The organism is Catenuloplanes indicus, from assembly GCF_030813715.1.
Lineage (GTDB): Bacteria > Actinomycetota > Actinomycetes > Mycobacteriales > Micromonosporaceae > Catenuloplanes > Catenuloplanes indicus.
In genome coordinates, this window is record NZ_JAUSUZ010000001.1 from 2,332,886 (window position 1) to 2,390,556 (window position 57,671).

The following is a 57,671-nucleotide window of genomic DNA, read 5'->3' on the forward strand; positions in this document are numbered from 1 at the left end:
CCTGGTGGCGGACGAGATCCGCGTGCACACCCGCCGCGGTGACGCCCCGCCCGTCGTCTGGACCGGCTTCGCCGACGGGCGGTACGAGGTGAGGCCCGGCCCGGAACGCGAGCCCGGCACGTCGGTCACGCTGATCCCGCGCCGCGGCGCCGAGTCCTGGCTGACCGGGCCGGAGGTGACGCGGCTGGCCGCGCTCTACGGCTCGATGCTGCCGATCGAGGTCACGGTGGACGGTGCGCGCACCACGCTCGGCACCCCGCCGTGGGAGCTGGCGACGAACCGGCGCCAGAGCCTCCTGCGGTACGCGGAGAGCGTGCTCGGCTTCACGCCGTTCGACGTGATCGAGCTGAACGTGCCGGAGGCGGGCCTGACCGGCGCCGCCTTCGTGCTGCCCACGCCGGTCAACCCGGCGGTCCGCGGCGGCCACCGGGTCTACCTGAAGCGCATGCTGCTGGCCGAGGCGGTCGAGGGCCTGCTGCCGGAGTGGGCGTTCTTCGCCCGCTGCGTGGTCGACTCCACCGAGCTGCGCCCGACCGCGAGCCGCGAGGCGCTCTACGAGGACGGCCTGCTGGCGTCGGCCCGGGAGGCGATCGCGGACCAGCTGCGCGGCTGGCTGGTCCGGCTGTCCGCGACCGACCCGCGCCGGCTGTCCGAGTTCCTGTCGATCCACCACCTGGGCGTGAAGGCGCTGGCCCTGCACGACGCGGAGATGCTGCGCCTGGTCGAGCAGTGGTGGCCGATGGAGACGAACATGGGCCGGGCCACGCTGGCCGAGTTCCGCGCCCGGCACGGCGTCGTGCGCTACGCGGCCACGCTGGACGAGTTCCGCCAGCTCGCGGCCGTGGCCGCGGCGCAGGACGTGGGCGTGGTCAACGGCGGCTACACGTACGACGCCGACATCATCGAGCGGCTGCCCGCGCTGGACCCGGAGATCCGGGTGGAGCGGCTGGAACCGACCGACCTGACCACCTCGTTCGACGCGGTCGACCGGGAGACGGAGCTGCGGCTGCGCCCGTTCCTGACCGTGGCGCAGCGCCGGCTGGACCGGCTCGGCTGCGAGGTCGTGGTGCGCGCGTTCGAGCCGGCCTCGCTGCCGTCGCTCTACCTGGTGAGCCGGGCCGCCGCGTTCCACGGCGAGTTCACCGCGACCCGGGAGAAGACGGACGACCTGTGGGGCGGCGTGCTGGACGCGTTGTCCGCCGCCGCGCCACCGGACCGCCCGCAGCTGGTGCTGAACCACCGCAACCCGCTGGTCCGGCGGATCACCGCGCTCGGCGACCCGGAACTGACCGCGCTGGCGGTCGAGTCGTTGTACGGTCAGGCGCTGCTGCTCGGCTACCACCCGATCCGGCCGGCCGACGCGGCACTGCTCAACACGTCCTTCCTCGGCCTGCTCGGCCGAGCCGTCCCGGGATCGGGGGATCCGGAATGACCACCTCGGCGCAAGAGCTTTGGGGCCTGCTCGCGCAGGCCGGTGACATGCCGTACGGCGCGGCGCGCATCGCGCTGACCGAGCAGGTGATCCGGCACGCGGACACGGCGGGCGATCCGGAGCTGCGGTTCGTCTCCCGCATCCACGCCACCCAGTCCTACGTGTACGGTGGCGAGCCGGCCAAGGCGTTCGTCACGTTCTCCTGGTGCCTGGCCGAGTTCGACGCCGAGCCCGCGCCGTACCACGCGAACTGGACGCACACGCTGCTCTGGTACTTCAAGACCATGGTCAGCCAGATGACCGGCTTCCCCGAGGTCCCGCTGGACCGCGCCGCGGCGGTGCTGGACGACATGGAGCGCCGCTACCGGGAGAGCGGCCACAGCCTGCAGGCCGTCTACAAGTACCGGTACGTGCTGGCCAGGCACGTCGGCGACGCCGAGGCGACCGCGGAGTGGTACGAGCGGTGGCAGACCGCGCCGCGCGACGAGCTGTCCGACTGCGAGGGCTGCGACCCGACCGGCAAGGCCCGCTACCTCGCCGAGCAGAAGCGGGACGAGGAGGTCGTGGCGCTGGCCGAGCCGGTGCTGGCCGGCCGCCTGACCTGCACCGAGCAGCCGCAGAACATACTGGCCGCGCTGATGGTGCCGTACGTGCGGACCGGCCGCCTGGACGCCGCGGTGGACGCGCACCGCCGGGCGTACGGCCTGGTCCGGTCCAGTCTCGCGGACCTCGGCGACATCGGCGACCACATCGAGTTCTGCGCCCGCACCGGCAACGAGCACCGCGGCCTGGAGATCCTTCAGCGGCACATCGACTGGCTGGACCGCGCGCCGTCGCCGGCCTCGGCCATGTCGTTCGCATCCGCGTCCGCGCTGCTGCTGCGCCGGGCCACCGCGCTCGGCCACGGCGACACCGTGGTGCACCGCACCGGGCACGACGACACCACGGTCGCGGCGCTCGCGGACGAGCTGACCGACCGGGCGCGCGCGATCGCGGCCCGGTTCGACGCCCGCAACGGCACCACCCGGCAGTCCCGCCGCGTCGAGGAACTGCTCACCGCGGAGCCGTTCGACGTGGTGCTGCCGCTCTCCCCCAGTTCCCGCGCGGCCGCGCCGGTCACACCGGTGCCGCCGCGCCCGGCGCCGCCCGCGCCCGAGGTGCCGGCCGAGGCGAGCGCGGAGCAACTGCTCACGCTGGCCGAGGAGGCGGAGGACGCGGATCTCGACGCAGGCCCGATCCTGGCGTCCTTCGACGCGCGCTTCCCGGACCCGGCCGCGCTCGGCCCCGCGCTCGCCGCGAAACGCGAGGAGCTGCGCGGCGGCCAGCACTGGCACGCACGCGACGGCGAGGCCGCGGTGACCGCCTGGGACCGCGCCGCGGAGCTGTACACGGAGGCCGGTGACGACGGCCAGTCCGTCGCGTTGGCGAGCCGCGCCGGCGTGGCCCGGCTGCTGCTCGGCGACGAGTCCGGCGCGGCCGCGGTGGAGCGCGAGGTCGCCTTCCGCGACCAGCACGGCGGCACGCCGCGCGAGGTGGCGAGCGCCTGGTCCCGGCTGGCGATGCGGCACATGACGGCCGGCGACGCGGATGCGGCCGCCACCGCGCAGGAGCGCGCGGACACCGCGCTGGCCGAGGTGGACGATCCGCGCATGCACGCGCGGTACGCGCTGCGCCGCGCGCAGATCGCGGCCGGTGGGCACCGGCACGAGGAGGCCGCGGAGGCGGTCGGCCGCGCGCTGATCTTCTACCGCGAGCACGGCCCGGCCGACCAGCTGGCCGGCGCGCTGCTGCTGGCCGGGCAGCTGTCGACCGAGCCGGAGCCGGCGCTGGCCTTCTTCGACGAGGTCCTGTCGCTCGGCGACCCGGACACGGTGATCAACGGACGGCTCGGCCGGGCGAACGCGCTGATGCGCCTGGAGCGCCCGGCCGAGGCGGTACCGGAGCTGATCGAGGTCGTGGCGCTGCTGACCGAGCGGGACATGCCGCCGGCCGCGGCCGCGGTCCGGCGTGACCTGGCCGAGGCGTACCAGGCGGCCGGCCGGCTCACCGAGTCCGCCGAGGTGGCCGAGGAGGCGCTGTCCGAGCTGCGCCGGCTCGGCGACGACAGCCGGGCGGACGACGCGCAGCTGCTGCTGGCGAACACGTACCGGCAGCTCGGCGAGGACAAGATCGCGCTGGTGCACTACGAGGCGCTGATCGAGCGGATGACCGAGCTGGAGAACTACGCCGGCCGCGGCCAGATCCGGGAGTACGCGGCGGAGACACTGTACCGCTCGGACCGGGACGAGGAGGCCGCGGAGCGGTTCGGTGAGGCCGCCGACGACTTCCACCGGGACGGCAACCTGCTGGGCGAGCTGCGCGTGCTTCGCCGCCGCGTCGCGGCGCTGCACTTCGCGGACGAGCCGGAGGAGGCGGTGGAGACGGTCGCGCTGGCCCGGCGGCGCGACGCCGAGCTGCCCGCCGACGCGGACGGTCACCCGCAGGTCGTCTGGGAGCGGCACATGCTCGGCTGGGAGGCCGGCCGGGTTCTGATGTCCCGCGGCCGCTACGCCGACGCGATCCCGTACCTGGCCGGCGCGGCCGCCGCGCTCCGCGGGATCGGCGCGCTCCAGGAGGCCGACAACCTGGCCGGCATGCACGCCGAGGCGCTGTTCCGCTCCGGCGATCCGGCCGCGGCCGAGCCGGTCCTCCGCGGGGTCCTGGACGAGCGGCCCTCCGACGCCGACCCGGCGGCCTCGCAGCTCCCGGCCGCGCTGCTGGCCGAGGTGCTGGACGCGCTGGACCGCAAGGAGGAGGCCGCCGCGCTCCGCGACCGCTACGGCATCACCGGCCGGGACTGACCACCGGGCCGGGCGGCTCCAGCTGCCCGGCCCGCATCAGCTCGGCGTCGGGCGGTGGGTCACCCGGCAGAAGAGAGCGGCGCCGTCCGGGGTGGACGGCGCCGCTCGTGTCAGGTGGTCTAGCGGGTGACGCGGATGCGGATGACGTCGAGGGCCGGCGTCTGGTTGGCGCGCTCCATCATCGGGATGCGGTGCGAGCCGTCTCCGGCCCAGACCGCGCACTGTGCGGTGCCGGTGGCCGGCATACCGGTGACGTTGATGGTGACCGTGTCGGGCCGGCGGCCGCCGGCGCCGTCCTCGGTGGCGACGAAGAACGCGGGCGCCGGTGCCGGGTCCGGGGCCTCGTTCGTGTTCGGCAGCATCCGGCACGCGGTGTGGAAGTGACCGCGGACCAGGCCCTCGTCGGTCAGGAACGAACTCTCCAGGTAGTAGCCGCCGGCCGCGGCGCCGAGGAACCGGTCGCGGACCAGGTTGCGCGTGCTGACCTGCAGCTGGAACTGCTGGCCGACCCGGACCCGCTCCGGCGACCGGGTGATCAGCAGCGACGGGTTGTTCGCGGCCGTGCCGACCTCGCCGAACTCGGTGTCGACGCAGCGGTTGCCCTCCTGGAAGCCGGTGTGCGGCTGCAGGTCGGAGGAGCCGCAGTCGTCGCCCAGGATGTCCAGCCCGTTCGTACCGTCACCGGCCTGGCCGTTGCCGTTGTTGTTGCCGTTGCCGTTGTTGCCGGTCGCGACCGGCGTCGGCGTGATGCCGGTGGTCACCAGCGTGCAGTCGGCCAGCACCTCGAGCCCGGTGGGCTTCTGCGCCACCCGGCCGATCGCGATCGCGATCCGGTCGATGGTGGCGATCCGCTTGCTCTTCAGCGGGCCGAGGATCGCGTTGTTGACGAAGTTCGGGCCGCCCTGGCCCTGCGTGTCCTTGAGCCGCTTGTTCGCCTCGTCGATCTGGGTCTGCAGCAGCGCCAGGTTACGGTCGACCTCGGCCTTGGCCCGGGCCGGCACGGTGCCGAGCTTGTCCGCCACGGACGGGCAGCTGATCGTGTTCGACGAGACCGGCGCCGGGCTGGCCGGACAGGCCGGGACCTGACCGTCACCCCAGTGGTTGCGCACGGTCCGGCCGTTCTGCTGGGTGGTGGTCGTGTCCGCGCCACCGGGCGCGCGGCCGTCCGGCGCCGCCTTGCCGCAGTTCTGCGAGACCGGTCGCGGCTTCCGTGGATTCCAGGTGCCCGCGTTGGCGAATGTGGTGACCGCGAGACCGCCGCCGAAAACCGCTACCGCGGCCACCGCGGCAACGATCCATTTCCTGCGCCGCAATGCGACGCCTATGCCTGCCCCGCGCCCCGACCTGCGCACTGTGCACCATCCCCAAACCGTCGCTGACCTGCAGATCCTGCAGGGCCTGAGCGATCCTCAAAGATTCCTTTGAGCAAGTTAGAAGTCGCGTTCGGGCAGCGTCAAGCGGGCCGGAAAAACAATGGAAATCCACAGTCGGACTTTAAGAAAACTTATGTTCCGCATAGCGACCCGGTGGGTTAATCCATTCGGGGGATCGGGCATGGTTCAACGCACCCGTAGAAATTTTTGTGAATTTGCGCGGACACCGGCGCTCGGTCGACCCTACCCGCCGGTCATCGGCGGGGAACAGCCGATTCATCCATATCGGTGATACTTCAGTCCGCGCTGAACACCAGCTCGCCGCCCACGTAGGTGCGGCGCACGCGGGTCAGCGCGATCTCCGCGGCCGGCCGTGCGAACGGGTCGCGGTCGAGCACCGCCAGGTCCGCGAACAACCCCGGCGCGATCCGCCCGGTGGAGTCACGATGACACACGAACGCACTGCCTTCCGTGTACGCGGTCAGAAAGTCACCGAGCGTCAGCGCCTGCGCCGGCAGGAACGGGCGGTCCACCGGCTCGCCCGGCGCGGTCCGGTTCACCGCCACGTGTGCGGCCAGCATCGGGTCCGGGCTGCTGACCATCCAGTCGCTGCCGGCCGCCAGCCGCGCCCCGGCGTCGCGCAGACCGGCGAACGGGTACTGCCGCGCGGCCAGCACCGGGTCCAGGAACGGGATGGTCAGCTCGTCCATCTGCGGCTCGTGGCACGCCCAGAGCGCCTGGAGGTTCGCGGTCACGTCCAGCGCCGCGAACCGATCAAAATCATCCGGGTGTACGACCTGGAGGTGCGCGAGCTGGTGCCGGTTCCCGCGCGGCCCGTTCGCGACGCGGGCCGCCTCGATCGCGTCCAGCGCCTCGCGCACCGCCCGGTCGCCCAGCGCGTGCAGGTGCACCTGGAAGTCCTCCGCGTCCAGCCGCGTCACGTACTCCTTGAGCAGCGCCGGGTCGACGAAGCTGAGCCCGGCGTTCGCGGTCGCGCCACCGCATGCGTCCCGGTAGGGCAGGCTCATCGCGGCCGTGAAGTTCTCCGCGACGCCGTCCTGCATGATCTTGACGGTCCGTGCCGTGAACCGGCCGGCCGTGCCGCGCCGCGCGCGCAGCTCGGCCAGCTGGTCGAGGCCGCGGTCCCGCTCCCACCAGAGCGCGCCGCCGACCCGGGCCCGGAGCGCACCGTTCGCCGCGGCCCGCAGATACACCGGGAGCAGGTCGCGGTGCCCGTGCAGGCCGGGGCCGACCCAGGCGTCCTGCCAGCCGGTCACGCCGTACGAGAAGAGCACTTCCTGGGCCGCGCGCAGCCCGGCGTCCAGCTCCGCGTCGGTGGCCGCCGGAACATGCCGCCCGACCAGGTCGGCCGCGCCCTCGTGCAGCGTGCCGGACGGGTGGCCGTCCGGTTCGCGCTCGATCCGGCCGTCCACCGGGTCCGGCGTGGACCGCCCGATCCCGGCCAGCTCCAGCGCGCGCGTGTTGACCCACGCGCCGTGCGAGTCCCGGTTCGGCAGGTAGACCGGCCGGTCCGCCACGATCGCGTCCAGCGCCTGCCGGGTCGGGGTGCCGCCCGGGAACGCCTCCATCGACCAGCCGCCACCGATGATCCAGTCCAGGTCCGGGTGCGCCGCGGCGTACCGCCGGACGGTCCTGAGGTATTCGTCCGCGCTGTCGAGGGACGCGAGGTCGCAGCGCAGCAGCTGCACGCCGGCGGCGATCGGGTGCACGTGCGCGTCCTGGAAACCGGGCATCAGCAGGCCGCCGTCCAGGTCGACGGTCTCCCGGCCGGTCAGCCCGTCGCCGACCGCGATGATCCGCTCGCCGTCGACCGCCACGTCCGCGCGCCGCGCGCGTCCTCCGGCGAAGACCGTTCCGTTGGTGAAGACCAGATCGTGCGTCACGCGCTGCATGATGCCCTAGAAGAGCCGGTATCGACGTGGGATGCCGGGCCACGGCTGCGACCCCCACGTCGATACCGGCTCTACACCCGGAACGTGGCCACCAGGCTCTGCAGTTCGCCGGACATCCGGGCCAGCTCCTCGGACGCGCGCTGCGAGTCGCCGACGCTCTCCGAGGTCAGCCGCGCCGCGGTGGCCAGCGCCTCGATGCCGGCGTTGATCTCACTGATCCCGCCCGCGGCCTCGGCGACGCCGCGGTTCATCTCGCTGGTGGTCGCGGTCTGCTCCTCCACCGCGGACGCGATCGTGGTCTGGTAGTCGCTGATCCGCGCGATGACCTCGCTGATCTCGCCGATCGCGGTGATCACGGTCTCGGTGTCGGCCTGGGTCGCAGCCACCCGCGAGCTGATGCTCTCGGTCGCCCGCGCGGTCTCCTGCGCCAGGTCCTTGACCTCGCTGGCGACCACCGCGAAGCCCTTGCCGGCCTCACCGGCCCGGGCCGCCTCGATCGTAGCGTTCAGCGCCAGCAGGTTCGTCTGCTCCGCGATCGAGGTGATCAGCTTGACCACGTTACCGATCTCCGCGCTGGACTCGCCGAGCTTCACCACGGTCCGGTTCGTCTCCTCGGCCTGGGTGACCGCGGCACCGGCCACCTGCGCGGCCTGGTTCGCGTTCTCCGAGATCTCCCGGATCGACGCACCCATCTCCTCGGAGCCGGCCGAGATGGTCTGCACGTTGCCGGTCACCTCCGCGGCCGCGGTCGACACCACCTCCGCCTGCGCGCTGGCCTGCTCCGCGCTGCCGGCGATCTGGCTGCTGGTGGTGGACAGCTGTTCCGCGGCCGCGGCCAGCGAGTGCGACGCGCCGGTCAGCGACTCGACGGTGTTGCGCATGCCGGCCACGGCCCGGTTCAGCGCGCCGGCCATCACGCCGGCCTCGTCGCGCGAGCGCACCGGGACCTCGCCGGTCAGGTCGCCGTCCGCCATCCGCTCCAGCACGCCGGACACCTCCGCGAGCGGGCCGGTGATCCGGCGCACCACGAACACGCCGAGCAGCACGGCCAGCACGGTGCCGATCAGCCAGCAGGCCAGCATGGTGTTGCGGCCGGTGGAGTAGCTCGTGCCGGCCGCGGCCGCCTCGGACGCGCCGCTGTCCGCCTCGAACGCGGCGAGACCGTCGAACCCGGCGTTCACCGCGTCGACGGTCGGTGCCACGGCCGCCCAGGCGCGCTCGTACCCGGCGTTGTCGCTGTTCAGCGCGGCCGGGATCAGCTGCTCGTCGCGGACGTCGCCGAACGCGGTCAGGCCGTCCTGGATCGCGGCGAAGTGCTCGACCTGTGCCGCGTCCAGGCCCAGCGCCTCGTACTCGCGCAGGCCTTCGGTCAGCGTGTCGGCCGCCGCCAGCGCCGCGTCCCGCTGCTGTTCCGTGGCGGCCGGGGTGCTCGCGATGTTCATCAGCGCCAGCGAGAGGATCTGGTCGTCGAACGCGCCCTGGGCGGATGCCAGCATCTGTGACGGCTTCAGGTTCTCCTCGTAGATCGCGGTCGCGTTCTGGTTCGCGGCCCGCAGGCCGGCCAGGCCGACCACGGCCACCAGCGCGCCGGCGAGCAACGCCACGCCGAGCGCCAGACCGAATTTCACCCGGAGCCGCAAACCACCCAGCCACGCACCCATCACCGACACCGCTCCCTTGCGGTCGGGGTCCCCCAGGTCGCACCTCACCAGCTCAATCGGCGTTCGACCGCGGATCGTGAGGACTCCGGGCGACGCGATGACGGCGCGATTGTGAAAGCATGTGCCGCGTGCCGCACGCTCCGCTCACCGCCGCCGTCCATCGCGCCCGGGCCGCTCAGGCCGGGGGTGATCTCGTCAACGGCCGCGCGATGCTCGAGGACGTCCTCGAGGACGCGCGGCGCGCGCTGGGCAAGTCCCACGACGAGGTGCTGGACGCTGTGCTCGTGCTGGGCGAGCTGCACACCCAGGCGGACGATCCGGCCGCGGCCCGGCGCGCGCTGGAGAGCGCGTACGCGGACGGGCAGCTGAGGCTCGGCGACGAGGACGTGCGCATGCTGGCGCTGTCCGCGGCGATCGGCGCGGCCGCGGAGGAGCTGGGCAACCGGCACGAGGCGAAGCGGGCGTACCTTCGGGTCGCGAGACTCGGGCCGGGCACGCTCGGCCCGGACCATCCGATGATCGCCCGGGCGCGCGCCTACCTGGGCGACGCGGCTCCGCCGCTTCCACGGACCGATCCGGCGGTACGGCCGGAGCCGCCGACCACGATGCTCAGCGCGCCGCCGGTGGAGCCGCCGACGACGATGCTGGGCGCGACGCCGGTGATCCAGCCGGCGCCGCCGGTGGAGCCACCGACCACGATGCTGGGCGCGACGCCGGTGGTCCCGCCCGCGCCGCCGATGGAACCGCCGACCACGCCGCTGTACCGGGCGCAACCGCCGGTCACGCCACCGCCGGTCACGCCACCGCCGGTCACGCCGCTGCCGGAGCCGCCCACGATGCCGATGCACCAGTCGTCGGCGCCGCCGTATCAGCAGTCGCAGCAGTCCTCGGCACCGCCGTACCAGCGGTCCGGGCCACCCCATCAGTCCTCCGCGCCGCCGTACCAGCAGTCCGGGCCGCCGTACCAGCAGGGATACCCGCAGCAGTATCCCGGGCCGTCCTACCAGCAGCAGGGCTACGCCGTACCCCCGCAGCAGGTCGATCCCGGCGCGCACCCCCGGCGGAACCGGGGGCTGACCATCTCGGTCGCGGTCGCCGCGATCGCCGCCGTGATCGCGGCCGTCGTCTCCGTCACCGTGCTGATCTCCACCCGCGGCGACGACGACACGGCCGGCCCCACGCCGGAGCGGACCACCACCGCGCCGAACGGGCCGCAGGTCGCCGGCGCGCCACCGGCCGACGTCGCGCTGACCGACGACGGCGAGGCGATCGCGCTGACCTGGACCGACCCGACGGACGGCACGGTGTCGTTCATCGTCGCGGGCGGCCGGGCCGGCGAGGAGCTGAAGCCGATGGCGAACCTGCCCCCGGGCCGCGTCCGCTACGAGGTCAACGGGCTGAATCCGGACCTCGACTACTGCTTCACGGTCGTCGCGGTCTACGGCACGGACGCCGCCCAGGTGGCCGCGTCCGAGCAGCGCTGCACCGCGCGCAACACGCCCGGCGGACCGACCGGCTGAGGACTCGATCGTGACCGATCACGCATCGCGGGGGCAGCTTTTACGGTGAGCACCCCATAAGATGACTCGCGTCTCTCTCCCGGTCGGTTCCCGCCCAGGTCACACGGGAAATACACGATACGTTCCGGTGTCATTACCCGGGGTGAGGCATTGGCAGTGAACGACGCGTAACGGGGAGAGTTGTGGTCACCACCCAAGCGACGCCGGGCACCATCGAGCCGCCGCCGGGGCGCCGGAAGCGATTGCGTACGCCCGGCGGCCTGGTCACGATCGGCACGGTGGCGGCGCTGGTCGCCGGCATGGCCGCGACCGTGCTCGGGCTCGGCGCCGCGGACCAGGCGGTGGCCAGCTTCGACGCGGCCTCCTGGCTGTGGAGCAAGTCCAAGGGTGAGCTGGCCCGGGCCAACGGCGTGACCGGCCGGGTGGACACCCGGTTCGCGGTCGCCGGTGCGGCCGGCCACCCGATGCAGGTCAGCCAGACCGACCGCTTCCTGATCATGCGCGATCTGAACACCGGCCTGGTCAGCTCGCTGGACCTGACGTCGCTGCAGACGATCGCGACCGCGCAGACCACGGCCGGTGTCGGCGTCACGGTCGCGCTGGACGAGGAGGCCGCGTTCATCGTCGACTCCGTCCAGGGCGAGGTCCGCCAGCTCGACCCACAGACGCTGGAGCCGGTCGGCGAGCCGGTGCGGTACCCGCCGGGCATCGCGGGCGGCACGTTCGACGGCGAGAGCCGGCTCTGGATCGCGGTGCCGTCCGAGGGCACGGTCTCCGCGATCACCCCGGCCCCGATCGGGGACGACGAGGGCGACCGGGCCGACACCGAGGCCGGCGGCCAGGGCGCGGGCGGCCCGAAGCTGATCCGCACGCACGGCGTCGCCGCGCCCAGCCACGACCTCGCGCTGACCGCGCTGGACAGCGGCGTGGCCGTGCTGGACCGCACCACGAACACGCTGACCATGGTCCGCGGCGAGGCGGAACCGCTGCCGGTGACGCTGCCGCTGACCGGCGTCGGCCTGCTCCCGGAACGCACCACCGGCACGCAGATCCCGGTGACGGTCGGCGAGGACCGCAAGGTCTACGTGGTCTCCGAGACCGGCGTGGTGACCGAGTTCGCGGTACCGGGCGACGGCGCGCCGCTGCGCCCGGCCGTGGCCTGGTCGGGCCGGTTCTACGTGCCGGAGGAGGGCACCGGCGTGGTACACGTGCTGGACGGTTCCGGTACGCGGACCGGCACGTTCACGGTCGCGGGCGCGAACGGCGAGCTGGAGCTGGAGGTCCGCGAGAACCACCTGTTCGTCAACGCGCCGAACTCGGCCGCCGCGCAGGTCGTGGACGACGCCCACCAGGTCAAGACGGTCGACAAGTACGCGAACGACGTGCTCGGCGGCGACCCGCCGAAGGAGGCGCCGCCGCCCCCGCCGCCGCCCGCGCAGCCGCAGGTCGGCAAGCCGGGCGTGCCGAAGCAGGTGACCGCCGCGGCCGGCAACGCGCAGATCCGGCTGAGCTGGAAGCCGGCTGCGTCGAACGGCGCACCCATCACGAAGTACGTGGTGGAGGGCGCGGACAAGACCTGGCAGGTCGGCGCGGACCAGCGCTCGCTCCAGGTCGACGGCCTGACCAACGGCGAGACGTACCAGTTCACGGTGTACGCGGTGAACAGCGAGGGCGAGGGCCCGAAGGCGAAGTCGAACCCGGCGGTCCCCACCTCCGAGGTGCCGGACGCGCCGGAGAAGGTCACCGCGGCCGCGCAGCCGGACGGCACCGTGAAGATCACCTGGCCGGAGGCGAACGGCCAGGGCCTGAAGATCAAGTCGTACGCCGTGAACGCGATCTCGGCCGGCGCGACCGCGCTGGTCGGCCAGGCGGACGGCACCGAGCTGGTGGTCGCGGCCGGCGAGCTGGAGTACGGCACGCAGTACGCGTTCACGGTCACCTCGACCAACGAACGCGGCGGCTCGTCCAAGGCGTCCCCGCCGAGTGAGACCGTGGTGCCGTTCACCGTGCCGGAGGCACCGGACGGCCTGGACGCGGCCACGGTCGGCGGCGAGGCCGGCGCGATCACGGTCACCTGGACCGCACCGGCGGAGAACGGCCGGCCGATCACGAAATACGTGGTGACCGCCGGTGACAAGACCGCCGAGGTCGCGGCCGGTGGCACGTCGACGAAGCTGACCGGCTTCGGCAACGGCGTGAACGTGACGGTCAAGGTGGTCGCCGTGAACGAGGCCGGCGAGGGCAAGCCCGCCACCGCGACCGCGCGCACGGTCGCGGCACCGACGGTCACGATCACCGGGTCGTCCGTCACCGAGACCGAGCTGACCGTCAAGGCGACCGTGAACGCGGGCGGCGGCACCGCCACCTGCACGCTGACCGGCGGCGGGAAGACGGCCAAGGGCGGCTGCGCGTCGCTGACCCTGACCGAGCTGCCGCCGAGCACGAAGGTCGACTTCACGCTCACCGCGACGAACGCGGCCGGCAGCGCGAAGGACACCGGCAGCAAGACCACGAGCGCGGTCTACGGCCTCGCGGTCTGCAACAACAACACCGGCGCCAGCGACGAGGCACAGCACACCTGGTGCAACGACAAGGACAACGGCCGTCAGGTCTGGACCGAGCCGAAGGACAAGGGCACGCTGGTCGGGCGGGCGAGCCAGAACCAGCGGCTCTCCGCGATCTGCAAGACCACCGGTCAGAGCATCAGCCAGTACGTCTACAACAAGGGCAAGGTCGACCCGACGAACATCTGGATCAAGGTGAACTACGGCGGCACCACGGGATACATCTCGTTCGCCTGGTTCAACCTGGAGGGGTACGGCATCAACTCGACCGGCCCGCTGCCGAACTGCTGACCCGCCCGCACATTTGATGGAACGCAACCGAGATGAGCCCGTCCCGATGACGACCGCACCGCCGCACACCAACGGCTACGCCGGCAACTCCTACGACGACGGTTACGAGCAGGGTGGCCACTACGGTGCCGCCCCGTCGTACCCGTCGTCCTCGGAGGCGCCGACCGGTCTGCTCCCGGCCGTGACCCCGGCCGGTCAGCAGTACGACCAGTACGACCGCGGCCGTCAGCAGGACTACGGGCAGCAGCAGGACTATGCGCAGCAGCAGGGCTACGGCGCCGCCCAGTCCTCCGGCGCGACCCCGCTGCCGCCACCCCCGGCGCCGCCCGTGAAGAACCCGCCCTCGCCGCCGACCATGACGCCACCGGCGCCACCCGCCATGGCGCCGCCCGCCGCCGCCCCGGTGCAGCCGGTCGCGGCCGAGGGGCCGCTCACGCAGCAGCAGGTGCAGGGCTTCGCCAGCATTGCGAACCAGCTCGCGGCCAGCATCGGCACCGTGGTGCTGGGCAAGCCGGAGCTGATCCGGCTCGCGCTGACCGCGCTGTTCGCGCAGGGCCACGTGCTGCTGGAGGACGTGCCCGGCGTCGGCAAGACCACGCTGGCCCGCGCGATCGCCGCGTCCGTGCACGGCCAGTGGCGGCGCATCCAGTTCACGCCGGACCTGCTGCCCGCGGACGTCTCCGGCGTCACGATCTTCAACCAGGCCACCCGTGCGTTCGAGTTCCACCCCGGCCCGGTCTTCGCGAACATCGTGATCGCCGACGAGATCAACCGGGCGTCGCCGAAGACGCAGTCCGCGCTGCTCGAGGTGATGGAGGAGCGCACGGTCACGGTCGACGGCGTGCCGCACCCGGTGCCGCGCCCGTTCCTGGTGGTCGCCACGCAGAACCCGGTGGAGATGGACGGCACCTACCGGCTCCCGGAGGCGCAGCTGGACCGGTTCCTGGTGAAGCTGTCGGTCGGCTACCCGGACGAGTCGGTCGAGATCGAGGTGCTGCGCGGCGCGAACGTGCGCTCGCCGGAGAGCCTGCCGCCGATCGCGGACACGAACATCGTCACCGAGATGATCAAGATGGCGCAGCGGGTGCACATCGCGGACCCGCTGTACGCGTACGCGGTCCGCCTGGCCGCGGCCACCCGTCAGGACCCGCGCGTGCGGATCGGCGTGAGCCCGCGCGGCGTGATCGCGCTGACCCGGGCCGCCTGCGCGTACGCGCTGATGGAGGGCCGGGCCTGGATCCTGCCCGAGGACCTGAAGGCGCTGATCGGCCCGGTCTTCGCGCACCGCGTGCTGCTCACCCCGGAGGCGGCGCTGCGCGGCACGACCGCGGAGGACGTGGTGGCCGACGCGCTCCGCTCGGTCCCGGTGCCGCTGCCCGGCGGCGGCACGCAGGCCTGATGCGCGCCACCCCGCGCGGCGCCGGCCTGACCGCCGGCGCCGGCCTGCTGCTGGCGGCCGGTCTCCGGTTCGGCTACCCGGAGCTGGCCGTGCTCGGCGGCGCCGGGCTGCTCGCCGTGGTCTGGGCCGTGCTGTTCGTGGCGTGGCGGCCACGGCTGTCACTGTCCCGGGTCGCCGACCCGGACCGGGTGCCGCGCGGCGAGCCGTCCACGATGATCCTCACGCTGCGGAACGCGGCCCGCCGCCGCTCGGCCACGCTGACCGCGTCCGACTCGTGCGCCGGCCGCCCGGTCGCGGTGCCGCCGCTGCGGCTGCGCGCGGGCCGGGACACCACGGTGACGTACCCGGTGCCGACGCACCGGCGCGGCCGGATCCCGGTCGGGCCGCTGCGGGTGACCCGCGCGGACCCGCTCGGCCTGGTCCGGCTCGCCCAGGCGCACGGCGACCCGGTGACGGTCTGGGTGCACCCGCGGATCCTGCCGCTGAGCGCGGTCCCGGCCGGTGTCACCCGCAGCCTGGACGGCCGGTCGGACAAGGTGCCGCAGGGCTCGATCACGTTCGACACGCTGCGCGAGTACGTGATCGGCGACGACCTGCGGCGGGTGCACTGGCGCTCGACCGCGAAGATGGGCGAGCTGATGGTCCGCGAGCAGCTGGACACCAGCCTGCCGCGGCTGGTGGTGCTGCTCGACGACCGGGCCGCCGCGCACACGCCGCTCGTGGACGGGCAGTCGGCCAGTTTCGAGGGTGCCTGCGAGGCCGCCGCGTCGATCGTGGCCGCGGCCGCGCGCGAGGACCTGCCGGTGACGATGCACCTGGTCAGCGGCGCGGAGGAGCCGGGGCTCAGCTACCTGGACACGCTGACCGCGGCGGAGCTGCGCCCGGCGGACGCCGAGACGTTCCGGACCGCGACCACCCGCCTGCGGCAGCAGCGCCTCGGCGACACGCTGATCTTCCTCACCGGCCCGGGTGGCCGGGCGGACCTGGGCCAGCTGGGTACCGCGCGGCAGGCGTACCCGGTGCTGGTCGCGGCTCTGCTCGGCGTGCACGGCGAGCACCCGGCCGGCCCGGGCGCGGGCCTGCTGGTGATCAACGCGGAGGACGGCGACGCGTTCGCCGCGGAGTGGAACGGCGCGTCCGGATGGTGAGGGTGATACGCGCGGCCGGGCTCCCGGTCGCGCTGATCGGCATGATCGCGCTCTGCGGCGTCCTGCTCGGCCGGGTCTACTCCGGGCCGCTGCTGTCGCAGGCGGTCGCGGGCGCGGCCGTGCTCAGCGTCGGCATCTCGACCGCGGTCCGCCGCCTGCCGTCCTGGACCGTCGCGCCGCTGTCCGTGCTGGCGCTCGCCGGGTACACCGTGCTGGTGCTCCGGCTGGCCGCGCAGCGCGCCGAGCTGGACGCGCCGCTCGCCCAGGTGCTGGTGGACGCGGCCCGCAACGGCATCCCGCGCATGCTGACCGCCATGATCCCGGTCGAGCCGACGCCGGACACGCTGGTGATCCCGCTGGTCGCGGCGTGGCTGGCCGGGCTGGCCGCGACCGAGGTGTCCGGCCGGGCCGGCTGGGTGCTGCTGGGCTACACCGCACCGGTCGCGCTGTTCGCCGGCACGCTCTACGTGGTCGGCCCGAACGCCGACGCGGCGCTCCCGCCCACGCTCGGCTTCGTGGCGCTGGCCGCGCTCGGCCTGGTCACCGCGCCGGGCCGGACCGCGCCCCGGACAGCCCCGCAGACCGTGGCGACCGCGTCCGACGCCGAACCGGCCGGCCGGCTACGGCGCCTGATCGGTCCGGTCGTCGCGCTGGCCGTGCTGCTCGCGCTGGTCTTCGCGGGCGCGCCGCGGATCGCCGGTGTGGTCACCGCGACCCCGGTCGACCCGCGCCGGTACGTCGAACCGCCGCAGGTGGACAGCCTGGACGAGAGCCCGCTGAACCGGATCTCCGGCTGGGCGCTGAACCCGGACCAGCACCTGTTCGACGTCACGCCGCTGGCGGGTGAAGGGCTTCCGCTGGTCCGGCTGGCCGTGCTCAACGACTACGACGGGGTGACCTGGAAGGTCGGCGCCACGTACCGGGCCGCGGGCCGGGTGCTGCCCCCCGACCCGCCACCGCCCGGCGCGACCGTGGAGCAGGCCGTGCAGCGGCTCACCATCGCGGACCTGTCCGGCCGGCTGCTGCCCGCCGTCCCGACGCCGTCCGGGGTGGAGGGCACCCGGGTCGCGTACGACGCGGAGTCCGGCACACTGATCCGCCCGGAGGGCCTGACCGCCGGGCTGACCTACACCGTCACGTCCGCACGGCAGCGGCTGGACCTGAGCGGCCTGCCGGTCGCGGACGTACCCAGCGGCCCGGGCGTGGCCCGGCTGCTGACCGTCTCGGACGGCGTGCCGGAGCAGGTGCAGCAACTCGCCGACCAGCTCGGCGAGGAGAACGGCGCACCGTACGACCGGGCGGTGGCGATCGAGCAGTTCCTGGCCACGCACTACCGGGTGGCGGCGGACGCGGCGAGCGGGCACTCGTACCCCAACCTGGGTTTCTTCCTCTTCGGCCCGCGCAACGCGGGTGGCCAGGAGGGCACGTCCGAGCAGTTCGCGGCCTCGTTCGCGGTCCTGGCCCGGCTGCTCGGCCTGCCGTCCCGGGTGGTCGTCGGCTTCTCGCCGCGCGCGGAAGGCGGTGCGCCGGCCGGGACGGTCGCGGTCCGCGGTGCGGACGCGTTCGCCTGGCCGGAGGTGCTGTTCGACGGCGTCGGCTGGGTGTCGTTCAACCCGATGCCGCAGCCGGACACCGAGCCCCGCCCGGTGGAGGAGGACTTCCGGCCCGAGCCGGAGAAGTCCGAGGAGCCGCCCACGGACGCACCGACCCCGTCGGTCGCACCGTCCGCCAGCGCCTCCCCCGGCGACGCGCTCGCCGAGTCCGCGGCCGGCTCCGGGCGCACCCGGGCGGTCATCGCGGGCGGCGTCTCCGGCACCGTGCTGCTCGTCCTGGCCGGCCTGGTCATCGCGCTGCTGACCATGCGCCGCGCGCTGTCCCGGCGGCGGCTGCACGCCCCCGATCCCCGCGAGCGGGTCACCGGCGCCTGGCTGGAGGTCGGCGACGCGCTCCGGCTGGCCGGCCGCCCACCGCCGCCGGACCTGACCGCGACCGAGTTCGCCGGCCACGCCGCGGAGACGGCCGCCCAGGCCGCCGCGCGGGTCAAGAAGCTGCGCACGGCCGCGCCACCGCTGGACGACCTGGCCGAGCTGATGAACCGGGACGCGTTCGCCCCCGACGACATCGACCCGCGCCAGGCGGACCACGCCGGCACCCAGGCCGTCGCCTACGTATCCGCGCTGCGGGCCCACCGCCCGTGGTGGCGCCGCCTGCTCTGGTCCCTGCACCCGGGCCCGCTCCGCTGGGCGAAGCGGCGCCGCGGGTGACCGAGGGCTACTGGAGCATCGCGAGGGCCGGGCCGATCTCGTCGAGGAGTTCGCGGGCCAGGAAGCCGATCCGGCCGTGGGCCGGGACCAGGCGCTGACCGGCGGTCGCGTGTGCCCAGGCCGCCCAGCACGCGGCCTGGTCCGGTTCGGCGCCGCGGGAGAGCAGGCCGGCGACGATGCCGGTGCGCACGTCGCCGCTGCCGGACGTGCCCAGGCCGGCGTCCGCGGACTCCTCGCGCCAGCGCCGGACCGTGCCGTCCGCTGCCGGGCGGGACGCGATGTGGCCGTACATCGAGACCACCGCGCCGTACGTCCCGGCCAGTTCCGCGGCGGTGTCGTCGAGGTCCTCGCCGACGTCTCGGCCGAGCAGGATGCGGGCCTCGGTCAGGTTCGGGGTGAGCACGGCGGTGCGGCCGGACGCGCGGATCAGGTCCGGCTCCTGGCTGAGCGCGCCGAGCGCGTACGCGTCCAGCACGAACACGGTCTCCGGGCCGGCCGCGTCCAGCAGACCGCGGAGCAGCCCCATGGTCTCGTCCACGTCGTCCAGGCCGGGGCCGACCGCGATCACGCGCGCCTCGGACGCGAGCGCGCCGAGGCGTTCGCCGCACCGGCCCTCGACCGATCCGCCGGACGTCTCGGTCAGGCCGACGACCAGCGCCTCCGGCACCGAGATGCTGAGCGCGGCCGCGGTCGACTCGGCGACCGCGAGTTGCAGCACGCCGGCGCCGGCGCGCAGCGCGGCCACACCGGCCAGCAGCACGGCGCCGGGCGTGAAGCGGGAGCCGCCGACCACGAGCACGGTGCCGCGCGCGTCCTTTCCGCCGACCGGGATCGGCAGCTGCCAGTCGCGCAGCACGCGGGGCGTGATGACGTCCGCGGGCTCAGACCGGTTCGGCATCGACGCCCTCCTCGCTGGTCGGGGTGGCACCCTCGCGGTGCAGGTGGTGGACGACGGCGAAGTCCGCCAGCGCGAGCCGCCCGTCGTCGCCGGTGACCCAGCTGGTGATCGAGCAGTTGCCGACCTCGCCGTCCCGGGCCAGCTTCACCAGGTCCGGCTCGGCGATCTCCTCGATGAGGTAGCGCAACAGGTAGACGATCGCCTCGTGGGCGAAGAGGATCACGCGGTCGCCGGCGTGGTCCCGCCGCAGATCGCCGAGCAGGCTGCGCAGCCGCAGCGTGACGTCGGCCCAGGACTCGCCGCCCGGCGGCCGGTAGTAGAACTTGCCGAGCCGGGCGCGGCGCTCCGCCTCCTCCGGGTGCCGAGCGCGGACGCCCTTGCCGGTCAGCAGGTCGAGAACGCCGAGTTCACGGTCGCGCAGCCGCTCGTCCACCCAGGTGCGCGCGTCGATCGCATCGAGCGCGTGTTCGGCGGTCTGCCGGGCGCGCAGGTACGGCGAGATCACCGCGACCGTGGGCCGCTCGTCCGCGGGCAGGCCGGTCAGCCACTGGTTCACGGCGGCGGCCTGCTCCCGCCCGGTCGGCGAGAGCGGCACGTCCGCGTCGCGTTCCGGGATGTCGATGACCTCCTCACCGGACTGCTCCGCGCGCGCGGCCGCGACGTTCCCGGTGCTCTCGCCGTGCCGGACCACGGCCAACCAGCTCAGTTCGTCCACGCACCGTGGCTTACCCCTCGGCAGGATCCGGAAACCGGGGACCGGGCCGGGCGGATCACGGTGGGATGGGCCGCCCGGCCCGGCGATCTACCGGGCCGCGCAGGACGGCGTCAGGCCGGAGCCGCTACCGGTGCCCTGGAACCCGAACTCGGTCGCGCCACCGGCCGGGACCGCGCCGTTCCAGGCGACGTTGCTGAAGCCGACCGCGCCACTGCTGCTGGCCGCGATCGCGTTCCACGTGCTGGTCACGGCCGCGCCGCCGGGCAGCGTCACGGACACGGTCCAGCCGTCGATCGCGGCAGCACCCGCCGCGACCCGCACGGTGGCCACGAACCCGCCGTTCCACTGATTGACCGACACGGTCGCGGAGCACCCGCCCGCCCCGGGCGACGGCGACGCGGACGGCGTGACCGACGGCGAGGGCGACGACGTGCCCGCGGTCAGCGTCGGCGTCTGCCAGGTCCGCCACTCCGCCAGGTTCCCCGCGGCCCGGCTGGAGATCCGGAAGACGGCCGGCGCGCTCCCCGTACCCCCGAGGAACCTCTGGATGCTCTGTTGCAGCGGCGCCCGCCACTCGGACCGGTTCGCGCAGTGCGTGCCGTCCGACACGTCGGACCAGTAGGAGATCGCGTCGCCCGCGCCCAGCGCCCGGTAGACCTCGGCGCCGCCGAGCGCCGCGACGCTGGACGACCGGGCCGCCAGCCACGCGATATGCGGATTGTCCATGATGAACAGCCCACGCGGCGCGATCATCCCGACCACGGAGTGCGTGTCGATCGGCAGCCCGGCCGGGTTCCCGGTGTAGGAGCCGAACGCGTCGCCGAGCCACGGCTGCTCGCCGTACGCGCTGCTCAGCGGCTGCGCCCCGCTCTCCCCCGGTATCCCCCGGAAGATCGGCGTGCCGCCGCTGCCGGACTCGACCGGCATGGTGAGCGCGATCCGCTGGTCGAACGCGCCGGTGACGAACGCGCCCTTGCCGTAGCGGGAACAGCCGGTGACGCCGGTCGCGTCCGCGCGCAGGACCGTGCCGCCGGACTGCTCCAGCACGTCGATGATCCGGCTGACGCCCCACGCCCAGGCGAGCAGGATGCCGGTGCCGCTGGACGCGCCGTACAGCGTGTAGAACGCGCCCTGCTTGCTGGTGCGCGGCGTGCCCTCGCGGCCGACCGCGAGCGGGTCGTAGCTGATCACCGCGGCACCGGCCGCCTTGATCGCGGCGGTGTCCGCGCCGAACCCGCCGAGCACCACGACGGCCGGGAACGGCCCGGTGCCGCTCGGCAGGTCCACGCCGGCCGAGAAGGACGCGCTGCGCCCGCCCTCGGACACGGTCACGGTGATGCCGGTCCGGCTCACCGTCCCGGTGACCGACGTGGGCCGCGCGGGCTTCTCGCCGTACACGTACCGCTCCGCCTGGTCCTTGATCTCCGCCCGCCGGCAGCGCCAGTCGGACCGGGAGGTGACGCGCGTGCCGTCGATCCGGGTGAACGGGTCGGGCAGCCGGCTGTTCGCGGTGACCGTGCCCTGGCCGATCGGGCAGTCGGCGCCGTCGTCCTCGGCCGGAGCCGCGAACGCCGGCCGCGGTACCGCGACGAAGCAGAGTCCGAGCACCGCGATCAGGATCAGCAGTCTCTTGACGATCATGTGGCGGTCACTCCTTCCGGTATCGTGCCGAAAGTCGCGCTAGATCGATGTCCGTCGATACTTTGTCGCCACAGTGTCGGCGCGATCATCGCCACCTGTCAATGCGGGAAAGCGCCTTCCGGAAATCTTCCGGCAGTGGCACGATTCGACTGCGGGTCCGGCTTGCCCCACGGTCGCCCGAATGTCAACATTGGCGCCGACTCCCGTCCGCGGCGTGAAGGGCTTCCGGCATGACGTCACCCGCGCTCCACCGGACCGGCCGGCGCGGCCTCGCCGACGAGTCCGCCGACCGCATCCGCGAGGCCATCTTCGCCGGCGAGGTGCCACCCGGCGGCCCGCTCCGCGAGGTCGAGCTCGCCACCGGCCTCGGCGTCAGCCGCGGCTCCATACGTGAGGGCCTGTGGATCCTGGAACGCGAGGGCCTGGTGCGCAGCGCCTGGCACCGCGGCACCACGGTCATCGAGGTCACGCCGGAGGACGTACGCGAGGTCTACGCGGTCCGCGCCGCGCTCGACCGGCTGGCCGCGGTGACCGCGCGGGACACCGCCTCCGAGGCGCAGCTGGGCGAGCTGGACTCACTGGTCGGCGCGATGGCCACCGAGGTCACCGGGAACCCGGCCGGGCCGCGCCTGGTCGCGCTGGACATCTCGTTCCACGACGCGGTCTACGCCGCGGCCGGCAACCGCCGGCTGACCGAGGCCTGGCGCGCGGTTCGCTCCCAGGTCCACCTGTTCCAGCTGCGCCGCGTCGCGCTCGGCTTCACCCACTACCGCGCCCGCGTCGTCGACGAGCACCGCGAGCTGGCCACGCTGATCCGCTCCGGCGACCGCGACACGCTCGCCCGCACCGCGGAGGAGCACGTGCTGCGCGCCCACCGCGGCCTCCTGGCCCACCTGGCGTAACCCCAAACCCTTCGAAAACGGATCTTCCCGCTTCCGGCGTGGTCGCGTTCGGCGTGCTCCGCGGGCCCCGGTCCCGCCGCCGGTCACCACGAACCCGATGGCGGTCCACGGCCGGCGACGCGGTGCCGCGGCCGCCGGGTCAGGTGGCCAGCGCGACGGTGAGCATGACCAGCCAGTCCGGGTCGCGGAGCCGGTCGCCGTAGAGTTCGCGGAGCCGGGTCACCCGGTAGCGGACGGTCTGCGGGTGGACGAACAGCTCGGCCGCGATCTCCTCACGCCGGCCCTGGTGGCGCAACCAGCTGCGGAGCGTCTCGGTGAGCTTCGCGGTGGACGCCTCGCCCTCCCCGGCCAGCGGCGCCAGCACCCGGGCGCGCAGGTCGGACAGCGCACCCGGGTCCGCGCCGAGCAGCAGCGCGACGAGATGCTCCTCGGTGTCGCCGCGCAGGCCCATCGCGAGCGCGCGTTCCGCCCGCGCGTACGACTCGGCCGCGCGCTCCCACGGCCGGGACGGCCCGACCACCACCTCGCGGCCGGCGAGCAGGCGCAGCAGGTGGACGCGACCGGAGCCGTGCGCGTCCGGCACGAGCAGCACCGCGCGTTCGCCGTCCGCGTCGACCCGCAGCGTGCGCGCGTCCAGCAGGTCGATCAGGTTGCCGACCGCGCGCTCCGGCAGCAGCACCGCGGTGAGCGTGCCCGGCGGCGGCCACTCGGCCAGTTCCGCGGCCGCGACCAGCGCGTGCGGCGGCTCTGCCTCGATCAGCGCGCGACCGAGCCGTTCCAGGTTGCGGCGGCGGGCGCGGACCGTGGAGGCCAGCTCGTCCGCGTGCCCGGCGACGCTGGCGGCGGACAGCTCGTCGATGTAGGCGAAGACCAGCTCGGCGAACTCGGTCACGGTGATCGCGTCGACACCGGCCTCGACGCTGATCCGGGCCATGTCCCGCCAGGCCACCCGCGCACCGACCCGGTACGCGGCGAGCAGCGCGTCGAGGCTGCGGCCGTACCTCGCCTCGCCGCGGCCGAGCGCGTACGCGCCCTCCAGCGCGGGTTCCATCGGGGCGCCGCGGCCCGGGTCGGCGCTCTCCGCACGGGCGATCAGGTTCAGGAACATGGCGAGCGCGGCCCGGACCGCCCCTTCGATCTTGGCGCCCATCTCGCCGGCGAACGCCTCCGCATAGGCCGGCACCTCGGCCGTGATCGCGGTGACCGCACGGCCCGCCACCTCGGGTAACGCATGCCGCAGCGGAACAACGACGGAGGGTGACAGGCGAAACGACGAGACCGATGACTTGTTCACAGCGAACAATAATGCCCGACGAAACTACCGTCTTGGGGTCAGGACTTCGCCCAACATGCGGTTCATGCTTGGTTCATGCCCGCAACTCGCACCCTCAAGTCCGCCGCCTGGCGCGTCGTCGAGCTCGTCACGACGCCGCTGGTGCCGAGCGACTACCTGGACGAGATCGCGCCGCTGCGCAACGCGAACATCCTGCGCGCCCGGGTCGAGGAGGTCCGGCCGGAGCACGACCGCGCGGTCACGCTGGTGCTGCGCCCCGGCCGCGGCTGGCACCGCCACCGGCCCGGGCAGTACCTGCGGATCGGCGTGGACGTGGACGGCATCCGGCTCTGGCGCAACTACTCGCTGACCAGCTCCCCGGACCGCGCGGACGGCCTGGTCGAGATCACCGTGACCGCGATCGAGGGCGGCGTGGTCAGCACGCACCTGGTCCGCAACGCGCGGCACGGCATGCTGCTGCACCTGGACCCGCCGGCCGGCGAGTTCACGCTCCCGGCGCGCATCCCGGAGAAGATCCTCTTCGTCACGGCCGGCAGCGGCGTCACCCCGATCATGGGCATGCTGCGCGGCGGCGAGATCAGCGCCGACACCGACGTCGTGGTGATCCACTCCGCCCGTACCGCCCGGGAAGCTCTTTTCACCCCCGAACTGGACGACCTCGCGGCCGAGGGCCGGATCCGGCTGATCGAGCGGACCACGTCGGTCGAGGGCCGGCTCTCCCCCGCCATGATCGCCGCGCTGGTGCCGGACTGGGCCGAGCGCGAGACCTGGGCGTGCGGGCCGAACGAGCTGCTCGACGAGCTGGAGAAGCACTGGGCGGACGCGGGCGCGGGCGAGCGCCTGCACGTCGAGCGGTTCCGGCCGGTGGTGTTCGCGGCCGACGGCCAGGGCGGCGAGGTCACGTTCCGGAAGACCGGAACCACGGTGAGCGCGCCCGGTGACGTACCGCTGCTGGATGCCGCCGAGGCCGCGGGCGTGCTGATGCCGTCCGGCTGCCGGATGGGCATCTGTATGGGCTGCGTGCTGCCGCTGCGCGAGGGCGTGGTGCGCGACCTGCGCGACGGCTCGCTCATCGTCGCCGAGGAGGGCGACACCATCCAGATCCAGACCTGTATCTCCGCAGCGGCCGGCCCCTGCGCTATCGAGCACTGAGCGGAAGGACACATCCCCATGACGATCATGGAGAAGAAGGACGTCAACCCGATCGCCCACCTCTCCCCGGAGGACATCGAGGCGATCGGCGCCGAGCTGGACGCGCTGCGCGACGAGGTCATGTCCAGCCGCGGCGAGCGCGACTCCGCGTACATCCGCAAGGTGATCTCGACGCAGCGGCGCCTGGAGCTGGGCAGCCGCGCGGTGCTGCTGTTCTCGCTGTTCCCGCCGGCCTGGGTGGTCGGCACGGTCGGCCTCTCGATCGCGAAGATCATCGAGAACATGGAGATCGGCCACAACGTCATGCACGGCCAGTGGGACTGGATGCGGGACCCGAAGATCCACTCGACCACCTGGGAGTGGGACAACGCGTCCCCGGCCGAGCAGTGGAAGCACGCGCACAACGAGATCCACCACACGTACACGAACGTGGTCGGCCGGGACAACGACCTCGGCTACGGCATCATGCGGGTGGACGAGGACCAGAAGTGGACGCCGGGCCTGCTCGGCCAGCCGCTCTACAACTTCATCAACATGTGCTTCTTCGAGTACGGCATCGCCGCGTACGACCTGCAGCTCGGCCGCAACCTGAAGACGAAGAAGCGGCGCCGCGACCCGAAGTTCAAGGCCGCGTACCGGCAGGTGCTGAAGAAGATCGGCCGGCAGATGCTGAAGGACTACGTGGTCCACCCGGCGCTGTCCGGCCCGTCGTTCCTGACCACGATCCTGGCGAACATGACCGCGAACCTGGTCCGCAACGTCTGGACGCACTCGGTGATCATGTGCGGCCACTTCCCGAACGGCGTGGAGACGTTCTCCAGGACCAGCATCGAGGGCGAGACCCGCGGCGAGTGGTACCTGCGCCAGATGCTCGGCTCGGCGAACATTCGCGGCTCGAAGTTCATGCACTTCATGACCGGCAACCTGTCCCACCAGATCGAGCACCACCTGTTCCCGGACATGCCGAGCAACCGGTACGCCGAGATCGCTCCGCGGATCCGCGACCTGTTCCAGCGCTACGGCCTGACCTACACCACCGGCCCGCTGCCGATGCAGGTCGCCTCCGCCTGGTACAAGGTCTTCCGCCTCGCCCTCCCCACCAAGGAGGACCTGCGCCAGCGCCGCGAGGGTGGCCGGGGCACCGGCGCACCGCGCCGCCCCAGCAAGCGCATCGAGGGCCACGCCTCGGCCCGCCGCGCCCCGGTGGCCGCCGGAGCCGCCGCCATGACCGCTACCAACTGAGGACCGAAGACCCGCGTGGGTACGGCACACGGCCGTACCCACGCGAGGTTCTGATCGGTTAGGGTTACCTAACCATGGAACAGAACAGGGAGTCGCTCGCCGACCTGCTGGGTGGGCGGCGCGGCGCGGTCGACGCGACGCTGCCGCCGATCGCGTTCATCGTCGGCTGGCTGGCCGGCGGCCGGTCGATCGTGGTCGGCGTGACCGCCGCGATCGTGGTGAGCTTGGCCATCGCGGTCTACCGCCTCCGCCGGGGAGACCGGTTCGGCGCGGTGCTGGCCGGTCTGCTCGGCGTCGTGGTCGCCGCGATGGTCGCGCTCTACACCGGCAACGGCGCCGACTTCTTCCTGCCGCGCCTGCTCAGCAACGCGGGCAGTGCGGTGGTCTGGGCGATCAGCATCGCGGCCCGCTGGCCGCTGCTCGGTGTGATCGTCGGCGCCGTGCTCGGCCAGCGGACCCGCTGGCGGCGTGATCCCGCGCTGCTGCGCTCCTACGGCCTGGCCAGCTGGATCTGGGTCCTGCAGTACGTGATCCGGCTCGCCGTGTTCCTGCCGCTCTACTTCGCCGGCCAGGTCTTCGCGCTCGGTGTCGCGCAGGTCGCGCTCACCTGGCCGCTGGTCGCCGCCTGCCTCGCGGTGAGCTGGTGGGTGATGGTGCGGACGCTGCCGGCGGACCACCCGGGGCTGCGGCACCCTCAGGACGGCCGCACCGTGTCGAAGCCCTGACGCGGCATCGCACCCCAGACCCGCTTCTTGTTCCGCCACGCCTGCCACGCGCCGCGCGCCTGGTAGCAGGCGAGCGCCTGCCGGTAGCCGAGGTTCTCGAAGATCGCGGCGAGAAACCCGCGGCCGAGGTCGTCCCAGCGCGGGTAGCGGTGGAACGACACCTCCTCCAGTAGCAATGCCGCGACGCTGACCAGCATGCCGTAGCCGTACGCGACCAGCGCGAACCGCCAGGCGAAGTCGAGGTCGATCGCGTCCACCAGCAGCCCGGCCGGCAGCAGGACCAGCGCGGACAGCTCCACGAACGGCGCCATCAGCTCGAACACCACGTAGTACGGCAGCGCGAACATGCCGATCCGGCCGTAGCGCGGGCGCAGCAGCATGCCGCTGTGCGTGCGCAGGATCTCCGCGATGCCCCGGTGCCAGCGGGTGCGCTGCCGGCCGAGCACCCGCATGGTCACCGGCGCCTCGCTCCACGAGACCGGCTCCGCCACGAAGATCACCTTGTACGCCCGGCCCTGTTCCCGCAGGTGGTGGTGCAGCCGGACGACCAGCTCCGCGTCCTCGCCGATGGTGTCGTGCGCCATTCCGCCGACCTCGGCCAGCAGGTCCCGGCGGAACATGCCGAACGCGCCGGAGATGACCACCAGCCCGCCGAGCCGGGACCAGCCGGTGCGGCCCATCAGGAACGCGCGCAGGTACTCCACGATCTGCATGCGGACCAGCCACTGCCGCGGCATGCGCACGTCGACCACGCGGCCGCCGACCACCGCGCAGCCGTTCGCGATCCGCACCACGCCACCGACCGCCGCGGTGCCGAGCGGATCGTCCGCGAACGGCTTGACCACGCTGAGCAGCGCCTCCGGGTCGAGCACCGAGTCCGCGTCGGCCATGCAGACCAGCGGGTGCCGGGACAGGTTGATGCCGACGTTGAGCGCGTCCGCCTTGCCGCCGTTGACCTTGCGGACGACGATCAGGCCGTCCGGGTTCGCACGGGCCACGTGCACGCTGATCACCGCGCCGCGGAACGGCACCTCGCCCGGCACCACGCGCGGCACCCGGACCAGGTCGAACTCGCGTTCCAGCCGGTCGAACGTGTCGTCGGTGGAGCCGTCGTCGATCACCACGATCTCGAACCGCGGGTAGCGCAGCGCCATCATCGCCTGCACCGCGGCCACGATCCCGGCGCCCTCGTTGCGGGCCGGCATCAGCACCGAGACCGGCGCGGTCAGCGGGCTGCGGAACAGGTCCTCCAGCCCGTTGAACGGCACCCGGCGCAGGTGCCGGAAGAACTCGGCCGCGGCGAGCAGCAGCAGGCCGAGATAGCTGCTGTTCAACGCCACGAAGTAGACGAAGATGAACACGTCCGCGATCCCGATCGCGGTCCGCACCCACGCCCAGTCGTCGATCATCGGCCGCCCACCTCCGCCGCCGCCAGCGCCTCCGCCGCGTGCGGTGAGGCCGCCTCGCGGAGCGCGGCCAGCCCGGCCGGCCCGGCCCGGCGCAGCGCGTGCGCGGCCTCGTGCGCCACCCGGTAGGCCGGGTCGTCGAGCAGCCCGGCCAGCGCGTCCGCCACCCCGGCCGCACCGGCCTCGCCGAGCGCTCGCGCCGCGACCGCGCGCAGCGGGTCCGGGTGGTCAGCCCCAAGGGCCACGACCAGCGGCGGTACGGCGGCACGCCCGCCCATCCGGCCCAGCGTGTTCGCGGCGGCGCGGCGCACGTCCAGCGACGGGTCCTCCTCCAGCACCCGGGCCACCGGCTCGACCAGCACGGCGGAGCCGACCAGGCCGAGCGCGTCCAGCGCGGTCACGCGTACCCGGGCCTCGGGGTGGCCCAGCGCGGCGCTCAGCGCCGGTTCCGCGTCCGGGCCGAGCTGCGCCAGCGACTGCGCGACCAGCTGGGACGGCGTCGGATCGGCCCGGGCCAGGCTGTCCAGCAGCGGGGACGCGGCCGCCGGGTCACCGATCCGGCCGAGCGCGCGCACCGCGACCAGCCGTACCTCCGCGTGCGGGTCGTCGAGCAGCGCGCACAGCGCGGGCACGGCCGGCCGGTGCTCCAGGTTGCCGAGCGCCTCGGCCGCGCGCGCCCGGCGGACCCGGCTGCGGTGCGTCAGGTCGGCCAGTTCCTCCGCGATCAGGCCGCGCCGGGCGAACACGTCGACCAGTGCGGTGTGCGCCTCGCCGCGGACCTTCCCGAGCAGCGCGATCGCGCCCGGCTCCGCGGCCCGCCACTCCCGCCGGGGCATCGCGACCAGCTCGTCCGCCCCCTCGGCACCGGCCTCCGCGACGAACTCCAGCAGCGCGAGGCGCGGGCGCTCGGCCAGCCGGGCGCGGTGCCGCAGCAGCAGCCGGCGCGTGGCCCGGACCAGCACGATCAGCACGCTGAGCGCGAACACCACGACCGCCAGCACGACGATCGCGCCGGTGGCGACCTCGACCATGTCAGGCGCGCACCTCGACCAGCAGCTTCTGCACGCGCTCGACCAGCTCGCGCGGGCTGAACGGCTTGATCACGTAGTCGTCGCAGCCGGCTGCGTAGGCCAGCTCCCGGTCCTGTGGGCGGCCCTGCGCGGAGATCATCACGATCGGGAGCTTCGCGGTGTCCGGTGACCGGCGCAGCTCCCGGCACAGTTCGATGCCGTTGATGCCGGGCATCCGCACGTCGATCAGCACCGCGTGCGGGCGGAACTGACGGACCGCCGCGAGCGCGGCCACCCCGTCCGACACCGCCATCGCCTCGAAGCCGGACCGGTCGAGCTTGTACATGACCAGCTGTTGAATGTCCGGATCGTCCTCGGCCACCAGGACCCGCGCCATGCTTGCCCTTCCGTCGGACGGCCCTCCCCGCTACCCTCGATCTCACCAGATATGCCGCCCTTATGCGGATTTTTCGCGATACTTGGTTCGCACCCGATCGCAACCGCCACCGGCTCATCGCCGCCGGGCGGCCGCCGATTGTGCCCTCCGTGACGATGAGGGACCTGGTGCGCGGACGGACGTGGCGCGGTCCCGCGCTCGCGTCGACCGTCCTGGCCCTGGGCCTGGCGGCGACCGGCGCGGGCGCGCTGGCGCTGCATTCCGCCGAGAACGACCACGCCGCCGCCACCCTCCGCGTGCGGGCCGGCGCGACGCAGGCCGCGGTGACCGCGGCCGTGGCACGATACACCGCGACCGCGCAGGATCTCGCCATGGTCGCCGGCAACACGAGCACCGCGGCCGCCCGCGCGGACGTCGACGCGAGCCTCGCCCGGCTCTCCCGCGGCGCGCTGCCGGGCGCGCACGACGTGCGCCTGATCGCGCCGGACGCGGGCCGCTCCGCGGTGACCGGCCGGACGGTCGACGGCGGTGCGCCCGGCGGTGGCCGCTGGGCCGGCCCGCCGCCGGAGGTCGCGGCCGCGATGGACGTCGCCCACGACTCCGGGCAGATCGCGGTCTCCGCGCCGCACGTGCTCCCGCACGACCGGGCGCTGGCCGAAGCGCGGCAGCAGCTGTCGTTCGTGATCGCCGCGCCGGTGCACTCCGCGGACGGTGGTACGTTTCGCGGCTGGGTGCTGTTCAGCCTGCGCAGCGGCGACTTCCTGGCCGAGGCGCTGAGCTCCGGCACGCACGCCACGGTGACGGCCGCGCTGGCCGACGTGAGCGACCCGGCCCGACCGGTGGACGTCGCGTCCTGGAACGCGGACACCGCACCGGCCGACCCGGAGACCGCGACGTTGCCGGTCGCGTTGGGTCAGCGGCAGCTCATGCTCACCGTACGCCCGGGCACCCCGTTGATCGGCGAGGCGCAGCGGCACCTGGACACGGTCCTGCTGACCGGCGGCGCGCTGCTCACGCTGGCGCTGTCCGTGCTGATCCTGGTGCTGGTCATGGCGCAGGAGCGGGCCGTGACGGCGGCACGCCTGGCGCTCGCCGACCGGCGCGCGGACGCGGACGCGCTGCGCCTGGCGCAGATCGCGCTGCGTGAGCGGGAGGCGGAGCTGGCCGGATTCTCCGCGCTCGCGGCGGACAAGCTGCAGACACCGCTGACCAACGTCGCCAGCTACGCCGACCTGCTCATCGAGGAGGCCGGGCCGCAGCTGGAACCGGCGTCGCTGGGCTTCCTGGACCACATCGGCCGCAGCACGCAGCGCATGTTGCACGTGGTGGACGAACTGCTCGCGTACACGATGGCGAGCGAGGCGCCGCTGCGCCTGGAACCGGTCGACCTGTCGCAGGTCGCGGCCGAGGTGGTGGCCGCGCACGTGGCGGTCTCCGCGACGCTGCCGAGTGTCGACATCGGTCCGCTGCCGGTGGTGACCGCGGACGCGGCGCTGCTCCGGCAGCTGCTCGACCACCTGGTCGGCAACGCGGTGACGTACGTCCGGCACGGCACCGCCGCCCGGGTGACGATCAGCGCGCGGCAGGACGCGAACGGCTGGTGGCGGATCGAGGTCGCGGACCGCGGCATCGGTATCCCCGCGGAGCACCACCACCGGGTGTTCGCGCCGTTCTACCGCACTCCGGCGGCGGAGGGCTACCCGGGCACCGGCCTGGGCCTGGCCACCTGCCGGCGGATCGCCGGTCTGCACGGCGGCCAGGTCGGCGTCGAGTCGAACCCGGGCGGCGGCAGCGTCTTCTGGTTCACCGTCTTCGACGGCGCCAGCGACCACCAGTCCGGCGAGCACCCGGCCTTCCTGGCGCACCGCGCCTGAGCACCGCGATCTTCGCACCCCACCCCCCGGCCCGCGCCGGTCCTCGCCCCGTGGGCGGGGGCCGGCGCGGACCCATGTCAGGCGGGCAGCCGTACCGTGAACGTGCTGCCCTCGTCCTGCGCGGAGACCGCGGTGACCGTGCCGCCGTGGTTGCGCACGATCGCGTGCCCGATCGCCAGCCCCAGACCGGTGCCGGGCACCACCAGGTGACTCGCGTTCGACGCCCGGAAGAAGCGGGTGAACAGCTGATCCTGCTCCGCGGCCGGGATGCCGATGCCGGTGTCCGCGACCACGACCACGACCTCGCCGTCCTCGCGGCGCGCGGTGACCGTGACCGCGCCGCCGGACGGCGTGAACTTGACCGCGTTCGAGACCAGGTTCGCCAGCACCCGGTCGATCTGGTCGCGGTCCACGTGCAGCCGCAGGTCGCCCTCGGTGGTGACGGTGAGCGACACGCCGGCCTTCGCCGCGGCCGGTGCGATCGCCGCGTGCACGTTCCGGACCAGCTCGGCGAGGTCCACCGCGGTACGGCTGGCCCGGAACGTGCCCGCCTCGATCCGGGACAGGATCAGCATGTCCTCGATCAGCCCGCGCAGCCGGGCGGTGTTCCGGGCGATCACGTCCAGCATCCGGGCCTGGCCGGTGTTGATCGGGCCCGGGTCCTCGTCCCGCAGCATCTCGACGTACCCGGCGATGCTGGTCAGCGGCGTGCGCAGCTCGTGCGAGACGGTCGACATGAAGTCCGTCTTCACGTCGTCGATCTCCTTCAACCGGGACACCAGCTCCTGCTCGGTCTCGTACAGCCGCGCCTGGTGCAGACCGTGCCCGAGGTCCGCGACGATCGACTCGGCCATCCGGATCTCGCCCCGGCTCCACGGCGGGCTGTCCCCGGCGACCATCAGCGTGACCACGCCCAGGTTCTCGGTGCCGTTGCCGAAGACGATCGAGAAGACGCCGGACGCGTGCGCGTCCCGGAACCCGCGCCGCTCCGCCTCGGGCACGGACGGTTCCAGGCCGGCCCGCACGTCCTCGACGGCCCAGACCGTGCCCTGCGCCGCGCCGTCGATCAGCCAGCCCGGGTCCGCCTCGGCCAGCCGGTCGCACAGGCCCTCGGCGCCGCGCGTGCACCAGCGCGCCGCACGTCTGCCCGCCCCGCCGGCGAACCGGATGACCACGTGTTCCGCGCCCAGCATCCGGCCGAGCCCGGCGCTCGCCTCGGCCAGCAGGTCGTCCACGCTGAGGTGGGTGCGGACCGCGATGCCCAGCTCACGCGCGGCCGCGCGCATGCGGTTCATCTCCTGCTCGTCGCGCGTGTTCCGCTCGATCTCCCGGGCGAGGAGGTTCACCGCGTCGCTCACCGCGCGCACCTCGGCCGGGCCGTTCCCGGCCGGCACCCTGGCGTTCAGCTTCCCGCCGGTCAGCTCGCCGAGCACGGTGGTGAGCCGATCCAGCGGCCGGGTGATCCGCCGCCGGGTGTACGTGCCACCGGCCACCGCGAGCACCGTGGCCAGCAACGTCACCGTGATCAGCGTGCCCTGCGTGGTGCGGCGCAGCCGTTCCGACCGGGCACCCAGGTACTCGGCGCTGCCCGCCATGGTGTCGTCCAGCGCCTCGCTCTCCATCAGGTACCCGTCGAACAGGTTCTTGCCGTGCTCCGCGTACTCCACGGCCTGGTCGCTGCGCGGCGGGACGAGCCGCTGCTGCGCGGCCAGCGCCCACCACGCCTCCGCCTGGTCCAGCTGAATGGCCACCGAGACCCGCTCGGCCGAGGTCAGGACCATCCCTTCCAATCGTGCGGCGGCGTCCGGGAACTCCTGGACCGCGGTGTCGTACCCGTCCAGGAACCGGCTGTCCGCGGTCAGCAGGTAGCCGCGCAGCGCCCGCTGCGCGTCCGTCATCACCTCGCGCAGCTCGGAGTTCGCCAGCCGCATCGGGATCACGTGTTCGTCCAGCTCGCGCACGGACCGGGTCTGCACCTCGCTGGCCGCGATACCGGCCGCGCCGGAGATCACGATCAGCACCACCAGCGCCGCGAACGTCCTGGTCAGAAGCGCGCCGACGCTCCCGGCCCGGGATCGTCCCGCCCCAGCGGACATGCTCCGGCGTCAGGTCCGGGAGCGGGTCAGCAGCGACTGGATCCGGGAGACCAGCTCGCGCGGGCTGAACGGCTTCGTCACGTAGTCGTCGGCGCCGGCCCCGAACCCGCCCTCGATGTCCTGCTCCTGCACGCGGGCGGTGAGCATGACGATCAGCATGCCCGCGGTGGCCTGGTCGGCGCGCAGCATGCGGCACACGTCGATGCCGGACAGGCCGGGCATGGAGACGTCCAGCACCGCGAGCGCGGGCTGGTTGCGGCGGGCGGCCTCCAGGGCGGACTGCCCGTCCTCGACCGCGATCACGTCGTAACCCACCTGCTCCAGCTTGAACGCGACCAGGTCCCGGATGTCGGCATCGTCATCGGCAATGAGAACGGCGGTCAATTCCCCTCCACCTCCGCACGCGGCAGCGCGAGCCGCCGCATCAGCTCGGCCACGTCGGCCTTCCCGAACGGCTTGGCCAGGACCGCGGCCGTCGGCAGATCGTCCAGGTCGTCGGCGTCCAGCACCGAACAGACCACGATCGGGCACGCCGCGGTGCGCGGGTCGTCGTGCAGCAGCCGGATCACCTCGCGGCCGTCCCGGTCGGGCAGCAGGACGTCGACCACGATCAGGTCCGGCGGGTCCGCGCGCGCGGCCGCGATCCCCTCCTCGGCCGTCCCGTACCCGGACACCTCGCAGCCGTTCCGGCCGAGGTGCCCGCGCAGCAGGTCGAGGAGATCCTCCTCGTCCTCGATCACCACAGCCCGCAGCGCCCCGCCCACACCCGCCATTGTCGCTGACTTAACCCGATATATCCGCTTGGTCCGAAATATCGGCTTGACGGGGTGCAACCGTCGTGCAACCGGGGCGCTCCCACGACGTACCCCCGCGCGGGTTCTCTGGAATGCACTTCCTCCACGAAAGGAGCTCGCCATGGCCGTCCAGCCCGTCCACGTCGAGGCCCTCTTCGCCTCACACCTCCAGCGCTCCCAGCAACCGACCGTCGAACTCATCCGGGACGCGGTCCGCGCCACGGTCGCCCGGCACGGTGAGAATGGCGTCGCCGCACTGGTCGCCCAGGAGTTCGGCGACCACCCGGAAACGTCCGCCGGCCGCATGCGATGGGCCCGCCAGGCCTGCTCCGCCGCCTACGCCACCGCTGCCTAGCTGCGGTTTCTCCTCACACCCCATCGATCGGACCCCCGGCCGGCCCGGCACCGGTCCTGCCGGGTCACCCTCGCGGCGGCGATGGCTATTGTGGTCGGTCTGCGGCTTCTCCCGCAGCCCAAGACCCACTTCACCCCGCGAGGAGGCCGGCCGCGTGGCCGAGGAGCCCAACCCCCGTCCCGACGCGTCCGCCGCCCCACCCCGAGATCAAAATCTTTCAGCGGTACGCCCACCAGCCACTCCGCCCGCGCCCGCACCACCGCCCGCACCCGGCGGCCCGGCGGTGGCCGACCCCTTGCCACCTCACGAACCGGCGGCAGGCGGCCCACCGGCGCGTGGCGAACCACGGTCGCCCGGGGAACCGCCAGCGCCCGGCGAACCGGTAGCGCCTGGAGAACCGGCAGCGCCCGGCGAACCGGTAGCGCCCGGAGAACCGGCAGCGCCCGGAGAACCGGCAGCGCCGGGGGGACCGCGGGTGGCCGACGCCGCGGCGGGCGGCGGTCCCGCGCCCGACTGGGCCGGGTCCACGGTCGAGATTCCCCTGGTCATCGCGGCACTGGCGGCCGCGAACGGCACCGATCCGCTGGAGGAGGCCCGCAAGCATGCCGCGGCCACCGGACGCGGGTTGCCGCCGCACCTGAGCCGGAACGCCGCCGCGAAACCCGGGGAAGGGTCCGGGACTGCGACGATATCGGACGGAACAGCGGAGCCGGCCGGGTCGCCGCCGACCGGTGCCACGAATGCCGGGACGCCCAGGGACGCTCGAATATCGCCGGTGCCGATGGCAGCCGATCCGCGGCGGGCGTCGATATCCGGGCAAAAGGATGTGGATCATCCGAATTCCGCAACGGCCGCCGGGTCGTTGAGTGAGCATGGGGCACCACCACACGACCGGGACACGGACATGGTGACGGGCGCGCACCGCGCCGCGGGCGGGCTGCGCCGGTTCGTCCGCGACTACGCGTGGGTCATCGTCGCGGTCGCGCTGGCCGTGATCGTCGCGCTCTGTTCGCTGCGGTTCACCAGCGGCATCGCGCCGGTCTGGAAGGCCGGCGCTCCGGCCCCTTCCACGTCCCTGGTCGCGGACCTCACGGCGGCCCCGATAGTCGCGCCGATGATCTCGGCCTCGACCGCGCCGCTGACGCCGCCCCCCGACGATGCCGGGTCGCCCTCGCCGGGCGGGTGGCCCGGACCGGACGGGTCGCCCACGCCGGCGCGCGCCTCGGTCACCCAGGCGCCCGCGCCGGCGCACACCACCGCACCGGCCCCGAAACCCCGCACCACCACCGCCGAACTCGGCCCGGTCAGCAACGGTGAACTCAAGGCGACCATCCGCCTGTACTGCTGGCAGGAGTTCGGCGCCGCCGAGGTGCGGCCGCACCTCGGCGGCTGGGAGTGCCGCGGCCCCGGCTTCCAGCGCCCGGTCGACATGGACGCCATGTGCACCTGGCGCAACGGCCCGACCGCGCGGGCCCACGTCACCGACCCCACCGACGCCTACTCCTGGCGCTGCGACCGGCGTCATGATCTCGCCGAGCACCTCTCTCCCGTCACGCTGCTCCACGCGCAGCCGCGCAACCCGCCCCCATCGTCGTTCCCACCACCGCTCGCGACCCACGCTCGATAGTGGATCAGGTGTCGCACATCGTCGTTCTCAGCGCCGCGAGCCAACGACGCCCGCACGAGATCCACCTGGCGCGACCGGCTGCGGCCGCTTCGTGGCGAGATCTCGGGCGTGCGACTCGCGACGGGCGGCGCGGGGATGGAACCGGGCGAGCGGCACCGTGGTGCCGCCCGCCCGGGAGAGGGGGGTGGTGGGCCGGGAACCGGCGTTGGCCTGGACGGCACCCGGCCCACCACGGGCGGCCTGATCGTGGGAATCAGGCCGTGCGGCGCCGGCGTGCGGGCGACGGCGCCGCTCTATGTGGCCCGGGCCTTCGTGGGAAAGGCCCGGGCACGTGGATCAGCCGAGCAGCCGGTCGTAGTCCGCCAGCGCGAGCGCGATGTCGACCTGCGCCCAGAACCGGTGGTAGGTGAAGACCGGCGCCGGGCCGCCGTTCAGGTACGCCTCGACCTTGGGGAAGTCGGGGTCGTCCCGGTAGAAGGAGCGGATGTCCAGGAACGACTTGCCGGGGGCGACCTGGTCGCCGTTCGGCATGGTGCCGCTGTAGCCGGACGGGACGAACAGGCCCTCGCCGGTCGACGCGTTGTAGACGTCGTCGAAGCGGTTGTAGTCGGCCCGCGTCTCCGGCACCGCGATGCCCTTGTCGTCCTTGTGCGTCAGCAGCGCGTCGAGCAGCGCCTTCGCCGTGGTCTGCGCCTGGGTGTTGCCGGACTTCGCGCCGTAGTAGACGAGGGTCCGGGCGTAGGCGCCGACCACGCCGACATCCTGCGTGTAGTCGACGACGGTGACATGCAGGCCGCTGTTGTTGACGCTGGTGGTGCCGGCCTGCCAGTTGCCGCCGGGCTGGCCGGACCAGCGCAGCGTGGACGGGACCTGGTAGGTGGTGCCGTTGACGGTGGTGTTGGCGAGCGCCCAGGCGACCCACTTGTCCAGCACGGCCTTGGCGCGGGCGTCACCGGACTCGTGGTAGTACTCGGCGACGCGCTCCATGCTCCACGCCTGGAAGCCGAACCACTGGTTGGACGGCGGGTCGTGGTAGACCGGCTTCTCGTCGTAGACCATGCCGTAGAACGTGGGCACACCGGCCGGGCGGGCGCTGTAGTTGCCCTTCCAGCTGTTGGTCGCGCCACCGGCGATGGCCCCCTCGGCCGACTGCAGCCAGGTGTAGAAGTCGATCTGCCGGGTGAGCGAGGTGGCCCAGTCGTTCTTGGCGGACGCGGACTTCGGGGTCAGCTCCGGGACCGTGGACAGCACCCAGGCCGCGAACGGGTTCTGGTAGCCGCCGTGGTTGTGGCTGGAGCCGATCCGCCAGGACCAGTTGCCGTTGTTCGAGCCGTAGGAGCCGCCCCACGCGTAGTACCAGGAGAGCAGGTACGCGGCGCTGTCCTTGCCGGTGCCGGCCGGGCAGGCGGTGGAGGCGCAGCCGGGCTGCTTGAAGTACTTGTCGTACATCGCGTAGCGCAGGTAGTCGCCCATCTTCGCGGCGTTCGCGATGGTGGCCGAGATCTGCGACTCGTTGCCCTGCTCCTTGGCCCACTTCAGCGCCCAGTAGGCGGCCTGGACCGCGCGGGCGTCCGCGTCCGGCGCGTTGGTGTAGCGCCACTGCTGCGCGTACGACGAGTCACCGATGAAGATCGGCAGGAAGCCGCCGTTGCCGGTGCGCCCGAAGTTGAACGTCTCGCAGCTCGGGTGCGGCACGGTCTCGAAGACGGATTCCTGCGGACCGCGCTGGTACGTGTTGATGTACGCCGGCCGGCTGGTGCCGTTGCCGCAGTTGCCGAAGCCGTAGACGTTGTCCACGTCGATCAGCCAGTGCATGCCGTACACGCTGGTGGTGCCGTAGGAGGCCTGCAGCTCCGCCGCGAGCGGGTCCGCGCCCACCTTCACCGACGAGTCGATCTTGCCGCCGACGCCCGGGTACTGGCTGGGCAGGTCGGCCTCGGGCGCGTAGTCCGCCGGGTCGGACGCGTTGTAGTTGCTCTGCGTCTCCTTCGGGATGATGTACTGCTCCATCACCCGCCAGGCGTTGTTGAACGGCGTCCAGTTCTCGGTGACGCGGCCGTACTGCGCCTCCAGGAACAGCCAGTAGGAGAACGCCTCGGACGTGGTCTCGTGACCGTGGTCCGGCGCCTCGACCAGCAGCGTCTCGACGGAGTGGTACGGCACGCCCTCGGGGCTGAAGTACCCGTTCGCCGGCGTCTTGATCTTGTTGTAGAGCTCCAGGAACTCCTCGCCGTACGCGCCGCCCGGCGTACCGCCGCCGTCGTTGTCGGTCTCGGTGACCGTGGTGACGGACGACGTGTATCCGGTGGCGGACGCGGTGACCGTGGCGGTCCCGTTCGCGGTGTCCGCGTCCTCGGCCGCGTTGATCGGCACGTTGACGCCGGTGCTCCAGTTGGACGCGGTGATCGTCGCGGTGGAGGCGCCGAGCGTGATGTCCGCGTCGCCGGTCTTCGCGAGCGAGACCGCGACCGAACCGGACGCCGGCGCCGCGCTCAGCTTCACGTTCAGCGCGGAGCTCGCGCCCTCCGCGACCTGCAGCGTGGCCGGCGTGACGATGCTGGTGGCGGACGTGCCGGTGACGGTGAACGCGTGCTCGTCCGTACCGGTCAGCCCGGCGTTGTCGTACGCCCGGGCCTGCACGGTGTAGCTGCCCGCGGGCAGTCCGGTGGTGGCGTAGCTGTACGGCGCCGTGGTGTCCGTGTTGATCAGCAGGCCGTTGCGGTAGAACTCGACCTTGGCGATCGATCCGTCCGAGTCCGCGGCGGTGGCGGCGAGGTTGACGTTCGCCGGCGCGGTGAACGTGGCACCGTCGGCCGGGCTGGTGAGCGAGACGGTCGGCGCGGCGTTCGCTGCACCGGCACAGGTGGTGCCGTTGAGCGTGAACGAGGCCGGCTTCGCGTTGGTCCCGCTGTAGCTGCCGTTGAAGCCGAGCGTGACGGACGCACCGGTGGCCAGGCTGCCGTTCCAGGCCTCGTTCGTCGCGGTCACGTTCTGCCCGCTCTGGCTGTACTTCGCGGACCAGCCGTTCGTGACCTGCTGGTTGCCCGGGAACGTCCAGCCGAGGTTCCAGCTGCTGACCGGGTCGCCGAGGTTCTTGAGCGTCACGCTCGCGGTGAAGCCGTTGTTCCAGTCGTTGGTGGTGTAGACGACGTCACAGGCGGTCGCGGCGTAGGCCATGCCGGCCGGCACGGTCACCATTCCGCCTGCGACCAGCACGCCGGCGGCGATCGTCGCCAACCGTCTCCTGCTGGGCCGAATTCTCATCTGCTGATGTCTCCTCGCGGACCGGGCGTCATGCGTCCGCACGGGTGGAGCCGCGCGCGCAAATCGGACATGCCGACGCCGAGAAAGGTGGGGATGCGCACTGGGCGGCCGCACCGGAGACAGCTCCGGGGCCCTCGGCGACCCGTCAAGCGTGGGGTTCTGTGGCTCCCGTCACGCGATGCCCGCAAGTCTCGCATGGGAGCGCTCCCGGGGCAACCCATAGATGTCGGTACGCAGTCTCATGGGTCCTGAGCTGGGAATTCGCGCCACGAACCGGCCGACCGAATGTTTCGCGCTCATTTTGGGGCTTTCACAAAGGCGTGACGCGGACTACAGTCCAATCAACGTCGATGGGAGCGCTTCCATCGACAACCATTGAGAGTGCTACACCGGCACCGGTCGTAGCAGTCGCCCAACCGTAAGGCTGGCGGCGGGCCAGCCCGGACTCCGCCACCAGCCGACCCATCGACCCGGTCGAAAGGGGGTGGGAACCACCAGCCACTCGCGTGGCCCGGCTCCCGCGCGACACGCACTCGAGGAGGCCATTCCGACAGTGCGTGCGTACTTCGAACCCGCAGAGGTGCAATGCCTGTGAGGTTCAGTGGGGACGGGGGTTGCCCTCCCCGTCCCCACACTAATACTCAGGCGCATCCATAGGCGCCCCGTGTCACAAAGATTTCACGGGCCAAGGCAGCGACGCCGCCGTACGGGCGGTCCCTTCCCGAAGTCGCGCCCTCTCGCCCCGTCACCCGCCCCAGCGGTGAGACTGATCATCATCCGACCTGTTCATACCCATCCGCCACGGTCTGCGATAGCCTCGGGAGCGCTCCCACGCACGGTGGATGGGGCACCTCCCAGAGGGGATCACCAGCATGTCCGTACCGACCCGGCAGGCCTCGCCGGCCGCGCCTCCACCCGCCTCCGTGCTCCCGGCCGTGCCGGTCGAGCCGAGCCCGGACCCGGAGGCGCACCTCGGCCTGCGATTCCCGGAGGGTTTCGGCTGGGGTGCCGCGACGTCCGCGTACCAGATCGAGGGCGCGGCACGCGAGGACGGCCGCGGGCCGTCCGTATGGGACACGTTCGCGTACACGCCCGGCCGCGTCGCCAACGGCGACACCGGGGACACCGCCGCGGACCACTACCGCCGGTACGCCGAGGATCTCGACCTGATCCGGGACCTGGGGCTCCGGTCGTACCGTTTCTCGATCTCCTGGCCACGCGTGCAGCCGGACGGCCGCGGTGCGATCAACCAGCGCGGGCTCGACTTCTACCGCCGGCTCGTGGACGGCCTGCTCGAGCGCGGCATCAGCCCGATGGCCACGCTGTTCCACTGGGACACCCCGCAGGCGCTGCAGGACGACGCCGGCTGGGCGAACCGGGACACCGCGTACCGCTTCGCGGACTACGCCACCGCGGTCTTCGAGGCGCTGGGCGAGTCCGTGCCGGTCTGGCTGACCATCAACGAGCCGAAGACCGTGGTGCAGAACGGCTACATCACCGGCCACCACGCGCCCGGCATCCGGGACGAGCCGACCGCTTACCTGGTCGGGCACCACCTGGCGCTCGCGCACGGCCTCGGCGTGCAGGCGCTGCGCGCGACCGGATCGGCGTCCCGGATCGGCGGCGCGCTGAACCTCCACCCGTGCTACGCCGCGGACGACAGCCCGGCGACGTCGGACGCGGTCCGGCTCTACGACGGGTACGAGAACCGGTTCTACCTCGACCCGATGTTCAAGGGTCACTACCCCGAGGACGTGCTGGCCGACCAGGGGCCCGGCTCTCCGCTGGTCCGCGGTATCCGGGACGGCGACCTGGAGATCATCAAGCAGCCGATCGACATCCTCGCGGTCCAGTACTACACGCCGATCTACGTGACCACGGACGGCGGCACCGTGCAGAAGTGGCCGACCACCCAGGCCGCCTGGCAGCAGGTCTACCCGCCCGGCATGTACGACATCCTCACCCGGGTGACCCGCGACTACGCGCCGCCGTCGATCACGGTCACGGAGAACGGCCTGCCCTGCGCGGACGAGGTCGGCGTGGACGGCTCGGTCGACGACGCGGGCCGGATCAGCTTCCTGCGTGACCACCTCGCCGAGGCGCACCGCGCGATCGCGGACGGTGCACCGCTGGAGAGCTACCACGTGTGGTCGCTGATGGACAACTTCGAGTGGGAGGTCGGTTACGACCAGCGGTGGGGGCTGATCTACGTCGACTACCCCACCCAGCGCCGCATCCTGAAGCGCAGCGCCGCCTGGTACCGCCGCGTAATCTCCGACAATTCCCTCTAAAACCATTCCGGGGGTACGCCGTGCGCGGCGTACCCCCTTATTTTGTCCTTTGATCGTTTGTCGAGGTTGCGTGCGGGACGGACACTTGGCCTCATGCCCGAGCCCGCCGCCGGAACCCGCCTCAACGGCCGATACGTGCTCGACGGCCGGATCGGCCTCGGCGGCATGTCCGAGGTCTGGCGTGCCGCCGACGAGACGCTCGGCCGCGCGGTCGCCATCAAGATCCTGTCCGGCGCCGCCGCCGAGGACCAGCTGCTCCGCGCCGCGATCCGCCGCGAGGCCCGCGCCGCCGCCCGGATGACTCACCCGCACGCCATGCACGTCTACGACTACGGTGAGTACGCGTTCGACGACGTCGTCCTGCCGTACATCGTGATGGAACTGGTCGAGGGCGCCACGCTCGCGGACCGTCTGGTCAGCGGCCCGCCACTCCCCTGGCGTGCCGCCGCCCGGATGGCCGCGGAGATCTCCGCCGCGCTCGCGGACGCCCACCGCCTCGGGGTGGTGCACCGCGACATCAAACCGGCCAACGTCATGCTCACCCCGACCGGCGCGGCCAAGGTGCTGGACTTCGGCATCGCCACGCTCGTCGCCGGTGACACGCCGCACTCGTCCGGCTCCTTCACCGGCCAGCGGATCGGCGGCACCGAGATCCTGGACGGGTGGCTGGCCGGCACACCGCCCTACGCCGCGCCCGAGCTGCTGCTGCGCGGCGAGGCCGGGCCACCGGCGGACGTGTACGCGGTCGGCGCGACGCTCTACGCCGCACTGACCGGCGAACCGCCGCTGGCGATCACGTCGTGGGAGGAGGCCGCCTCCGTACACCGCTCCGGCGTCGCCGCACCGGCCCCGCTGCCGCCCGGCGTGCCGGAAGCGCTGGCCAACGCGGCGCTGGCCTGCCTGTCCCGCGACCCGGAGACGCGGCCGCCGGCCGCGTCCATCGCCAGGATCTTCGGGCGGTACGCCGCGGGCACGATCCCCGGGGCCGCCGGTGCGGGGTCACCGGGCGCGGGTCTCAGCGGGCCGGCTTCCGCGCCGCCGTCGGCCGCGGTGTCGCCCGGTCCGGGAGTCAGCGGGCCGCCGATCTCACCGGCCGCGGGCTTCGGCGGGGCGACGCCCGTGTCCCCGGCCGCGGCATCGTCCGGCTCGGGCCTCGGCGGGCCGACGACCGTGTCGCCGGGCACGAGCTACGTCGAGGCGGCTCCCGTGTCGCCGGCCGCGGCATCGTCCGGCTCAAGCTTCGGCGGGGCGACACCCGTGTCGCCGGCCGCGTTCCGCGGCTCGCCCGCCGGGCGTTTCGCGCCCGGTGCCGCTTCGGTCCCGGCGCCGGTGACCGCGCACGACGTGCCGTTTCCCGCGCGTGCCGCGGCCGGCGGCCGGTCCTGGTCCGGTCGCCTGCGCGGCAAGCGTGGTGTCGGGGTGCTCGCGAGCGGCCTGATCATCGGCGGTGTCGGCCTGGTCGCCCTGGCCACGGTGCTTCTCGGCCCCGGCGGCGACCGCGATCCCGCCGTCTCCGCGCCCGGCCGCGGCACCGCACCCGCGGCGGCCCCGCAGAACCCGGCCGGCACACCGTCCGCGAGCGGCACTCCGTCGCGTTCCCCGTCCCCGTCCCCGTCCGGCGACGCGGCGGACGAGGACTCCGTCGAGGCCGGCACCGTCCTCAACCGCCTCGACGCCGCGCTGGCGCAAGGGCTGGTCAGCCGGGACATCAGCGCACGCGCCGGGAGCCGTCTCTTCGACGATCTGCGCGATCTGCGCCGCGACATCGACGACCCGGAGAAGCTCTCCGACGGCGCCGCCGACCTCCAGGAACGCCTGGAACGCCTGGCCGACGACGGCGACATGACCCCGGACACCGCCTCCAACATGATCGAGATCGTTGACGACCTGGTGGTCTGACCTCGGCCGGCCGGCCGGTATCGCCCGCTGCACCGGGTGACGCGACGTCACTCGGTGCCGAGGCGGGCCGCCGGCAGCTCCGCGACCGCCTCGATCTCGATCAGCAGGTCCGGGTGGATCAGCGCGGACACCTCGACCAGCGAGCTGGCCGGCGGGTTGGTCACGTCCACGAACAGGTCGCGGGCCGCGCGCACCTCCGCCACCGCGGACACGTCGCGGACGAAGTAGGTGAGCTTCACCAGGTCCGCGAACGACGCACCGGCCGCCTCCAGCACGATTCCCAGGTTCCGGAAGGTCTGCTCCGCCTGGGCTCGCATATCTCCCACGCCGACCACCGCACCGCCCTCGTCGAACGGCACCTGCCCGGACACGAACAGCAGCCCGCCGGCCCGCATGGCGTGGCTGTATCCCGGCGGAGTGGCGAGCGCAGGCGAGTTGACCGCTTCAGGCGACATGAGCGGATCCTACGGGCCTGCGGCGAACTCCCGGCGAGCAGCGTCGATCTCCGCGGCGTGCCGTTCGGCCCACTCCCCGACCGCGACGACCAGCGGCAGCAGGGACCGTCCGAGCCCGGTCAGCGCGTACTCCACCCGGCCGGTCCGCTCGTTGACGGGGTGCCGCCTGACCAGGCCGTCGCGGACCAGACCCCGGAGGGTACGGGTGAGGATACGCCGGCTGAGCCCGTCGATCGCGCGGTCCAGCTCGTTGTAGCCGTAGCTCCGCGCGGCGAGCAGTCCCAGCACCAGCAGGCTCCACTTGTCGCCGGTACGCCGCAGTACGTCCGTCGCCGCGCACGAGTCGCGGGCCGCCGCGCTCACCGGCGTGCCGAGTGGATACATCGATGTTCCCTCTTTCGCGTAGGACGGGTGCGGACATAGAAACGATCACATGCGTACCATTGTGGTCACCGGAGGCACGCACGGCATCGGCCGAGGGCTGGTCGAGCACTACCGGGCGGGTGGCGACCGGGTCATCGCGATCGGAAGCACCGCCGTACCCGGTGCCGATACGATTCGTGCCGATCTTTCCGAGCCGACCGCGGTCCGTGGGCTCGCCGCCGCGCTGCCCAGCACCGTTGACGTGCTGGTCATGTCCGCGTTCCGCTATTCGCCGGTGCGGGCCGAGACCGCGGACGGGCTGGAGTACACGTTCGCGCTGTACGTTCTGAGCCGGTTCCTACTGGTGGAGGCGTTGCTGCCGGCGTTGGAGCGGGCGGAGCGGCCGGTCGTCGTAAGCCTCTGCGGAACGGGGTCGGGCCGCCGCCCGAAGTGGGACGACCTCCAGTCGCGTCGTGGGCGCTATCGCGCGCTCGCCGCGACGTTGCGCGGTGCCTACGCCAACGACCTGCTGGGTACGGCGTTCCCGCTGGAGCACCCGGACGCCCGTACTCGATATGTGCTCTACAACCCGCTGATGGTGGACACCGGGCTCTCGCGCGGCTTCCGGGGGCCGATGCGAGTGCTGATCGACATCGCGTCCCGGTTCGCCACCCCGGTCCCGCGCGCGCTCCCGCCGATCATCCGCCTGATCGACGAGCCGCCGGACGCGCCGGTGAGCACGTTCCGCGCCGGGCGGCCGGTGCGCGTCCCGGCCGGTGCCGGCGATCCGGCGTCCGCGCGGCGCCTCACCGCCGTGCTGCGAGCACTGGCACCGTGACGTCACCGCCGTGCCGGGGCACCGGCACCGCCGGCGGCATCTCGTATGCCGCCGGCGAAAGCGGGTCGTCAGTAGGGCAGCGAGCCCTGGAGCTCGGCGCGCAGGGCCGGCGTGAGCATCTCGCCGGTCTGCTTGGCCAGGCGGGCCATCTCGTAGCCGACGACGCCGATGTCGGCGTCCCGGACCGCGAGCGTGGCCAGGATGGAGCCGTCCCGGATGCTCATCACGAGCAGGAAGCCGCGGCCCATCTCGACCACGGTCTGCTTGACGATGTCACCGTCGAACATGGTGGCCGCGCCCTGGGTGATGCTGTACAGGCCGGACGTGACCGCGGCGAGCTTGTCCGCGTGGTCGCGGGGCAAGCCGTCGGACACGGCGAGGAGCAGGCCGTCGGAGGAGACCACGATCGCGTGGGCGACACCGGGGACCCGCTGGGCGAACGCGTCGACCAGCCAGCTCAGGTCGCGCGCCTCCTGGCTCAGCACGGTCATTGCCTGTCTCCCTCCCACCGGATCGCCGCGTGCGACCCGGTGTTTTCCGTTGTTTCCTCGGTCTCAGCGGCGCGGATGCCACTGTAGAACCTGCTGAGCGTCGTTCCGGTCGCCTCCGGGTCCAGCTCCGCGACCTTACGCTCGGGCGCGCGGCCGGCCGGCGCCGGACCGCCCTGGCCGTCGGGGAGCTGAGCCATCGGGACCCGCATGGGAAGACCGGCGGAGTTCGTGCCGCCGGTGACCGGCGCCGCGGGCGCCGCCGGGGTGCGGTCGAGCGCGGTCGTGCCGCCGGTCGGTTTGCCGGCGCCGGACCGGTTCCACCAGGTGCCGCCGCCGGACGCGCCGCTGGCCGCACCGAGCACGTCCTCCGCGCGGATCGGCCGGGCCGGGCGCGCGGCCGGTGCGGCGGAGACGGGCGCCGCGGCCACCGGGTACTCGCCGCTGTTCTCGGCCGCGCGCCGGCCGCTGAACGCGTCGTACGCGGACGGCATCGCGAACGCACCCGAGTCGGACGGCCCGCCGGAGCCGTACACCGGGTAGCCGCCGGACTCCTCCGGCGCCCCGGAGGGCAGCGCGGCGGGCGCGAACGTCGAGCCGGCGGGAAGCTCCGGCCGCGACGTGACCCCCGGCACCGCGCTGGCGGAGCCGTAGACCGCACCGGTCCGGACCGCCTCGGTCGGCGCCGGTCCCGGCGGCGTCGGCACGGCCGAGATGACCCCGCCGGTACGCTGCTTCGGCACCAGCGGCAGCGGTCCGGTCCCGGTCGAGTCGAAGAACGTGGCGATCTCCGGTCGCGGCTGCCCACCGGCCGGCCGTGGCGACGGCCGGACCGTGCGCGGCGCCGGTGGCTGGTTCAGCCGCAGGTCGACCGGGGGCCGAGGAGGCAGCTGGGCCGCCGCCGGGGACCGGTAACCGGTGGTGGACGGCACCGCGGACACCGGCATCACGGTCCCGGTCATCACGCCGGCCGGCTCGAAGCCGGTCGGCACCAGTTCCCGCGAGCCGGAGCCGGGCAGGACCGGCGGCACGCTCCCGTACACGGCGGGCAGCGCGGGTGCGGCACCGGACGCGGGCAGCGCCATCGGCGCGCTCGGCTGCAGCGCCGGCATCTGCGTCGACGGACCGCGCAGCGCGTCGTCCCGGGGTGCCTCGGTGAGCACGGACGGCGGGATCCACACGGTGGCGATCACACCCCGCTCGCCGGAGCGCAGGCTGACCCGGATGCCGTGCCGGGCCGCGAGGTGGCTGACCACGAAGAGGCCCATCCGCTCGGACGCGGCGACGTCGACCGCGGGCGGCTCGGCCAGCAGCTGGTTGAGTTCCTGGACGGTGCCGGGCGTCATGCCGAGGCCGTCGTCGACGACCTCCAGCACCACGGTGCCGTCCGCGGCGAGCCGGCCGGAGAGGCGCACGACCGTACTGGGCGGGCTGAACGCGGCCGCGTTGTCCAGCAGCTCGGCCAGCAGGTGCACGACGTCCGCGACCGCGTGGCCCATCACGTGCACGCCGTCCGGCGCGTCGTGGCGTACCCGGGTGTAGTCCTCGATCTCAGCGGTGGAGGCGAGCACGACCGCGGAGAGCGCGACCGGGTCCCGCCACCGGCGCGCGTTGTCCGAGCCGGCCAGGACCAGCAGGTTCTCGTCGTTGCGACGCATGCGGGCGGCCAGGTGGTCCAGCTTGAACAGGTTGGTCAGCTGGTCCGGGTCGCTCTCCTCGCGCTCCAGCTCGTCGAGCAGTTCGAGCTGACGCTCGACCAGCACCTGGCTGCGGCGGGCGAGGTTGACGAACATCGCGTTGACGTTGCGGCGCATGGACGCCTGTTCGCGGGCGACGTCGACGGCGGAGCGGTGGACGTCGACGAACGCCCGGGCCACCTCGCCGATCTCGTCCCGGCCGCGGATCTGCGAATCACCGACCGAGATGTCCGGAATACCACGTTGGACCGATCGAAGCCGCTCCAGCGTCTCGGGCAGCTCGGTCTGCGCGACCTTGAGCGCCTGCTCGCGGAGGCGCTTCAGCGGCCGGACGATGGACGTGCCGATCGCCAGCGACGCGGTGACCGCGGCAAGCAGGATGATCAGGATCGCGGCCGCGCTGATCACGGTGCTGCGGATCTGCGCGCTGGAGGCGTCGTCGACCGAGTCCACACCGTCGCGGACGACCTGCGACTGGACGCCGGCCAGCACGGCCTGGCGCCGTTCGCTGGTGTCCCACCACTCGTCCGCGGCCGGGAACTTGCCGCTGGAGTTCAGCGTGATCGACTCCAGCCGGGTGAGGTCCTGCGTGGCCTCGTCGCGGGTGGTTGCCTCGTACGCGCTGATCTGCGCCGGCGCGGCCACGCTGCGGAACTCGCGGACCGCGTCGACCAGCGCGCTGCGCAGCGCGCTGTACTGGTCGAGGTCTCCGTCCGCGTACCCCGGGGCGACCTTGTCCGCGGGTTTCGCGGCCCGGAAGACGATGGCGCGCTGCCGGGCCAGAATCTCGGTGATCTCCGCCATCTCGACCTGGCGCTGCAACGCGAGCGCGAGCTCGGGCCGGTCGGAACCGGCGGTCGGCGCGCCGAGCAGGCCGATCAGCGTGGTGATCGCGCGGGTGTAGGAGTCGTCCAGCGTCTTGATCGAGCCGGGGAAGTCGACCAGCACGTTCGCCATGTCGTCCGCGAGTGTGACGCGCAGCCGGCCGATCGACTCGAGCGCGCTGATCGAGTCCGTGTACGCCGCCTGCCAGGCCACCGTGCCGTTGACGTCGTCGCCGGCCGTGCGCAGCGCGGTCACCGAGGCGTCGGTGGCGGCGTAGTACTCCGCCATCGCGTTCTGCACCAGCGACGGGCGGCGGAACACGGCGGACAGGTCCTTCTGCGGGTTGACCTCGCCGATCGTCCGGTCCCGCTCGGCCTGCAGATCGTGGATCACCTCGACGATCTGCGGGGCCAGCCGGGCCTCGCGCGCGAATTGGGCCAGGTCGAGGCTCCGGCGCACGGAGTCGGTGACCTGTACGGCGGCGACCAGCATGAACGCCACCGACGGAATGACGAGCACTGCGACGATCTTCGTGCGGATCGGCCAGTCCTCGACGCGCAGTCGCGACCCACCTGAGCGGGAACCGCGGCGGCGCCGGTCTGAAGGGGACGCCGATCGACGCGACGGACCCGTGGCAGAAGCCACCACACCTCCTGAGGTCCTCCGGTGCGCGGGGGGTGAACACCGAAGATGATCACATCCAAGCAGGTGACAGCGGGAATCCCAATACGCGTGCTCGGACGTTTATCTGCGACCGTCAGTGTGGCCGACGCCGCCGTGGCGGAGTCGCCGATGGCCCATCATCCGTTCGGGTGATCCCCGAGCATGATCAGCGCGGCACCGACCGCACCCACCTCCGGGTTGTCGACCGCCTCCACGTGCCGCGGCGCGAGCGCGGTGGCGAACGCGCGCCGCCACCACGCCGAGGCCGCGACCGCGCCGCCGCCGAGCCGCACATCCACGGTACGGCCGACAGTGGACTCGAGAACGACCAGGTCATCGGCGATCTGCGCGCACACGCCGTCCATCAGTCCGGCCAGGATCTGCGGCCCGGTGGTGGTCAGCCCGAGCCCGCCGAGCCGGCCCTCGCCGGGCGGCGTCATGCCCGGCGGACGGTCGCCACCGAACCGCGGATCGGCCCAGACACCGACCTGACCAGGGACGATCTCGTCGAGCGCGGCCTCCAGCGCATCCCCCTCCGGCAGCAGCAACGCACGCTGCGCCCAGGCGAACAGGTTGCCGCCGCCGGAGTAGGCCCGGCCGGTCACCACACGCGTGTGGTCCAGCCGGTAGCGCCACAGCTGGGACGGCAGCGGCGACAGCACCGCACCCGCCTCCACCCGCTGCGCGATCCGGACGGCCGCGGACGTACCCACGGTGATCGCGGCGCGGGACGCGTCACCGGCGCCGGAGCCGACATTGGACGCAGCGCCGTCGCCGTACGGCGCGGCCCACTCCGCGTCCGCGAGCGCGGGCCAGCGGCCGGCGTACTCCGCGCGCAGCCGGCCCCGCCAGCCCGGCCCGGCCAGCCGCGGCAGCGCGGACTCGCGCACACCGGCCAGCGACAGCGCCTCCGCGTCCCAGGTCTGCGCGGCCAGGTCGAGTACGCCGGCGCCGGACGCCTGGGAGACCGAGATCGGGCCCTCGCCGAGCAGCGCGGACCACACGTACTCGCCGAGACCGCTGAACGCGGCCGGTGCGGTGCCGGACCGCTCGCGCAGCCATGGGATGCGCACGGTCCAGTAGAGCGGGTGCCACCACGCGCCGGTCCGGTGGTGGAACGCGGCCTCGTCGTCCGGCCCGGCCGCCTGCCCGTGCGCGCGCGGCCGGGTGTCGAGCCAGGTCAGAACCGGTCCGAGCGGCTTGCCCGCGGCGTCCAGCGGCAGGATCGAGTGCCACATCGCGCTGGCCGCGACGTGCGCGACACCGTCCAGCCGGCCGGCCGCGTGCAGCTCGTCGACGCACTCGATCAGCGCGCCGAGGTACGCCTGGGCGTCGAGCGTGGCGGCACCGTCGTCGTCCACCGTGGGGGAGAACTTCCGGCGGGCGAGCGCGCCCGGCACCGGTACCGCGTCAGGGTCCAGCACCAGCGCACGCACCGAGGACGTGCCGAGGTCGAAGGCGAGGATGTTTCCGAGAGCGCTCATCGCCCGACACCGTACCCAGAATGCGCTCAGGGTTTGCCGATGATCTCGTGCAGCAGTCCGTAGTCGCGGGCCTGCTCCGCGGTCAGCATGCGCCCGGCGCCCAGATCGTCCTCGATCCGGTGCCGGGTCTGGCCGGTCGCCTCGGCCAGCCGGACCGCGAGTTCCTCCAGCTCACGGAGGTATTGCCCGGCGGCCGCGGTGACCTGCTCGGTGGTGCCGGAGGTGGCGGACGCGTGCGGCTCGGACAGCTTGAACCGTGCATGCCGGTAGCCGAGCCGGCGCTGCGCCGCGGCCAGCAGCGCGAGCGCGGCGCCGCCCGCCTCGGACGTGACCACCACGTGCACCGGCGAGCGCATCGCGTCCATCGCGTCGACCACCGCGAACGCGGCGGCGAGCTCACCGTCCGGGCAGGCCAGGTGGATCTGGACCGGCGCGTCACCGGCAGCGTCGAGGCTGAACAGCGCGGCCGCGGCCGGCGACGCCACCGGCAGCGTGAGCCGCCCGCGGAGCATCACGATCCGCTGGTCGAAGAGCCGCTCCTCGAGCCAGGGGCTCAGACCGTGATGCGGGTACGGCTCGGGCTCGGGCTGCCACCGGCGCGGATCGCTCATGCCTTCTGTATAGCCGCCGCTGCCGCGGCACGCCGACCGGTTATGCCATGGGCAGATCGGCGTCGTGCACGACCAGCGCGATCTGCACCCGGTTGTTCAGGTCCAGCTTGGTGAGCACGCGGGAGACGTACGCCTTCACGGTCGCGGTGCTCATGTGCAGTTCCGCGGCGATCTCCTGGTTCGTCAGGCCGCGGCCGACCCGCTCCGCCACGCCGCGCTCGCCGTCGCTGAGCACGGCCAGCCGGGTGCGGGCCGCGTCCCGTCGCGGGTCCACGCCGGCGCCCGCGACGTAGCCCATCATCCGGCGCAGTACCTCCGGCGACATCATCGGCTCACCGGCCGCGACCTGCCGGATCGCCTCCGCGATCCGGGCCGGCGGGGTGTGCTTGAGCAGGAAGCCGCCGGCACCGGCCCGGATCGCGCGCTGCACGTGCCGGTCGGTGTCGAACGTGGTCAGCACGATCACCTCGGGCGGGTCCCGGCGGGCCCGCAGCGCCTCGGTCGCGGCCAGCCCGTCCATCCGCGGCATGCGGATGTCCATCAGCACCACGTCCGGCCGGAGCCGGGCGGCCGCGGCCGCCACCTCGTCGCCGTCGGACACCGCACCGATCACCTCGATGTCGTCGAACCCACCGAGCATCATCGTCAGGCCGGACCGGACCAGCGCGTCGTCGTCGGCGATCAGCACCTTCACGGTTTCCACGGCAGCCATGCTCTCAGCCGGAAGTCGCCGGCGTCGGTCCAGCCGTGCTCGATCCGGCCGCCGACCAGGTCGACCCGCTCGCGCAGCCCGATCAGGCCGGCGCCGGCGCCGGGCAGCCCGGTCCCGCCGCCGGGCAGTGCGCCGGAGACCGCGGCCGGGTTCGCCAGCTCCACGGTGAGCCCGTCGCCCGGCCCACCGGCGACGGTGACCCGCACCCGCGCCCCGGGCGCGTGCTTGCGCGCGTTCGTCAGACCCTCCTGGACGATGCGGTACGCGTGCCGCCCGGCCCGCCCCGGGTCGTCGTCCGGCAGGTCGGCGGTCAGCTCGACCCGCGCGCCGGCCCGCCGCGACTCCTCGACCAGCGCGGACAGGTCAGCGAGCCCGGGCTGCGGCCGGTCGGCGTCCGCGTCCGGCGCCGCGCGCAGCACACCGATCACCTCGCGCAGGTCCTCCAGCGCGTCGTAGGCGCACTCCCGGATCACCCCGGCCGCGCGCGCCTCCTCCTCGGACGCGCCGCGCCGCACCTCCAGCGCACCCGCGTGCACGGCGAGCAGCGAGATCCGGTGCGCGAGCACGTCGTGCATCTCCCGGGCCAGACGCTCCCGTTCCAGGTGGCGGGCCTCCTCGACGCGCAGCCGCTGCCCTTCCTCGGCCTGCCGGGCGCGCTCCTCCGCCGACCGGACCAGCGCGCGGTGCGAGCGCAGCAGCAGGCCCGCGGAGATCAGCACCAGGTCGGCCATCAGCAGCACGGCCACGGTCTCCCAGTACTCCTTGGTCGGCCCGCCCTCCTCCTGGAAAAGCGAGAGGACCAGCGCCGCGTCCACCGCGAAGACCAGGAACGCCCACGGTGCGCCGCGCCGGGAGGCGACACCGACCAGCGCGGCCGCGGACAGGCCGCCGACCGACGGCAGCGCGATGCCGGCGACGCCGAGCAGCAGTCCGAGCAGCACCGGGCGAGACCGGCGCAGCCAGAGGAAGAGTGCGACAGCGACGGCCAGGCCGCCGAACTCGAACCAGAGCGGCGCGAACTCCTCCTCGCCGTCCGCGATCCGGGCGACCCACAGCCACAGCACGCCGAGGACCACGCCGATCGCGGTGATGACGAGGTCGTACGTCCAGCGCCTGCGCATACCGCTCACGCTAGCGGCACCGGGCGCGACGCCGATGCGGCCGAAAGTCGACGGCGGACCGACGGACGAACATCTGCTGAACTCCGGATGGCGCGCGTCCCTTTCGGGCGGTTTCCCGGCCGGAATCCTGGTTCGGCGTTCGTACGATCGCTGGCACGTTCCTTCCCTGCGGATTCGAGGTGGACGGTGACCTCGCCAGTCGGTCAGTACCAGCGGCTCGACCTCATCGGCCGGGGCGGCATGGGCGAGGTCTGGCGGGCTCGCGACCTCGACCGCGGCGGCCGGATCGTGGCGCTGAAGCTGCTCACGCCGGCGGCGCTGGACGACACCGAGCTGCGCGAGCGGTTCGTGCGCGAGATGGAGATCGCCGCCGACATCGAGAACCCGCACGTGGTGGCGGTGTACGACTTCAGCGCGAAGCTGCCCGAGCCGTACATCGCGATGCGCTACATCGACGGGCGCACGCTGGCGGACGAGATCGCGGCCGGCACGCTCACGCCGGAGCGCACGGTGACAATCGTGGCGCAGATCGCGTCCGCGCTCGGTGCGGCGCACGCGCGCGGCCTGCGGCACCGGGACGTGAAGCCGTCCAACATCATGCTGGAGCGCGGCTACCTGGCCGGCACCGATCATGCGTTCCTGATCGACTGGGGCATCGCGCAGCACATCGACACGTCCGACCTGACCCGGGTCGGTCAGATGGTCGGCACCCCGGCGTACGTGGCACCGGAACGCCTGGTCAGCGACCGGGCGGACGGGCGTGCCGACATCTACTCGCTGGCCGTGGTGCTCTACGAGGCGCTGGCCGGGCGGAAGCCGTTCGGCGGCCGGTTCACCATCACCGACCACCGGGACCGCGCGCCGGACCCGCTGCCGGACACGGTGCCATCGGCGCTGCGCGAGGTGGTCATGCGTGGCATGGCGAAACAGCCCGCCGACCGGTACGCGGACGCGCGCGCGTTCGGCGACGCGGTCCACCGGGCCTGGCGGAGCGCGCCGCCGGCCGCCCCGAGCGCCCGGCGTACCCCGGTGGATCGGTCCCTGGCCGCCGGAGGCTGCGCCGGCGTGATCGCCGGGGCGGGCCTGCTGGCCGCGGGCCTGCTCGACACCACCATGGCGATCTGGGCCCTGCCCACGCTGGTGATCGCCGGTGTGACGGCCGGCTGGGCGCTGCGAGAGACACCCGAGGACACCGGAGGCGACGGGCGATGAAGGCGCTGCGGACGATCGCGCTGCTGGTCAGCGTGATACTGGTGGCGGTGGTCGCGTGGGCCGTGGTCCGGCGTGCCACCGCGTCCGGCGACGCACCGGCGGCCGCGGGCTGCGCCGGTGCGCGGACCCGGGTGACCGGCGTGATCGGGTCGGAGAAGACGCCGTACCTGAACGATCCCCGCGTCCTGTCCCGGCTGTCCTGCCTGGGGCTGACGCTGGTGGTCGACGCCAAGGGCTCGCGCGACATGGTGAACACGCTGTCCGACGACGCACACCCGTACGACTTCGCGTTCCCGTCCAGCGCGTCCACCGCGGAGCGGATCCAGCAGCTGCGCGGCGTCAACGACACGTACAAGCCGTTCTCGTCCGTGATGGTGGTCGCCACCTGGAAGCCGGTGGTGACCATGCTGAGGGGCGCGGGCGTGGTCACCACCGTGCAGGACCGGCCGGTCGTGGACGTGGACGCGCTGGTCGGGCTGGCCCGCGCCGGCACCCGGTGGAACCAGCTCAAGGGCAACGAGAGCTCGCCGAACAACAAGGTCGTCCTGCTGCGCACCACCGACCCGAAGGACTCCGGCTCCGCGATCCAGTTCGTCTCGCTGGCGTCCGCGGCACTGAACGGGGACCGGCCGGTCTCGTCCGCGGCCGACGTCGCGAAGGTCATGCCGGACATGTGCCGGCTGATGGCGTACCAGGGGACGAAGGAGGAAACCAGCCAGGACCTGTTCGAGCAGTACCTCAGCGACGGACCGGCCCGCTCCCCGCTCGCCCTCGTCTACGAGCAACAGTTCCTGGACACCACGTCCGCGATCACGGTGCCGCGGGACGGCGAGCACGTGATGCTGTTCCCGAACCCGACCGTCTACGCCCGGCACACGGTCGTGCCGTTCACCGACGCCGGCGACCGGCTCGGCCGCGCGCTCGACACCGACGAGAATCTGCAGGCCCTGGCCGCGGAGTACGGCTTCCGCCTGGACGGCCGGGCGCTGACCGACCGGCCGGAGCCGCCGGTGGTGCAGGAGCCGCCGGAGTACGCGCTGCTCGAGTCGATGCTGTCCGAGCTGGAGGCGAACCCCTCGTTCGACGACACCACCGGGAAGTGTGCGAAATGATCCGGCGCGTCCTCACCACCGCCCTGGCCGCCGTCCTGCTCGCCGGCTGCACGCCCGGCGCGGAGAAGCAGCCGCCGGAGGACCTGACCGGCCCGGCGGCCACGCTGCGCGTGCTGGCCGGCAGCGAGCTGGCCGACATGGAGCCGATCCTGGCGGACGCAGCGAAGGCGACCGGCGTCACCGTCGATCTCGAGTTCACCGGCAGCCTGGAGGGGGCCGAGAAGGTGGCGGCCGGTGCCGCGTACGACGCGGTCTGGTTCTCGTCCAACCGTTACCTGGAGATGGAACCGGCCGCGAAGAGCCGGCTCGGCCCGTCCGAGCGGATCATGAGCTCACCGGTCGTGCTCGGCCTGCGCGCCTCCACCGCCGCCCGGCTCGGCTGGGCGAACCGCGCGGTCACCTGGTCCGAGATCGCGGCCGCGGCCTCGCGCCGGGACTTCACGTTCGCGATGACCGACCCGGCCGCGTCGAACACCGGCTTCTCCACGCTGGTCGCGGTCGCGTCCGCGATCGACGGCAGCGGCCGGGCGCTGGACGCGGCCGCGATCGAGCGGGTGTCCGAGCCGGTCAACGGCTTCTTCACGGCGCACGCCCTGACCGCCGGCTCGTCCGACTGGCTGGCCGGCGAGTTCGTCGCCCGTAACCGCGAGCTGGACGGCCTGTTCACCTACGAGTCGTCGCTGGTCGCGCTGAACCGCGCCGGGACGCTGCCGGAACAGCTCACGATCGTCTACCCGGCCGACGGCGTGGTCACCGCGGACTACCCGCTGACCGTGCTGGCAGACGCGCCGGACGCGGCCCGGGACGCACACCGGCGGCTCACCTCCTGGCTGCGCGGCGCGGACGTGCAGCGGCGGATCGGCGAGGACACGGCCCGGCGGCCGGCGCTGCCCGGCGTACCGCTGCCCGCGGGTCTTCCGGAGTCGCCGGTCGAGCTGCCGTTCCCGGAGACACGGGCCTCGCTGAGGGCGTTGCTCACCGCGTACAACGACGAGCTGCGCCGGCCGTCGCGGACCGTCTACGTGCTGGACGTGTCCGGGTCGATGGACGGCGACCGGATCAGGGCACTGAAGGCCGCGTTGTCCGGGCTGACCGGGGTGAACACGTCGCTGACCGGCGAGTTCTGCCGGTTCCGCAGCCGGGAGGACGTGGTGCTGCTGCCGTTCAGCCAGACGCCGCAGGCCGCGCGGTCGTTCACCGTCGACGCCGCGGACGCGCAGCCGTCCCGGGACGCGATCCGGGACGCGATCGGCGCGCTGCAGGCCGGTGGCGACACCGCGGTCTACGACTCGCTGATCGCCGCGTACGACAGCCTGGACGCAGCCGCCGGCCGGGACCGGTTCGTCAGCATCGTGCTGATGACGGACGGCGAGTCGAACCAGGGCCGCGACCTGGCCGCGTTCAAGGACTTCGTCGCGCGGCGGGACGGCGCCGCGGTCCCGGTCTTCCCGATCCTGTTCGGCGAGGCCGCGGAGCAGGAGATGACCGAGGTCGCCGCGATCACCCGGGGCCAGACCTGGGACGCCCGCAATGGCGACCTGACCAGGGCTTTCTGCCAGATCCGCGGCTACCAGTGACCCGCGTGGGCTCGCTCAGGCCCGCGCCGGTGCGGTGGTCAGCAGAGCAGCCACCCGGGGCAGCGCGGTGACCAGGTCCTCGCGGATCACCTCGGCCGCGATGGCGTCGTAGGGCGTCGGATCGCGGTTGATGATCACGAGCTGGGCGCCTCGGTCCACCGCGAGCGCGCACAGCGACGCGACCGGGTTCACGATCAGCGAGCTGCCCGCCGCGATCACCAGCTGCGACGCGGAGACGATCGCGGCCGCGTCGCCGAGCAGCCGCGCGTTCAGCTCCTCGCCGAACAGCACGGTGCCGAGTTTGAGGATGCCGCCGCAGGCCGTGCAGCGCGGGTCGGTCTCCCCCGCCGCGACCCGCACCCGCACTTCCGTGGTCGGCAGGCCGCGCCGGCAGCCGGTGCAGTCCGTGCGGTGCATGGTGCCGTGCAGCTCCAGCACCTTCCGCTCGGCCAGCCCGGCCCGCTGCTGCAGGCCGTCGATGTTCTGGGTGAGCACGCGCAGCGCCAGCCCCGGCCGGTCCAGCGAC

At 73.2% G+C, this 57,671-nt stretch carries 43 protein-coding genes (2 of these 43 running past the window's edge); 20 read left to right on the top strand and 23 right to left on the bottom strand.

The features are described from left to right. Positions 1-1,432, top strand: the 3' portion of a protein-coding gene (locus tag J2S42_RS10605; RefSeq protein ID WP_307238066.1) for an HSP90 family protein. It extends 344 nt beyond the left edge of the window; the window shows 1,432 of its 1,776 coding nt (coding positions 345-1,776); its start codon lies beyond the left edge, outside the window; its stop codon occupies positions 1,430-1,432. Beyond that, positions 1,429-4,272: a tetratricopeptide repeat protein gene (locus J2S42_RS10610; protein WP_307238068.1), complete on the top strand. Its 2,844-nt coding sequence runs from the start codon at positions 1,429-1,431 to the stop codon at positions 4,270-4,272. Before J2S42_RS10605 ends, J2S42_RS10610 begins: the two co-directional genes overlap by 4 nt. Positions 4,273-4,391: 119 nt before the next feature. Here the strand turns inward: J2S42_RS10610 and J2S42_RS10615 are convergent, their stop codons facing one another. The 3 genes from J2S42_RS10615 to J2S42_RS10625 all read right to left on the bottom strand — a co-directional run bounded on the left by J2S42_RS10615 (position 4,392) and on the right by J2S42_RS10625 (position 9,186). Further along, entirely contained in the window at positions 4,392-5,555 is a 1,164-nt protein-coding gene (locus tag J2S42_RS10615; protein WP_307238070.1) for a hypothetical protein, read from the bottom strand. Positions 5,556-5,941: 386 nt separating this feature from the next. Then, positions 5,942-7,549 carry an amidohydrolase gene (locus J2S42_RS10620; protein ID WP_370879157.1) on the bottom strand — a complete coding sequence of 536 codons (1,608 nt, stop codon included), beginning with the start codon at positions 7,547-7,549 and terminating at the stop codon, positions 5,942-5,944. 80 nt (positions 7,550-7,629) lie between these two features. Then, complete coding sequence (locus tag J2S42_RS10625) at positions 7,630-9,186, bottom strand: methyl-accepting chemotaxis protein (protein ID WP_307238074.1); 1,557 nt, start codon at positions 9,184-9,186, stop codon at positions 7,630-7,632. 161 nt (positions 9,187-9,347) lie between these two features. Between J2S42_RS10625 and J2S42_RS10630 the strand changes: the two genes are divergently transcribed. The 5 genes from J2S42_RS10630 (at position 9,348) to J2S42_RS10650 (ending at position 18,405) form a co-directional block, all read left to right on the top strand. Continuing rightward, positions 9,348-10,739 carry a fibronectin type III domain-containing protein gene (locus J2S42_RS10630; RefSeq protein WP_307238076.1) on the top strand — a complete coding sequence of 464 codons (1,392 nt, stop codon included), beginning with the start codon at positions 9,348-9,350 and terminating at the stop codon, positions 10,737-10,739. Positions 10,740-10,921: 182 nt separating this feature from the next. Continuing rightward, positions 10,922-13,594, top strand: coding sequence for a fibronectin type III domain-containing protein (locus tag J2S42_RS10635; RefSeq protein ID WP_370879158.1), 2,673 nt, complete (start codon positions 10,922-10,924; stop codon positions 13,592-13,594). A 379-nt stretch (positions 13,595-13,973) separates the two neighbouring features. Next, positions 13,974-14,993: an AAA family ATPase gene (locus J2S42_RS10640; protein ID WP_307248687.1), complete on the top strand. Its 1,020-nt coding sequence runs from the start codon at positions 13,974-13,976 to the stop codon at positions 14,991-14,993. Further along, positions 14,993-16,141, top strand: a complete 1,149-nt coding sequence (locus J2S42_RS10645) for a DUF58 domain-containing protein (RefSeq protein ID WP_307238078.1) — start codon at positions 14,993-14,995, stop codon at positions 16,139-16,141. The genes J2S42_RS10640 and J2S42_RS10645 overlap by 1 nt, the downstream gene beginning before the upstream one ends. Beyond that, positions 16,135-18,405 carry a transglutaminase TgpA family protein gene (locus J2S42_RS10650; RefSeq protein WP_307238079.1) on the top strand — a complete coding sequence of 757 codons (2,271 nt, stop codon included), beginning with the start codon at positions 16,135-16,137 and terminating at the stop codon, positions 18,403-18,405. Before J2S42_RS10645 ends, J2S42_RS10650 begins: the two co-directional genes overlap by 7 nt. A 7-nt stretch (positions 18,406-18,412) precedes the next feature. Here the strand turns inward: J2S42_RS10650 and J2S42_RS10655 are convergent, their stop codons facing one another. The 3 genes from J2S42_RS10655 to J2S42_RS10665 all read right to left on the bottom strand — a co-directional run bounded on the left by J2S42_RS10655 (position 18,413) and on the right by J2S42_RS10665 (position 21,659). Continuing rightward, on the bottom strand, positions 18,413-19,303 hold the full coding sequence (locus J2S42_RS10655) for an NAD(P)H-hydrate dehydratase (RefSeq protein WP_307238081.1): 891 nt from the start codon (positions 19,301-19,303) through the stop codon (positions 18,413-18,415). Beyond that, positions 19,287-20,018: a histidine phosphatase family protein gene (locus J2S42_RS10660; RefSeq protein ID WP_307238083.1), complete on the bottom strand. Its 732-nt coding sequence runs from the start codon at positions 20,016-20,018 to the stop codon at positions 19,287-19,289. The genes J2S42_RS10655 and J2S42_RS10660 overlap by 17 nt, the downstream gene beginning before the upstream one ends. An 87-nt stretch (positions 20,019-20,105) precedes the next feature. After that, complete coding sequence (locus tag J2S42_RS10665) at positions 20,106-21,659, bottom strand: glucuronyl esterase domain-containing protein (protein WP_307238085.1); 1,554 nt, start codon at positions 21,657-21,659, stop codon at positions 20,106-20,108. A 230-nt stretch (positions 21,660-21,889) separates the two neighbouring features. On the opposite strand from J2S42_RS10665, the gene J2S42_RS10670 reads away from it, so the two are divergent. Continuing rightward, positions 21,890-22,561, top strand: a complete 672-nt coding sequence (locus J2S42_RS10670; RefSeq protein ID WP_307238087.1) for a GntR family transcriptional regulator — start codon at positions 21,890-21,892, stop codon at positions 22,559-22,561. A gap of 139 nt (positions 22,562-22,700) precedes the next feature. Here J2S42_RS10670 and J2S42_RS10675 read toward each other — a convergent pair whose 3' ends face one another. After that, positions 22,701-23,864, bottom strand: a complete 1,164-nt coding sequence (locus tag J2S42_RS10675) for a PucR family transcriptional regulator (RefSeq protein WP_488193132.1) — start codon at positions 23,862-23,864, stop codon at positions 22,701-22,703. Positions 23,865-23,930: 66 nt separating this feature from the next. Between J2S42_RS10675 and J2S42_RS10680 the strand changes: the two genes are divergently transcribed. The 3 genes from J2S42_RS10680 to J2S42_RS10690 all read left to right on the top strand — a co-directional run bounded on the left by J2S42_RS10680 (position 23,931) and on the right by J2S42_RS10690 (position 26,974). Next, positions 23,931-25,007 (top strand): ferredoxin reductase, encoded by a 1,077-nt coding sequence (locus tag J2S42_RS10680; RefSeq protein ID WP_307238089.1) that lies wholly within the window; start codon positions 23,931-23,933, stop codon positions 25,005-25,007. A gap of 18 nt (positions 25,008-25,025) precedes the next feature. Next, entirely contained in the window at positions 25,026-26,249 is a 1,224-nt protein-coding gene (locus J2S42_RS10685; RefSeq protein ID WP_307238091.1) for a fatty acid desaturase family protein, read from the top strand. Between the two features lie 74 nt (positions 26,250-26,323). Then, positions 26,324-26,974, top strand: a complete 651-nt coding sequence (locus J2S42_RS10690) for a DUF3159 domain-containing protein (RefSeq protein WP_307238093.1) — start codon at positions 26,324-26,326, stop codon at positions 26,972-26,974. Here J2S42_RS10690 and J2S42_RS10695 read toward each other — a convergent pair. From J2S42_RS10695 to J2S42_RS10705, 3 genes are read right to left on the bottom strand one after another with little or no spacing between them, the layout of a single operon-like run. Then, positions 26,944-28,383, bottom strand: coding sequence for a glycosyltransferase family 2 protein (locus J2S42_RS10695; RefSeq protein WP_307238095.1), 1,440 nt, complete (start codon positions 28,381-28,383; stop codon positions 26,944-26,946). The two genes, J2S42_RS10690 and J2S42_RS10695, sit on opposite strands and share 31 nt — an antisense overlap. Next, positions 28,380-29,411, bottom strand: coding sequence for a HEAT repeat domain-containing protein (locus tag J2S42_RS10700; RefSeq protein ID WP_307238097.1), 1,032 nt, complete (start codon positions 29,409-29,411; stop codon positions 28,380-28,382). Before J2S42_RS10700 ends, J2S42_RS10695 begins: the two co-directional genes overlap by 4 nt. 1 nt (position 29,412) lies before the next feature. Further along, positions 29,413-29,787: a response regulator transcription factor gene (locus J2S42_RS10705; RefSeq protein ID WP_307238099.1), complete on the bottom strand. Its 375-nt coding sequence runs from the start codon at positions 29,785-29,787 to the stop codon at positions 29,413-29,415. Between the two features lie 155 nt (positions 29,788-29,942). Here J2S42_RS10705 and J2S42_RS10710 point away from each other — a divergent pair, with 155 nt between their 5' ends. Beyond that, the gene (locus J2S42_RS10710; protein WP_307248691.1) at positions 29,943-31,661 is read left to right on the top strand and encodes a sensor histidine kinase; all 1,719 of its coding nucleotides are present in this window, start codon (positions 29,943-29,945) and stop codon (positions 31,659-31,661) included. Positions 31,662-31,738: 77 nt separating this feature from the next. Here the strand turns inward: J2S42_RS10710 and J2S42_RS10715 are convergent, their stop codons facing one another. Genes J2S42_RS10715 through J2S42_RS10725 form a run of 3 tightly spaced genes read right to left on the bottom strand, consistent with a single transcriptional unit; the run spans position 31,739 to position 34,521 of the window. Beyond that, positions 31,739-33,757, bottom strand: coding sequence for an ATP-binding protein (locus tag J2S42_RS10715; protein ID WP_307238101.1), 2,019 nt, complete (start codon positions 33,755-33,757; stop codon positions 31,739-31,741). Between the two features lie 9 nt (positions 33,758-33,766). Beyond that, a complete protein-coding gene (locus J2S42_RS10720; RefSeq protein ID WP_307238103.1) occupies positions 33,767-34,141 on the bottom strand; it encodes a response regulator transcription factor in 375 nt (124 codons plus the stop codon). Further along, a complete protein-coding gene (locus J2S42_RS10725; protein ID WP_307238105.1) occupies positions 34,138-34,521 on the bottom strand; it encodes a response regulator in 384 nt (127 codons plus the stop codon). The genes J2S42_RS10720 and J2S42_RS10725 overlap by 4 nt, the downstream gene beginning before the upstream one ends. Before the next feature lie 151 nt (positions 34,522-34,672). Here J2S42_RS10725 and J2S42_RS10730 point away from each other — a divergent pair, with 151 nt between their 5' ends. Then, complete coding sequence (locus tag J2S42_RS10730) at positions 34,673-34,906, top strand: hypothetical protein (protein WP_307238107.1); 234 nt, start codon at positions 34,673-34,675, stop codon at positions 34,904-34,906. Between the two features lie 904 nt (positions 34,907-35,810). Beyond that, positions 35,811-36,533, top strand: a complete 723-nt coding sequence (locus J2S42_RS10735; RefSeq protein WP_307238109.1) for a hypothetical protein — start codon at positions 35,811-35,813, stop codon at positions 36,531-36,533. A gap of 336 nt (positions 36,534-36,869) precedes the next feature. On the opposite strand, the gene J2S42_RS10740 is transcribed toward J2S42_RS10735, so the two are convergent. Beyond that, on the bottom strand, positions 36,870-39,797 hold the full coding sequence (locus J2S42_RS10740; protein ID WP_307238111.1) for a glycoside hydrolase family 48 protein: 2,928 nt from the start codon (positions 39,795-39,797) through the stop codon (positions 36,870-36,872). 872 nt (positions 39,798-40,669) lie between these two features. On the opposite strand from J2S42_RS10740, the gene J2S42_RS10745 reads away from it, so the two are divergent. Beyond that, positions 40,670-42,088 (top strand): GH1 family beta-glucosidase, encoded by a 1,419-nt coding sequence (locus J2S42_RS10745; RefSeq protein WP_307238113.1) that lies wholly within the window; start codon positions 40,670-40,672, stop codon positions 42,086-42,088. A gap of 93 nt (positions 42,089-42,181) precedes the next feature. After that, a complete protein-coding gene (locus J2S42_RS10750; RefSeq protein ID WP_307238115.1) occupies positions 42,182-43,987 on the top strand; it encodes a serine/threonine-protein kinase in 1,806 nt (601 codons plus the stop codon). Between the two features lie 47 nt (positions 43,988-44,034). Here J2S42_RS10750 and J2S42_RS10755 read toward each other — a convergent pair whose 3' ends face one another. Continuing rightward, positions 44,035-44,442, bottom strand: coding sequence for a RidA family protein (locus J2S42_RS10755; RefSeq protein ID WP_307238117.1), 408 nt, complete (start codon positions 44,440-44,442; stop codon positions 44,035-44,037). Between the two features lie 9 nt (positions 44,443-44,451). Then, a complete protein-coding gene (locus J2S42_RS10760; protein ID WP_307238119.1) occupies positions 44,452-44,826 on the bottom strand; it encodes a winged helix-turn-helix transcriptional regulator in 375 nt (124 codons plus the stop codon). Positions 44,827-44,875: 49 nt separating this feature from the next. Between J2S42_RS10760 and J2S42_RS10765 the strand changes: the two genes are divergently transcribed. Further along, on the top strand, positions 44,876-45,643 hold the full coding sequence (locus J2S42_RS10765; RefSeq protein ID WP_307238121.1) for a Rossmann-fold NAD(P)-binding domain-containing protein: 768 nt from the start codon (positions 44,876-44,878) through the stop codon (positions 45,641-45,643). A gap of 68 nt (positions 45,644-45,711) precedes the next feature. Here the strand turns inward: J2S42_RS10765 and J2S42_RS10770 are convergent, their stop codons facing one another. The 6 genes from J2S42_RS10770 to J2S42_RS10795 form a co-directional block, all read right to left on the bottom strand. Beyond that, positions 45,712-46,134 carry a roadblock/LC7 domain-containing protein gene (locus J2S42_RS10770; RefSeq protein ID WP_442320086.1) on the bottom strand — a complete coding sequence of 141 codons (423 nt, stop codon included), beginning with the start codon at positions 46,132-46,134 and terminating at the stop codon, positions 45,712-45,714. After that, positions 46,131-49,172, bottom strand: coding sequence for a sensor histidine kinase (locus tag J2S42_RS10775; protein ID WP_307238123.1), 3,042 nt, complete (start codon positions 49,170-49,172; stop codon positions 46,131-46,133). The genes J2S42_RS10770 and J2S42_RS10775 overlap by 4 nt, the downstream gene beginning before the upstream one ends. Positions 49,173-49,453: 281 nt before the next feature. Continuing rightward, positions 49,454-50,800, bottom strand: a complete 1,347-nt coding sequence (locus J2S42_RS10780) for an FGGY family carbohydrate kinase (RefSeq protein WP_307238125.1) — start codon at positions 50,798-50,800, stop codon at positions 49,454-49,456. A gap of 26 nt (positions 50,801-50,826) precedes the next feature. Then, a complete protein-coding gene (locus J2S42_RS10785; protein ID WP_307238127.1) occupies positions 50,827-51,411 on the bottom strand; it encodes an ATP-dependent Clp protease proteolytic subunit in 585 nt (194 codons plus the stop codon). Positions 51,412-51,451: 40 nt separating this feature from the next. Next, positions 51,452-52,123, bottom strand: a complete 672-nt coding sequence (locus J2S42_RS10790) for a response regulator transcription factor (protein ID WP_307238129.1) — start codon at positions 52,121-52,123, stop codon at positions 51,452-51,454. After that, positions 52,102-53,244, bottom strand: a complete 1,143-nt coding sequence (locus tag J2S42_RS10795; RefSeq protein ID WP_307238131.1) for a sensor histidine kinase — start codon at positions 53,242-53,244, stop codon at positions 52,102-52,104. The genes J2S42_RS10790 and J2S42_RS10795 overlap by 22 nt, the downstream gene beginning before the upstream one ends. A gap of 186 nt (positions 53,245-53,430) precedes the next feature. Here J2S42_RS10795 and J2S42_RS10800 point away from each other — a divergent pair, with 186 nt between their 5' ends. The 3 genes from J2S42_RS10800 to J2S42_RS10810 are packed head-to-tail and all read left to right on the top strand — an operon-like array spanning position 53,431 to position 57,145. Further along, positions 53,431-54,456, top strand: coding sequence for a serine/threonine-protein kinase (locus J2S42_RS10800; RefSeq protein WP_307238133.1), 1,026 nt, complete (start codon positions 53,431-53,433; stop codon positions 54,454-54,456). Next, positions 54,453-55,568 carry a substrate-binding domain-containing protein gene (locus J2S42_RS10805; protein ID WP_307238135.1) on the top strand — a complete coding sequence of 372 codons (1,116 nt, stop codon included), beginning with the start codon at positions 54,453-54,455 and terminating at the stop codon, positions 55,566-55,568. The genes J2S42_RS10800 and J2S42_RS10805 overlap by 4 nt, the downstream gene beginning before the upstream one ends. Continuing rightward, the gene (locus J2S42_RS10810; protein WP_307238137.1) at positions 55,565-57,145 is read left to right on the top strand and encodes a vWA domain-containing protein; all 1,581 of its coding nucleotides are present in this window, start codon (positions 55,565-55,567) and stop codon (positions 57,143-57,145) included. The genes J2S42_RS10805 and J2S42_RS10810 overlap by 4 nt, the downstream gene beginning before the upstream one ends. A 15-nt stretch (positions 57,146-57,160) precedes the next feature. Here the strand turns inward: J2S42_RS10810 and J2S42_RS10815 are convergent, their stop codons facing one another. After that, positions 57,161-57,671, bottom strand: the 3' portion of a protein-coding gene (locus J2S42_RS10815; RefSeq protein ID WP_307238139.1) for an SIR2 family NAD-dependent protein deacylase. Its footprint extends 257 nt past the window's final position; only the last 511 of its 768 coding nucleotides appear in the window; the start codon falls outside the window, past its right edge; its stop codon occupies positions 57,161-57,163.

Bases quoted from the DNA above. Each gene is read 5' to 3' on its own strand.
- J2S42_RS10610 (WP_307238068.1), top strand. From the start codon at position 1,429: ATGACCACCTCGGCGCAAGAGCTTTGGGGCCTGCTCGCGCAGGCCGGT.
- J2S42_RS10640 (WP_307248687.1), top strand. From the start codon at position 13,974: ATGGCGCCGCCCGCCGCCGCCCCGGTGCAGCCGGTCGCGGCCGAGGGG.
- J2S42_RS10645 (WP_307238078.1), top strand. From the start codon at position 14,993: ATGCGCGCCACCCCGCGCGGCGCCGGCCTGACCGCCGGCGCCGGCCTG.
- J2S42_RS10650 (WP_307238079.1), top strand. From the start codon at position 16,135: ATGGTGAGGGTGATACGCGCGGCCGGGCTCCCGGTCGCGCTGATCGGC.
- J2S42_RS10655 (WP_307238081.1), bottom strand. From the start codon at position 19,303: ATGCCGAACCGGTCTGAGCCCGCGGACGTCATCACGCCCCGCGTGCTG.
- J2S42_RS10665 (WP_307238085.1), bottom strand. From the start codon at position 21,659: ATGATCGTCAAGAGACTGCTGATCCTGATCGCGGTGCTCGGACTCTGC.
- J2S42_RS10670 (WP_307238087.1), top strand. From the start codon at position 21,890: ATGACGTCACCCGCGCTCCACCGGACCGGCCGGCGCGGCCTCGCCGAC.
- J2S42_RS10680 (WP_307238089.1), top strand. From the start codon at position 23,931: ATGCCCGCAACTCGCACCCTCAAGTCCGCCGCCTGGCGCGTCGTCGAG.
- J2S42_RS10685 (WP_307238091.1), top strand. From the start codon at position 25,026: ATGACGATCATGGAGAAGAAGGACGTCAACCCGATCGCCCACCTCTCC.
- J2S42_RS10690 (WP_307238093.1), top strand. From the start codon at position 26,324: ATGGAACAGAACAGGGAGTCGCTCGCCGACCTGCTGGGTGGGCGGCGC.
- J2S42_RS10695 (WP_307238095.1), bottom strand. From the start codon at position 28,383: ATGATCGACGACTGGGCGTGGGTGCGGACCGCGATCGGGATCGCGGAC.
- J2S42_RS10700 (WP_307238097.1), bottom strand. From the start codon at position 29,411: ATGGTCGAGGTCGCCACCGGCGCGATCGTCGTGCTGGCGGTCGTGGTG.
- J2S42_RS10705 (WP_307238099.1), bottom strand. From the start codon at position 29,787: ATGGCGCGGGTCCTGGTGGCCGAGGACGATCCGGACATTCAACAGCTG.
- J2S42_RS10710 (WP_307248691.1), top strand. From the start codon at position 29,943: ATGAGGGACCTGGTGCGCGGACGGACGTGGCGCGGTCCCGCGCTCGCG.
- J2S42_RS10715 (WP_307238101.1), bottom strand. From the start codon at position 33,757: ATGTCCGCTGGGGCGGGACGATCCCGGGCCGGGAGCGTCGGCGCGCTT.
- J2S42_RS10730 (WP_307238107.1), top strand. From the start codon at position 34,673: ATGGCCGTCCAGCCCGTCCACGTCGAGGCCCTCTTCGCCTCACACCTC.
- J2S42_RS10735 (WP_307238109.1), top strand. From the start codon at position 35,811: ATGGTGACGGGCGCGCACCGCGCCGCGGGCGGGCTGCGCCGGTTCGTC.
- J2S42_RS10740 (WP_307238111.1), bottom strand. From the start codon at position 39,797: ATGAGAATTCGGCCCAGCAGGAGACGGTTGGCGACGATCGCCGCCGGC.
- J2S42_RS10745 (WP_307238113.1), top strand. From the start codon at position 40,670: ATGTCCGTACCGACCCGGCAGGCCTCGCCGGCCGCGCCTCCACCCGCC.
- J2S42_RS10750 (WP_307238115.1), top strand. From the start codon at position 42,182: ATGCCCGAGCCCGCCGCCGGAACCCGCCTCAACGGCCGATACGTGCTC.
- J2S42_RS10755 (WP_307238117.1), bottom strand. From the start codon at position 44,442: ATGTCGCCTGAAGCGGTCAACTCGCCTGCGCTCGCCACTCCGCCGGGA.
- J2S42_RS10760 (WP_307238119.1), bottom strand. From the start codon at position 44,826: ATGTATCCACTCGGCACGCCGGTGAGCGCGGCGGCCCGCGACTCGTGC.
- J2S42_RS10765 (WP_307238121.1), top strand. From the start codon at position 44,876: ATGCGTACCATTGTGGTCACCGGAGGCACGCACGGCATCGGCCGAGGG.
- J2S42_RS10770 (WP_442320086.1), bottom strand. From the start codon at position 46,134: ATGACCGTGCTGAGCCAGGAGGCGCGCGACCTGAGCTGGCTGGTCGAC.
- J2S42_RS10780 (WP_307238125.1), bottom strand. From the start codon at position 50,800: ATGAGCGCTCTCGGAAACATCCTCGCCTTCGACCTCGGCACGTCCTCG.
- J2S42_RS10785 (WP_307238127.1), bottom strand. From the start codon at position 51,411: ATGAGCGATCCGCGCCGGTGGCAGCCCGAGCCCGAGCCGTACCCGCAT.
- J2S42_RS10790 (WP_307238129.1), bottom strand. From the start codon at position 52,123: ATGGCTGCCGTGGAAACCGTGAAGGTGCTGATCGCCGACGACGACGCG.
- J2S42_RS10795 (WP_307238131.1), bottom strand. From the start codon at position 53,244: ATGCGCAGGCGCTGGACGTACGACCTCGTCATCACCGCGATCGGCGTG.
- J2S42_RS10805 (WP_307238135.1), top strand. From the start codon at position 54,453: ATGAAGGCGCTGCGGACGATCGCGCTGCTGGTCAGCGTGATACTGGTG.
- J2S42_RS10810 (WP_307238137.1), top strand. From the start codon at position 55,565: ATGATCCGGCGCGTCCTCACCACCGCCCTGGCCGCCGTCCTGCTCGCC.